Source organism: Streptomyces sp. NPDC001480 (assembly GCF_042894725.1).
GTDB lineage: Bacteria > Actinomycetota > Actinomycetes > Streptomycetales > Streptomycetaceae > Streptomyces.
Map to the genome: position 1 here is coordinate 198,986 of NZ_JBIAVX010000015.1, position 55,741 is coordinate 254,726.

The following is a 55,741-nucleotide window of genomic DNA, read 5'->3' on the forward strand; positions in this document are numbered from 1 at the left end:
AGGAGGCGAAGCCATGACCCCCAGCACCGCTGAACGCCCGCCGATGCCCATCGAGGACTTCGAGGAACTGGCCAGTGTGGCCCCCGACGGGGTGCGGCTCGAATTCGTCGACGGCCGGGTCCGCACCAAGGATCCGCTCAGCGTCGAGGACTTCGAGGAACTGGAGCGGCGTGCGCCGGAGACGGTCCGGCTTGAGTACATCAACGGAAAACTAGAGGTCAAGGCGATGCCGGACGGCAAGCACCGTTCGATTTACGTGTGGCTGGTGCGCCAGTTCCTGCTCCACCGCCCAGACCTTGATCTCGTACCCGAGTCCGGGGTCAAGGTCGAGGCGTATCGCAGGGGTCGTGCCCGCACCGACGCGGCGCTCGCACCCGTGGACCACTTCGTCGACCACGGCGAATGGTCCGAAACCGAGGGCATCCTGTTGGCCCTGGAGATCACCTCGCACGACCGCGACACCAACCAGCGCGACCGCGTCGACAAGCCCGTCGGCTACGCGGAGGCCACCATCCCCGTCTACCTCCTCGTCGATCGCGACAACTGCACCGTCGTCGTCTACAGCGAACCCAAGGACGGCCACTACCAGCAGTCCCCTTCGTACCCCTGGGGAGCGGTCATCGAGCTCCCGCCCCCGGTGAGCATCACCCTCGACACCGAGCCGCTCAAGCGGTACGCCGACTGAAACGCCCAAGGGCGGCACCCCCTGCCGGAACAGGGGATACCGCCCTCGGTAAGGACGCAGATCAACCGGAACCGGTCGATCAGAAGTCCATGTCACCGCCCGGCATGCCGCCACCGGCAGGCGCGGCGGCCTTCTCCGGCTTGTCGGCGATGACGGCCTCGGTGGTGAGGAAGAGCGCGGCGATGGAGGCGGCGTTCTGCAGGGCAGAGCGGGTCACCTTCGCCGGGTCGATGATGCCTTCCTTGACCAGGTCGACGTACTCGCCGGTCGCGGCGTTCAGGCCGTGGCCCGGGGTCAGGTTGCGCACCTTCTCCACCACGACACCGCCCTCGAGGCCGGCGTTGACGGCGATCTGCTTCAGCGGGGCCTCGAGCGCCAGCTTGACGGCGGCGGCACCGGTGGCCTCGTCGCCCTCGAGCTCCAGCTTCTCGAAGACACCGGAGGCCTGGAGCAGGGCCACGCCGCCACCGGCGACGATGCCCTCCTCGACGGCCGCCTTGGCGTTGCGGACGGCGTCCTCGATGCGGTGCTTGCGCTCCTTGAGCTCGACCTCGGTGGCGGCACCGGCCTTGATGACGGCCACGCCGCCCGCGAGCTTGGCCAGGCGCTCCTGGAGCTTCTCGCGGTCGTAGTCGGAGTCGCTGTTCTCGATCTCGGCGCGGATCTGGTTCACGCGGCCGTTGACCTGGTCGGAGGAGCCGGCACCGTCGACGATGGTGGTCTCGTCCTTGGTGATGACCACCTTGCGGGCCCTGCCCAGCAGGTCGAGGGTGGCGTTCTCCAGCTTGAGGCCGACCTCCTCGGAGATGACCTCGCCGCCCGTGAGGATGGCGATGTCGCCGAGCATGGCCTTGCGGCGGTCACCGAAGCCCGGGGCCTTGACCGCGACGGACTTGAAGGTGCCGCGGATCTTGTTGACGACCAGGGTCGACAGGGCCTCGCCCTCGACGTCCTCGGCGATGATCAGCAGCGGCTTGCCCGACTGCATGACCTTCTCCAGGAGCGGGAGCAGGTCCTTGACGGAGCCGATCTTGGAGTTGGCGATGAGGATGTACGGGTCGTCGAGCGACGCCTCCATCCGCTCCATGTCGGTGGCGAAGTACGCCGAGATGTAGCCCTTGTCGAAGCGCATACCCTCGGTGAGCTCCAGCTCCAGACCGAAGGTCTGGGACTCCTCGACGGTGATGACGCCTTCCTTGCCGACCTTGTCCATGGCCTCGGCGATGAGCTCGCCGATCTGGGTGTCGGCGGCGGAGATGGAGGCCGTGGAAGCGATCTGCTCCTTGGTCTCGACATCCTTGGCCTGCTCCAGCAGGGCGGCGGAGACGGCCTCGACGGCCTTCTCGATACCGCGCTTGAGGGCCATCGGGTTGGCGCCGGCGGCTACGTTGCGCAGGCCCTCCTTGACCAGGGCCTGGGCGAGAACGGTCGCGGTGGTCGTACCGTCACCGGCGACGTCGTCCGTCTTCTTGGCGACTTCCTTGACCAGCTCGGCGCCGATCTTCTCGTACGGGTCCTCGAGCTCGATCTCCTTGGCGATGGAGACACCATCGTTGGTGATCGTGGGGGCGCCCCACTTCTTCTCGAGGACGACGTTGCGGCCCTTCGGGCCGAGCGTCACCTTCACGGCGTCCGCGAGCTGGTTCATGCCGCGCTCGAGGCCGCGCCGCGCCTCCTCGTCGAACGCGATGATCTTGGCCATGTGAAGTGGTCCCTCCAGGACTGGGGGTGATTCCTTCGGACCGCGCCCGCGCCCGCGACGGACGGCTCGCGGGCCCCGTGGTTCCTTGCCCCACTTGGCCTGCGGGCCTCACCGACCCGGTCCTTCGTTGTCACTCTCACCTTCAGAGTGCTAACGCCAATGATTAGCACTCGCCCATGCCGAGTGCAAGCGGCTCGAGCGGATACCCAGGTGAACAGCGGGCACGCACGGCGTCCGGGCGGGCCGGAGGGCCACCCGGCAGGCAGGAGGGCCACCGGGCAGGCCGAAGGGCCCGTACCCCGGGAGGTACGGGCCCTTCGAAGATGTACAGAAGAACGTCGCTGTCAGTCGGCGCGTGCTTCAGCTGGTCGCGAGCCGAACCATGTCCGCCTGCGGCCCCTTCTGGCCCTGCGAGATCTCGAAATCGACCCGCTGACCCTCTTCCAGGGTGCGGTAACCGTCCATCTGGATCGCGCTGTAGTGGACGAAAACATCCGCACCACCGTCGACCGCGATGAAGCCGTACCCCTTCTCCGCGTTGAACCACTTGACGGTGCCCTGAGCCATGCCTAACTCCCCTATTACTGGCCCTTGCACAGATCCACACCTCGCGGATCCGGGTCAGACCTCACCCCCCAAGGATTGGGGGCGTGCGCCGGAACGCGTCGACCGCGGCTGAATGTATCTGTCCAACTGCCGTCTGCAACAGGTCAATCGGACGAGAAATCTGGACGGGCACGGTCGGGAATCTGCCAAAAATTCGGCCGAATTCAGGGCAATTCGGGCCCCACAAAAGGCTCATAAGGCGCAAAAGATACGCACACTTTGGCTACTTCTTGTCGGGTGTGCGGTGCGAATCCGGGGTTCTCGACCCGGGGTTCAGGAGCGCGTTCCCCAACTGTACCGCGCTCAATCACACAGAATTGCCCCCTCCGCTTCTCTCACGGAGGGGGCAATTCGATGAACTCTCGGTAACCTGTGTTACCGAAGGTAATGTTCTGTCATTCGGTCAGCCGCCGGCGACGGCCGGAATGATGGAGACGCCCGCGCCGTCCGGGGTCGCCGTTTCCAGACCCTGCTCAAAACGCACGTCGTCGTCGTTGACGTACACATTGACGAAACGGCGCAGCTTGCCCTGGTCGTCCAGGACGCGGGCGGCGATACCGGTGTGGTTCTTCTCCAGGTCGGAGATGACGTCGGCGAGGGTCGCGCCCTCGGCCTGGACCTCGGCTTGGCCGCCCGTGTAGGTACGCAGGATGGTCGGGATACGGACGGTCACGCTCATGCGAGGCCTGCCTCTCGGAACGAATCGAGGTTGGGGCGGATCGTGGCGGTCAGGCCGGTGCCTGCCACCGCGTCCAGCGTCTTGAGGCCGTCGCCCGTGTTGAGGACGACGGTCGTCTTGGTCGGGTCGAGGACGCCGTTCTTGATCAGCTTCTGCGTGACGCCCACCGTCACGCCGCCCGCGGTCTCCGCGAAAATACCCTCCGTGCGGGCCAGCAGCTTGATGGCGTCGACCACCTGCTCGTCCGTCACGTCCTCCACCGCGCCGCCCGTGCGGCGCGCGATGTCGAGGACGTACGGCCCGTCCGCCGGGTTGCCGATGGCGAGGGACTTGGCGATGGTGTTCGGCTTCTGCGGGCGTACCACGTCGTGCCCCGCCTTGTACGCGGTGGACACCGGCGAGCAGCCCTCGGCCTGGGCGCCGAAGATCTTGTACGGCCTGTCCTCGACGAGACCGAGCTTGATCAGCTCCTGGAGACCCTTGTCGATCTTGGTGAGCTGGGAGCCGGAGGCGATCGGCACCACGATCTGGTCCGGCAGCCGCCAGCCGAGCTGCTCGCAGATCTCGTACGCCAGGGTCTTGGACCCCTCCGCGTAGTACGGCCGCAGGTTGACGTTGACAAAGCCCCAGCCCTCGCCCGCCGGGTCACCGATCAGCTCGGAGCAGAAACGGTTCACATCGTCGTAGTTGCCCTCGATGCCGACGAGCTCGCCGCCGTAGACCGCGGCCATGACGACCTTGCCCTGTTCCAGGTCGTGCGGGATGAACACGCAGGAACGGAAGCCGGCGCGGGCCGCCGCGGCGCCCACCGCGCCGGCCAGGTTGCCGGTGGAGGAGCAGGAGAGGGTGGTGAAACCGAAGGCGCGCGCCGCCTCCAGCGCCTGGGCGACCACGCGGTCCTTGAAGGAGTGCGTCGGGTTCCCGGAGTCGTCCTTCACGTACAAGTGCGACGCTTCGATACCGAGCTCGCGGGCCAGGTTGTCCGCCTTGACGAGGGCGGTCCAGCCGGGGTTGATGTTCGGCTTGTTGGCCACGTCCGCGGGGACGGGCAGGAGAGGCGCGTAACGCCAGATGTTCGCGGGGCCCGCCTCGATCCGCCGGCGGAGCTCCTCGGTGTCGTAGGACGAGAAGTCGTAGGCGATCTCCAGCGGGCCGAAACACTCCTCGCAGGCGAAGACCGGTCCGAGCGGCACCCGGTGGCCGCACTCACGACAGCTCAGCGCCGCGGCGGGGCCAAGGTCTACGGTGGAGTCAGTGGTGCTTGCAACAGTCTGCACAGCCATGTGAGGCGAGGCCCTTTCTCCTCATCTTCCTCACGACGCATCTCGCCGTGAGACGGATTTGGCACCTTCCCTAGCCGGGAGCCTCGCGGAACGATCAACACTGATCTACGAGACCGGCTGGAGGGTTGCCGGGGCTTCATCGGGCCGTGTCCCTCTGCCCCTCTGGATGAGCGGTATGCGGTTGTTGTGCGGTTGTGAACGACGGCGACCTCGGACATGCGATGGTCATCCGCGTTGTCCAAGACTGTAACCGAAGGCCGGGACAGTTGAGATAGTCGTCCGTACCGCGAGACAAACAGTGAGGAGCCGCCCACCGTGCTGGAAGAAGTCGAGCGCTGGCTGAGCAACCGCTCCTGGTCCGTCACCGATCGCCCGCTCCACCAGATCCTGGCCGCAAAGCAGCGAACAGGCCAGTCGGTCAGCGTCGTGCTGCCCGCGCTCAACGAGGAGGAGACGGTCGGCGACATCGTCGCGATCATCCGCCACGACCTGATGCGGCAGGCCCCGCTGGTCGACGAGATCGTCGTCGTCGACTCGGGATCCACCGACCGCACCTCCGAGGTGGCCGCCGCCGCCGGCGCCCGGGTCGTCCACCGCGACACCGTCCTGCCGCGGATCCCGGCCGTGCCCGGCAAGGGCGAGGTCCTGTGGCGCTCGCTGCTGGTCACGAGCGGGGACATCGTCTGCTTCATCGACGCCGACCTGCGGCAGTTCTCCTCCGACTTCGTGTCGGGGATCGTCGGCCCACTGCTGACCGACCCGGACGTGGACCTGGTCAAGGGCATGTACGACCGCCCGCTCGGCGGCGCTACGGGCCAGGGCGGCCGGGTCACCGAGCTGATGGCGCGCCCGCTGCTGAACATGCACTGGCCGCAGCTGGCCGGCTTCGTGCAGCCGCTCGGCGGGGAGTACGCGGCCCGCCGCTCGCTCCTCGAACAGCTGCCCTTCCCGGTCGGGTACGGGGTGGAGCTGGGCATGCTGGTCGACGCACTGCATCTGGTGGGCCTGGACGCCCTCGCCCAGGTGGACGTGGGAGTACGCAAGCACCGCCACCAGGACGGGCAGGCACTGGGCCGGATGGCCGCCGCCATCTACCGCACCGCCCAGCTCCGGCTGGCCCGCGGGCATCTGATCCGGCCCTCCCTCACCCAGTTCGAGCGGGGCGAGGACGGCTTCGAGCCGCGCACGTTCTCCGTTGACACGGAGGAGCGGCCGCCGATGGCGGAGATCGCGGAGTACGCGGCTCGCCGGGTGGCCTGACCCGGGCGGTGGCGATCCGCCGGGAAGGTGCGGGAAGGTAACCGTACGTTTGAGCGTTTCCGGCCCGGGCTAGGTTGAGACTCATGGCTTCCACGGCTTCCACGGCTTCCACGCACGGTGCTGAGGTGCTGGTCGCGTCCAACCGCGGCCCGGTTTCGTACGAGGTACGCCCCGACGTCGGGGACGGCTCGCTGCACGCCAAACGGGGTGGCGGCGGGCTGGTCTCCGGGCTGTCGGCGATCGGTTCGGACGCGAACGCCCTGTGGGTGTGCGCCGCGCTGTCCGACGGGGACCGCGAGGCGGTGCGGCGCGGGGTGGGCGAGCCGGGCGTACGGATGCTGGACATTCCGGCCGACGTGCACGCCGACGCCTACAACGGCATCGCGAACTCGGTGCTGTGGTTCGTCCACCACATGCTGTACCAGACCCCGCTGGAGCCGGTCTTCGACGCGGAGTTCCGGCGGCAGTGGGCGTCGTACGAGGCCTACAACCGGGCGTTCGCCCAGGCCCTGGCGGAGGAGGCGGCCGAGGGCGCGTCCGTTGTCATCCAGGACTACCACCTGGCCCTGGCCCCCCGGATGCTCCGCCACCTCCGCCCCGACCTGCGCATCGGCCACTTCTCGCACACCCCCTGGGCCTCGCCGGACTACTTCCGCCTCCTGCCCGACGACATCGCGGCCGAGCTGCTCGGCGGGATCCTGGGCGCGGACCGGGCGGCGTTCCTCACCCAGCGCTGGGCGGACGCGTTCACCGCCTGCTGTCACTCGGTCCTCGGCCCCGGCATCCCCTCCGGTACGCGCATCGGGGTGCACGGTCTCGGCGCGGACGCGGACTTCCTGCGCGAGCGGGCGCACCGGCCGGACGTGGCCGAGCGGATGACGGCGCTGCGGGCGGAGATCGGTGCGGCGCCCGACGGAGGGGCCCGCAAGACGATCGTCCGAGTGGACCGCACCGAGCTGTCGAAGAACATCGTGCGCGGGCTGCTGGCCTACCGGCAGCTCCTCGACGACCACCCGGAGTGGCGTGAGCGGGTGGTGCACGTGGCCTTCGCCTACCCCTCGCGGCAGGACCTCGCGGTGTACCGCGACTACACGGCCGAGGTGCAGCGGGTCGCGGAGGAGATCAACTCCGCGTACGGCACGCCGGACTGGACCCCGGTCGTCCTCCACGTCAAGGACGACTTCGCCCGCTCCCTGGCCGCGTACCGGCTGGCCGACGTGGCCCTGGTCAACCCGATCCGGGACGGCATGAACCTGGTCGCCAAGGAGATCCCGGTGGTCTCCGACGCGGGCTGCGTGCTGGTGCTGTCACGGGAGGCGGGCGCGTACGAGGAGCTGGGCGAGGACGCGCTCACCGTGAACCCGTACGACATCACGGGCACGGCCCGCGCCCTCCACCAGGCGCTGACCATGCCGGACGGCGAACGCGCGGAACGCACGAAGCGCCTCGCCGCCGCGGCCACGGCGCTGCCGCCGGCCCAGTGGTTCCTGGACCAGCTGCACGCCCTGGACGCGTGACGGGCGCCTGCGGCGCGTCGGCCGACGGCTGGGCGGCGGCCGGACGGCTGGGCGGCGGCCGGACGGCTGACGGCTGACAGCCCGATCGCGGGTACCGGCGAGTGCCCACGGGCAGGAGGCCGGTGGGCGGGCGACGGCGGGCAACCCTCGCCGCTGCCGCCGCACTAGTCCAGCGCCGCCGCGACCCCCCGCAGCAGCGCCATGACCCCCTCCGGGCCGTCCACCACCAGGTCCGCGCGTTCCGCGAGTTCCGTGACCTCCGTGCTGCCGCTGCACACCAGGAGGCCGGGGACGCCGTCGGAGCGGAGCTTTTCGACGGCGGCGAAGGCAGGGAGGTCGCCGAGGTCGTCACCGGCGTAGAGGACGGACTCGGCACCGGCCTCGCGGACGTACTCCAGGAGGGCGACGCCCTTGTCCATGCCGGGCGGGCGGAGTTCGAGGACCATGCGGCCGGGCTCGACGATCAGGCCGTTGCGGGCGGCGAGGTCGGTGAGGGGTTCGCGCAGGGCCTCGAAGGCGGCCTGCGGGTCGTCGGCGCGGCGGGTGTGCACGGCGACGGCCCGCCCCTTCTCCTCGATCCAGGTGCCGCGCCAGGCGCCGATGCGGTCGAGGAAACCCGGCAGTTCTGCGCGGACCGCGGTGACTCCGGGGTGCGGAGCGGGGGCGTTGACGGTGCCGGTGACGGCGTCCCAGCGTTCGGCGCCGTAGTGGCCGAGGACGACGAGGTGCTCCAGGCCCGGGACACCCGCGAAGCCGCCGTACCGCACCGCGACACCGGCCGGGCGTCCGGTGACCACGGCGACGCCGGCCACCTTCGGGGCGAGGGCGGCGAGCGCGGGGACCGCCTCCGGGTGGGCGCGGGCCTGGTCGGGGTCCGCGACGATCGGGGCCAGCGTCCCGTCGAAGTCGAGTCCGACCACCGCGGAGCGGGGCCGGGCGAGCAGCGCGCGCAGCCCGTCCCGCCCTGCCTGCGTGACGGGGGTCGGCAGCGAGTCCGTGGAATCCGTCATGTCAATGCCCATAGTCCGACCCTATCCACGCAACCCCGAACGCACGCCTGGAGCGCTGCCCACCGCCCCACCGAACAGTCGCCCCCGCTACAACCGGGCCGCCACTGGGGGCTGCCGCCCCCAGACGGGCTGAGTAATGCGAACCGGGGCGCAGCCCCCGCCGTGCACGGGCGGAGCCCGAAGGGGTGCAGGGGACGCAGTCCCTGGCGGGGTCTGGGGCGGAGCCCCAGGGCTACCGTTCAGTCCGGCGGGACTCCCGCACCCGCCGCAGACGGTTGACCGTGATCGGGTCAAAAGCCAGCGCACGCGCATCGTCGAGGAGGGCGTTGAGCAGCTGGTAGTAGCGCACCGGGGCCAGCCCCAGCTCCTCACGTATCGCCCGCTCCTTGGCGCCGGGCCCCGCGAAGCCCCGGCGTTCCAGCGCGAGGATGTCCCGCTCACGGCGGCCCAGCTGCTCCCGTTCCATGCCCGAACGGTAGCGCGGGGCACCGACAGCGCCTCAGTTCGCGGCGCTGCTGTCCGCCGACGTGGCCGTCGCCTGGAGGCGGCTGAGGGTGGCGAGGGGGCTGCCGTCGGGGGTGACCGCCTGGCCGATGTCCTTCTTGATGCCGGCGGCGACCGACGCCCAGGAGGTCTTGCCGACGGGGTAGAGCTCGGAGGTGGGGAGTTCCGCGAGGAAGGGCCGCAGGGCCTTGTCCCGGGACGACTCGGCCATGACGTTCGACGCGGAGGTGGTGACGGGCAGCAGCCCGTACCGGCGGGAGAAGTCGAGGACGTTCTTCTGGTCGTAGACGAAGTCGAGGAAGTCGCCCACCTGCTCGGCGTGGCCGTTCTGCTTGAAGGCCATCATCCAGTCGGCGACGCCCATGGACGCCTTGGTCTGCGACGTCCGCCCCGGCATCGGCACGGTGCCGAACTTCACGCCCTTCTTCTCGGCCTGCTGGATCAGCGTCGGGTGGCCGTCGATCATGCCGGCCTGCCCGTCGGCGAAGGCGGTGAACGCGTCGGCCCGGTTGAGCTTGGCCGGGGCGACCGGACCGGTCAGGCCCTTGCCGACGAGGTCGTCCTTGAGCCAGGTGAGGGTGTCGACGTTCTGCGTGGAGGCGAAGGAGTAGCCGCCGATGTCGTCGGTGTAGCCGCCGCCCCCGCTGAGCAGCCACTGCATGGTCTCGGCCTGTGCCTCCTCGGGGCCGAGCGGCAGTGCGTAGGGGTATTTCACGCCCATCGCCTTGAGTTTCTCGGCGTCGGCCGCGAGCTCGCTCCAGGTGGTGGGCGGGGTGAGGCCGGCCTTGGTGAAGAGGGTCTTGTTGTAGAAGAGCACGCGCGTGGACGCGGCGAACGGCATGGCGTACTGCGTGTGCTTCCACTGGCCGGCGTCGGCGAGCTGGGAGACGAAGTCGGCCTGGACGGGGATGGAGAGCAGGTCGGAGACGTCGTAGAGCTTGCCCTCGGCGGCGTAGTCGGCGTAGGCGCCGATCTGCGCGAGGTCGGGCGCCTTGCCGGCGGCGACCATCTCCTTGACCTTGCGGTCGACGTCGTTCCAGGAGTAGACGGTGACGTCGATCTTCACGCCGGAGTGCTTGGCCTCGTACTCCTTGGCGAGTTCGTCCCAGTACTTCTTGGAGCTGCTGGCCGCCGAGTCGCCGTAGTCGGCGGCGACGAGTCTCAGGGTGACGTCGGACGATCCGGTGCTCCCGCAGCCACCGAGGACCGCGGTCATGCCCAGCGCGGCGACCGCCGCGATCGTTCCTGCCGTACGACGACCCACTGCTCTTGCCCCAAACCCTGCTGTCTCGTCATTCAATATGTGAACCCCATAAGGTCTACACCACGTGAGTGGACTAGACCTCTTGTGGGTCCGCGGGCCACACTGTTCCCGTGAGACATGTCATCGCCCTCGACGTCGGCGGTACCGGGATGAAGGCCGCCCTGATCGGGCCGGCCGGCGAGCTGCTGCACCAGGACCGCCGCGCCACGGGCCGCGAGCGCGGGCCCGACGCGGTGGTCGAGGCCATCCTCGGCTTCGCCGCCGACCTGCGCGCCCGCGGCGAGGAGCGCTTCGGCGAACCGGCCGCCGCGGCCGGCCTCGCCGTGCCCGGGATCGTCGACGAGGACCGCGGGATCGCCGTCTACGCGGCCAACCTCGGCTGGCGCGACGTCCCCCTGCGCGATCTGCTCGCCGACCGGCTCGGCGGCGTCCCGGTCGCCCTCGGCCACGACGTGCGCACCGGCGGCCTCGCCGAGGGCCGCACCGGTGCGGGCAAGGGCACCGACCGGTTCCTGTTCGTGGCGCTGGGCACCGGGATCGCCGGCGCCATCGGCCTCGACGGCCGGGTGGAGTCGGGCGCGCACGGCTTCGCGGGCGAGATCGGCCATGTCGTCGTACGGCCCGGCGGCATCCCCTGCCCGTGCGGGCAGCACGGCTGCCTGGAGCGGTACGCCTCCGCCGCCGCGGTCAGCGAGGCCTGGGCGGCGGCCTCCGGCGACCCGGAAGCGGACGCCGCCGACTGCGCGAAGGCCGTCGTGTCCGGCGACCCGAACGCCGTCCGGGTCTGGCAGGAGGCCGTGGACGCGCTGGCCGACGGCCTGGTCACCGCGCTCACCCTGCTGGACCCGCGCACGCTGATCATCGGTGGCGGGCTCGCCGAGGCCGGGGAAACCCTGTTCACACCGCTCAGGGAGGCCGTCCGGCGGCGCGTCACCTTCCAGAAACTGCCGTCCGTCGTCCCCGCGGCCCTCGGGGACACCGCCGGGTGCCTGGGCGCGGGGCTGCTCGCCAGCGATCTCCTCGACAACACCGACCACTCGACCGACCACTCGGAGGTAACCGCCTGATGCCCCCCACCAAGGTTCTCGCCGGTGCTCGGGTGGTGCTGCCCACCGGGACCGTGCCCGACGGGCGTGTGATCGTCGAGGGTACGAGGATCACGGCCGCCGCACGCCCGGACGCGGAGGTCGTCGACGTCAGCGGTCACTGGCTGGTCCCGGGCTTCGTCGACCTGCACAACCACGGCGGCGGCGGAGCCTCCTTCTCCGGCCCGGTGGACGACGTCCTGAAAGCCGTCGACATCCACCGCCGGCACGGCACGACCACGCTGGTCGCCTCCACCGTCACCGACGAGATGGACGTCCTGGCCCGGCAGGCGGGGCTGCTGAGCGAGCTGGCCGAGCAGGGCGACATCGCCGGCATCCACTTCGAGGGCCCGTTCATCTCACCGTGCCGCAAGGGCGCGCACTCCGCCGAGCTGCTGCGCGACCCGGACCCGGCCGAGGTCCGCAAGCTCCTCGACGCGGCGCGCGGGCAGGCCAGGATGGTCACCCTCGCCACCGAACTCCCGGGCGGCATCGACTCCGTACGGCTGCTCGCCGAGCACGGCGTGATCGCGGCCGTCGGACACACGGACGCGACGTACGAGCAGACCGTCGAGGCCATCGACGCGGGCGCCACGGTCGCCACCCACCTCTTCAACGCGATGCCCGTCCTCGGTCACCGCTCCCCCGGCCCGATCGCCGCCCTGCTCCAGGACGAGCGGGTCACGGTCGAGCTGATCAACGACGGCACGCATCTGCACCCGGCCGCCCTGGAACTGGCCTTCCGTCACGCGGGCGCGGGACGGGTGGCGTTCATCACGGACGCCATGGACGCGGCCGGCATCGGCGACGGCCGCTACATGCTGGGCCCGCTGGAGGTCGAGGTCCGCGAGGGTGTGGCCCGGCTGGTCGAGGGCGGCTCCATCGCCGGTTCGACACTGACCCTGGACCGTGCCTTCAAGCGCGCGGTGACGATCGACCGGCTGCCCGTGGCGGACGTGGTGGCCGCCCTGTCCGCCAACCCGGCCCGCCTGCTGGGCCTGGCCGACCGCGTCGGCTCCCTGGAACCCGGCAAGTACGCCGACCTGGTGCTGCTGGACGAGGAGTTCGACCCCAAGGGCGTGATGCGCCGGGGTGAATGGGTGGTCGATCCCCAACTGGGCTGATCCGTCCCCCAGTCGGGAGGCGGTGGCCGGTTCTGTGGACTGGGCCGGTCGCCGTCTCTTTGGCATGATGCGGCTTCCGATGAACGGAAGACACGTGTCACGCCCGAGGGGAGGCCGGCCCGAGTGATCCTCACGGTCACACTGAACACCGCTCTCGACATCACCTATCGCGTACGGTCCCTACGGCCGCACGCCTCCCACCGCGTCCAGGAGGTCGTCGAACGGCCGGGCGGCAAGGGCCTGAACGTGGCACGGGTGCTCGCGGCCCTCGGGCACGAGGTGACGGCCACCGGGTTCGCGGGCGGCGCCACCGGGCGCGCGGTCCGGGACCGGCTGGCGGACACCCCGGGCGTGGTGGACGCTCTGGTGCCGGTCGGCGGGGCCACCCGGCGCACCGTCGCCGTCGTCGACGAACTGTGCGGCGACACCACCCAGCTGAACGAGCCCGGCCCGCAGATCACCCCGGCCGAGTGGGCCGCCTTCCAGGAGACGTACGGGCGGCTGCTGGCCTCGGCGTCGGCGGTCGCCCTGTGCGGCAGCCTGCCGCCGGGAGTGCCGGTGGGCGCGTACGCCGGGCTGATACGCACCGCCCGGGCCGCCGGTGTCCCCGTCCTCCTGGACACGAACGGCGAACCACTGCGCCGCGGGGTGGCGGCCCGCCCGGACATCGTCAAACCGAACGCCGTGGAACTCGCCGAACTCACCGGCTCCCACGAGCCGCTGCGCGCCACCCAGGACGCCCGGCGCCGCGGCGCCCACGCGGTCGTCGCCTCCCTGGGTCCCGACGGCCTCCTCGCCCACACCCCGGAGGGCCGCTGGCGCGCCACCCCACCCGCCCACGTCCACGGCAACCCCACCGGCGCCGGCGACTCCGCGGTCGCGGGCCTGCTGTCCGGCCTGGTCGAAGGCCTGCCCTGGCCGGACCGGCTGACCCGTGCGGTCGCGTTGTCGACGGCGACCGTGGTGGCACCGGTGGCGGGGGAGTTCGACCGGGGGGCTTACGAGGGGGTGGTGGGGCGGGTCGAGGTGACGGGGCTGGTCAGCGCGGCCTGACAGAGACCGAAAGCGCGCCCTACTCCTTCCACCCCGGCTTCAGCCAGAGCTGGTCGAAGTTGACGTCGCAGTTGTTGCCCTGCTCGCAGGAGATCTTGATGGTGTTGGTGCCCTTGTTGAGGATGATGTTTCCCCAGGTGTTGGTCCAGCCCTTTTCGTAGTCGCCCTCCGGCGCCTTGGCGAAGTTCGCCAGGTTGAGAGGGCGGTCCTGGGCCTTGTCGTTGACCGTGAGTGTGGCGTTGCCGTCCTTGCCGGGCACGCCGTAGTTGACGTACAGCGTGTACTTGCCCGCCTTGGGGATGTCGCTCAGGTTCCAGGTGAGGGCCGCGCCGACCTGGTTGAAGTTGGTGACGTAGAAGCCACCGTCGGCCTTCGCACCCTTGACGTCGGAGGCCGTGGCGGCTCCGCCGTCCAGCCGCAGGGCCTTGGCGTCGCTCTTGGGCAGGTCTGCCGAGCTCGCCGGCGAGCCGCTGCTGGAGGGGCTGGGCTTCGCGCTCTCCGACTGCGTCGGCGCGGTGGATACCTCGCTGCCGGCCTTCTTGTCGTCGTCCCCGTTGCCGTTCATCATGGCCACGCTGATGCCGACGACGACCGCGGCGACCACCGCGACCGCGCCGATCAGCAGGCCCTTGGTGTTCGGGCCGCGGCCCCGGCCGTTGCCGCCCCCGCTGCCGGGCATCGGCTGCTGGGTGGTCGGCGCGCCGCCCGGGAGGGTCTCCGGGGCCTGGTAGTGGGCGTTCGGCTGGCCGTAGGGGCCCTGCTGCTGCGGAGCCGTGGCCTGCTGGCCGCCGTACGTGCGCTCGCCGACCGCGCGCGTCCTGCTGCTCCTGCTGACCGAGTTCGGGTAGCCGTAACCGCTGGACGGCGGCTGGGCGCCCCTCGCCTGCCCGTCGGCGTAGAGATAGCCGAACGGGTCGTCGTCCTCGGGCGTGCTCGGGCCGTTTTCGCCGGGGCTCATCCCTAGGTACTCCTCAACAGGTGCGGGTGGATGCGGTACATGGTGAGAATGGCGAGCCTACCCGCTCCGTGTGGCCCAAACAGGTGACTCCGGTCGCATCGACCCGCTGACCTGGGGGTCACCCGGCCCGTCGGTGCTGTTTGGGACGAGATCGTTTCTCGACGTACATGCGTTCGTCAGCGGATTTCAACACTTCGTCCGCCGTCATTCCACAGTGTGCCCATCCGATGCCGAAGCTCGCGCCCACCCGCACGGCCCGGCCCTCGGCCCGGATCGGCTGGATGATCTCGTTGCGCAGCCGTACGGCCAGGTCCTGGGCGTCCGCCTCGCCGAGTCCGTCGGCGAGGATCACGAACTCGTCGCCGCCGAGCCGGGCCACCGTGTCGCCGTCCCGGACGCCCCTGCTGAGGCGGCGGGCGACCTCGATGAGGACGGCGTCGCCCGCGTTGTGCCCGAACCGGTCGTTGATCGACTTGAAGCCGTCGAGGTCGCAGAAGAGGACCGCGAGGCCCTTGGTGCCCTCGTCCCGCCCGTCCTCGGGGGCGATGGTGTGCACATGGTGGTCGAAGCCTTCGAACGCCTCCGTGCCCTGCGCGAAGTCGAAGCCGTGGCCGACCGCGTCGAAGGCGGGGTGGCCGTAGGCCGCGTCCAGCGACTCCAGCGCGCCGGGCTGGGCCTGCCGCCGGCAGAGGCGGGCCGACAGGCGCGAGCGCAGCTCGGCGGAGTTCGGCAGGCCGGTCAGGGAGTCGTGGGAGGCGCGGTGGGCGAGCTGGAGCTCGCGGCGCTTGCGCTCCTCGATGTCCTCGACGTGGGTGAGCAGGAAGCGGGGCCCGTCGGCGGCGTCCGCGACGACGCTGTTGCGCAGGGAGACCCAGACGTACGTGCCGTCGCGGCGGCCGAGGCGCAGCTCGGCGCGGCCGCCCTCGGCGGAGGTCCGCAGCAGGGTGCCTATGTCCTCGGGGTGGACGAGGTCGGAGAAGGAGTAGCGGCGCATCGCGGAGGCGGGGCGGCCCAGCAGGCGGCACAGGGCGTCGTTGGTGCGCAGGATCCGGCCGTGCTGGTCGCCGCCCATCTCGGCGATGGCCATGCCGGAGGGGGCGTACTCGAAGGCCTGCCGGAAGCTTTCCTCACTGGCGCGCAGGGCCTGCTGCTCGCGCTCCAGGCGGACCAGGGCGCGCTGCATATTCGCACGTAGACGCGCGTTGCTGATGGCGATGGCGGCCTGGAACGCGTACATCTGGAGGGCCTCGCGGCCCCAGGCTCCGGGCCGGCGGCCGTTGCGCGGCCGGTCCACGGAGATCACACCGAGCAGTTCGCCGCAGGAGCCGCCCGGACCGCCGGGCGTGTACATGGGCGCGAAGAGCCGGTCGGAGGGGTGCCACTCGTCCTCGAAGCGCGGGGCGGGGCCGTCGGTGAACCACTGGGGGACGTCGTCGTCGTCCAGCACCCAGCCCTCGGTGTGCGGTATGAAGCGCAGGTCGCCCCAGGCCTCGCCCATCCCCAGACGGCGCTCCCAGGAGTCGCGGGAGCCGACACGGCCGGTGATCAGGGCCTCGGCGGCGGAGTTGCCGGAGAAGGCGGCGACCACGAGGTCGCCGTCGGGGCGTACGAGGTTGACGGCCGCCATCTCGTACCCGAGAGCGCTCACAGCCCCGTCCGCGACGGTCTGCAGTGTGTCCGCCAGGCTGCGTGCCGTGTTCATGTCGGCCATGACCTGGTGCAGCTGTCGCAGGGACGCAAGGCGGACGTACGGCTCCGACTCGGTCTCCATGCTCGCCCTCCCCCCGAGACCTCGCAGCGAATCAAGGGCTGTCTTCGGTGGTCGTCTTCGGCGCTTCTTTTCGGTGACGCCCCTTGCGGGTGCTCTTGTAGGTTCCCCGCCACTGAATCACAGCGCGCTGCCCACTCGGTACACAGGGTCAACAATTCCTGCCCCTTGTGACTCAAGTCACAGGAGAAGATGAACAATTGAGTGGAGTTTCTGCGTTTTCCCTATGCGTTTACTGAACGCAGGCTTTGCGGTTGTGTGGACATGATGCACGAAGAGTCGTCATGCCCAGTCGTCATGCGAGGCCGGCGCGGGTCCTAGGACCTTCTCCCCGGACCCGGTCGGCCGGAGGCCCGATGCGATACGCCCGGAGCGGAGATTAGCGTTTCCGGTGTGCCGAACACTCGCCCCGCCCCCTCGCTGTCCCTTGCTCCCACCGCCTCCGGGCATGCTGAGGGGGTGAGCAACGACGAGTTCCGGGCCGCGATGTCCCGGCTGGCCGCGGGCGTGGTCCTGGTGACCGCGCAGGAACCGCCGCTCGACCCGGACGACCCCGGGGCGCCGGCCGGCGAGGACGTCGGCATGACCGCCACCGCCTTCATGTCCGTCTCCCTCGACCCGCCGCTGGTCCTGGTCAGCCTGCGGGAGGGCTCCCGCATGGACGACGTGCTCGCCGAGCAGCCTCTGTGGGCCGTGTCCGTCCTCGCCGACCACCAGCGCCCGACCGCCGGCCGCTTCGCCATGAAGGGCCGCATCAGCGACCGCCTCCTCTTCGCGGACCTCCCCGTCACCCGCGGCGAGGCCACCGGCGCGCCCCAGGTCGACGGCGCCCTCGCCACCCTGGAATGCCGCACCGAGCAGCGGGTCGCGGCCGGCGACCACACGCTGGTGATCGGCCGCGTTCTGACCGCGCGGGTGCCGGGTTCGGACGGGCGGCCGCTGCTGTATTTCCGGGGGCGGTACGGGCACTTGGCATAATCGCCGCCCGGGACGGCCGACGGCCGGGAAATTCCGTGGCGGCATTGTGAACTCCGTGCTTAGGGTGCGGAGATGACGCTCCATCTGGAAGAACTCACACCGCGGAATTTCGAGACCGCCGTCGGTATTCGGGTCCTCCCCGACCAGGAGGAGTCGGTCTCCCCGGTGGTGCGGTCACTGGCCGAGGCGTACGTCCATCCCGCCGGTGTCGCCTGGCCCCGCCTGATCGTCGACGGCGACCGCGCGGTCGGCTTCCTGATGGCATTCCTCGACATCGACTGGCACGGTGACGGCACGGTGTTCCGTTCCGGCCTGTGGCGTCTCAACATCGCCGCCGAGGAGCAGGGCCGCGGCTACGGCCGCTTCGCCGTCGACTCCGTCGCCGAGCAGATCCGCCGCCGCGGCGGCAAGGAGCTGTACGTCTCCTGGCATCCCGGCCCGGCCGGGCCCGCGGGCTTCTACCTCGGCCTCGGCTTCCGTGAGACCGGGGAGACCAGCGGGGACCAGACGGTGGGGGTGCTGGAACTGGACCGGGCCCCGGCCTGAGTCCCTCGCCCCCGCCGCTCCTGCCCTTTCCCGTCCCCAGGGGCTCCGCCCCTTCGACCCCGCCAGGGGGGCTGCGCCCCCTGGACCCCCCGTCGGCCTGAACGGCCTCGTCCTCGAACGCCGGACGGGCTGAGAGGAGAGCCGCGTGAGAGGAGAGCCGCGCCTCCCAGCGCAGTGCGACAGCTCAGCCCCAGTCCCGTCCCGACCGGCCCCGCTTGGTCTCCGATCGCGCCTTCTTCTCGCGGAGACGGCGTTCGTTGATGCCCCGGGGGATGCGGGTCGGCCGGCGCGGCTTCGGTGGGGGCGCGGTGGCCTCCGCCAGCAGCGCCGCGAGGCGTACGGCGGCGGTTTCGCGGTTGCGCCACTGCGAGCGGTGCTCGGAGGCCCGGACGGTGACGACCCCGTCGACCAGCCGCCCGCTCAGCCGGGCCAGCGCCCGCTCCTTCCACACCGGGGGAAACGCCTCGGTCCGCGCCAGGTCGAAGCGCAGCTCGACCTGGGAGTCACTGGTGTTGACGTGCTGCCCGCCCGGCCCCGAGGACCGCGAGAAACGCCACATGAGCTCGGCCTCGGGCAGCGAGACGGAGCCGCGGACGACATAGGGACCGGACATGCCGTCCATGGTCCCGCCTCCGCCCGGTCCGCGTCACCCGGATTTCACATCGGTAAAAAAGGTAAAGGCATCCGGAACCATCGGGGCCCCCCTTGGCGTTGTCCGGGTTGACGGTAGCTTCGTCCCCAGTGCGAAGCCCGTACTGACGCAACGAGGGAAGGGACTCCCAAACCATGGCTGTAAGCCTGTCCAAGGGCGGCAACGTCTCGCTCACCAAGGAAGCTCCGGGCCTGACCGCCGTCACCGTGGGCCTCGGCTGGGACGTCCGCACCACCACCGGCACGGACTTCGACCTGGACGCCTCCGCGATCGCGGTCAACACGCAGGGCAAGGTCTACTCGGACGGCCACTTCGTGTTCTTCAACAACAAGCAGACCCCGGACAACACCATCGTCCACACCGGCGACAACCGCACCGGTGAGGGCGCCGGCGACGACGAGGCGATCAACGTCAACCTCGCCGCCCTCCCGGCCGACATCGACAAGGTCGTCTTCCCGGTCTCCATCTACGACGCCGAGAACCGCGGCCAGAACTTCGGCCAGGTCCGCAACGCCTACATCCGCATCGTCAACCAGGCCGGCGGGGCCGAGATCGCCCGCTACGACCTCTCCGAGGACGCCGCCACCGAGACGGCGATGGTCTTCGGCGAGCTGTACCGCAACGGAGCCGAGTGGAAGTTCCGCGCCGTCGGCCAGGGCTACGCCTCGGGCCTGGTGGGCATCGCGCAGGACTTCGGCGTCAACGTCTGAGCAGCACCCGCTCCCTGACGGAGCCCCCGGTCCGGCCGCCCGCCGGCCGGGGGCTCCGCCGTACCCCGCGATAAGTTGCCCGTCGTGATCCTGGAGCCCCTTCCCCCCGGACAGGACATCCCCGCGCCCGTCCTCACCGAACTCACCGCCCTCTACGTCTCCAACCGTGAGTTCTTCGCGCTCAGCGGTGACTTCCCGGACCCGGACGACATCCGGCCGGAGCAGGTGGCGGCCGCGCTGGCGGAGGACCTGGCCCACCCGGACGCGCAGGTGCTGCTGGCGCGCAGCCAGGGGCGGCTGGTCGGGGTCGCCGCCACGCTCGCCCGCCACCCGGACCCGGCCGACCCCGACCCGTGGATCGGGCTGCTGATGGTGGACGCGGGCGAGCACGGCCGGGGATTCGGGCGGCGGATGGCACAGCGGATCGAGGACGACTTCCGGACGGCCGGCCGGGACGCCGTGCGGCTCGCCGTCCTCGACAACAACCCCAAGGGCCTCGCCTTCTGGACGGCCCTCGGCTACGAGCGCATCGCCCATCGGCCGGACCGCGCGCTCGGCCGCCCCTGCGCGGTACTGCGCAAGGTGCTGCGGACCCCGCGCCGCGCGGCCCGCATCGCCGTGGTCGACCCGGAGGGCTCGGTCTTCCTCTTCCGGTACGACAACCCAGAGGTGGGCATCCACTGGGCCCTCCCCGGCGGCGGCCTCGAACCGGACGAGACCCCGCGCGAGGGAGCCCTGCGGGAACTGCGCGAGGAGACCGGCTGGAGCGACCTGGAGCCCGGCCCGCTGCTGTGCACCTGGGAGCACGACTTCACCCGGGCCGACATCGCCGTCCGCCAGCACGAGCACATCTACGTCACCCGCGGCCCGCACCGGGAGCCGGCCGTCGCCCACCTGGCCGCCGCGCACGCCGAGGAAGGGATCCTGACCTGGCGCTGGTGGAGCAGACGGGAACTCGCCGAGGAGGCGGAGCCGGTGTGGCCGCCCGGTCTGGTCCGGCTGCTGGACGAGTGGGAAGCCTGAGCCGTGTCTGTCATGGATGCGCCGGCTTGCCCTCCCCGTACAGCCAGTCGGACCAGATCTCGTCGAAGTCCTCGTCCGGGGCCTGCTTCTCGACATAGGCCGTGAAGTCGGCGGTGTCCGCGTTCGCGTGCCGGTGGGCGGCGGCCCAGCCCTGGATGATGTCGTAGAAGGTGTCGTCGCCGACCTTCTGACGGATCTTGTGCAGGACCATCGCGCCGCGCTGGTAGACGGGCGCGTCGGAGATGTGCGCGGCGCTGCTCGGTTTCGCCGGCGGGAAGGCCCAGATCGCGTCGGGGTCGGTGACGTCGTCGGAGGTGCCGTCGTAGAGCTTGGTGAAGGTCCGCTGCGCCGAGTCGCCGCCGTGGTCCTCCCGCCACAGCCACTCCGCGTACGTCGCGAAGGCCTCGTTGAGCCACATGTCCCGCCAGTTCCTGGGGGTGACGGAGTCGCCGTACCACTGGTGGGCGAGCTCGTGGACGAGGGTCTCGGTGTCCGGGGCGCCGTTGAAGAACGGGCGGGTCTGGGTCTCCAGGGCGTAGCCCGCGTCCTCGGGGCGGTCGACGATCGCGCCGGTGGTGGAGAAGGGGTACGGGCCGAAGTTGTACTCCTCCCACTCCATGATCTCGGGGATCTTCGCCAGTACCGGCCGGCTCGCCCGCGCCTGCGTGGGGTCGACGGCCACGTACCCGGGCAGGTCCTTGCCGATGGTCGTGCGCTTGATCGTGTAGTGGCCGATCGCGACCGTGGCCAGGTAGCTCGCCATCGGTTCGGGCGCGTGCCAGGCGTAGGTCGTGCGGCCGCCGGTGGTGGTCTCGTGCGCCAACTGCCCGTTGGACACGGCCTGGAGGCCCTTGGGGACGGTGACCGTGATGTCGTACGACGCCTTGTCGGAGGGGTGGTGGTTGCCGGGGAACCAGGCCATGGAACCGACGGGTTCGCCGAGGGCGAGCGCTCCATCCGCGGTGCGCAGCCAGCCCTCCTTCGAGCCGTCGGGGTCGGTGACCGTCTCCGGGGTGCCGGAGTAGCGCACGGTGACACCGAACGTCTCCCCCTTGTCCAGGTCGTCGTGCGGGCGGACGGTCAGTTCCTGGCCGGCCCGGTTGAAGCGGGCGTCCCGGCCCTCGACGCCGACCTTCTCCACGTCCAGGCCCTTGAGGTCGAGGTCGAAGGCGGACAGGTCCTCGGTGGCGCGGGCGGTGATCACCGCGGTTCCGGTGAGGTGGTGGCGGGCGGGGTCGTAGGAGAGGGTCAGGCCGTAGTGGGTGACGTCGTAGCCGCCGTTGCCCGCCTTCGAAAAGTACGGATCGCGTACCCCAGGGCCGCCGGGGATGCCGTGCACGCCCCCGTCGCACGCGGTGAGCGGGAGAACGAGCGCGAGGAACGCGGCCACCGGGACAAGACGCGCGGATCTGGACATGTCAGCGATCCTATGGGGAAGGGCCGGGGCGGCGGGCGTGCGGTGATCTTCGGCGGGCGTGACACCATCACGTACGTGCTCGACATCGGCTACGCCCTCTCCAACCGCTTCCCCGACCCGCCGCAGACCGACTACCGGCGCGCGGACGTCCACGCCCTCCGTCACGACCTGTTCTCCGGCGACGTCTACCTCGCCGACACCAAGACGGACCGGGAGCTGTCCACAGCCTGGGGATGGGTGCCGGTGCTCGACTTCGCCTGGGCCCTGTGCGACATCGTCGAGCGCCTGGACCGGGACCCGGCGGGCTCCCGCGCCTCCCGCCCCCAGCGGGCGGAACTGGACTTCACCGAATCCACCGACCGCATGCTGTTCGAGCGCCGCTTCGGCTGGGTGGACATCGCCGCCGACTGGATGCCGGCGGAGGAAGCACCCCTTTCCTTTTCGCACGCAGAACTCCGCCGTGAGGCCCGGGACTTCCTGCACGATCTCATCGCCGACCTGACCGATCTCCATGACGACCTGGCCGACAACCCGGCGATCTGGACGCTCCAGGCCCGCTTCCCCAGGGTGTCGTAGGTCCTGCCCGGCTTACCCCTCCACCCGGATCCCCAGCTCCCCCGCCAGCACCGGCGCCAGATCCACCAGTTGCCCGGGGCTGATCACCGCGCCCGCCAGCCGTCCCACCCCTCGCGCGATCTCCAGCGAAGCGGCCCCGCGCAGGTCGACGTCCGTGAGGGTCGCCCCGCCGAAGTCGACGCCCTTGAGGACGCAGTCGACGAACTCCACCCGCTCCAGGCGCGCTTCGCCGAAATCGGGCTCGACGAGGACGCAGCCCTCGAAGACGACGTCCCTGAGCCTGGCCTTGCGCAGGTTGAGGTAGTCGATCTTGCCGCCGCGGACCAGTACCCGCTCCAGGACGGCGCCGTGCAACTGCGTGCCGCCGAGGCGGGCCTCGTGGAGTTCGACGTCCCGCAGCGTGGACTCGGCCAGGTCGGTGCCGACGCCCCGTATCCCGGACAGCACCGTGTCCAGGAGCCGGGCGTGACGCAACCGCGTCTCGTCGACGGCGCAGCCCGTCAGCGAGCAGTCCATGAAACGCGCGCCCGCGCCGTCCTGCCCCGCGAAGTCCTCCTCGCGGAACTCCAGCCCGTCATAGTCCCCGTCCGGCTCCAGCCCGCCGCCGTCCCAGGGCTCCAGCGGCGGCAGCCGCAGCTCCGGTCGCCGCGCCGCCTTCGTCGCACCGGCCCCGCCGGTCGCCTTCCTCGCCATGCCCCCATGCTGCACCCCGCCACTGACAATCCGTCCGACCTGCGAAAACACCACCGATGTCACATTCCGGCGCCCTGATCAGTCGTATGCGTGGAAGGCAGCGCAACCAGCAGCACCCGATCAACGTAAGGACTCGGCCCATGCACCGCATCACCGTCATCGGCGGCGGTTTCGCCGGACTCACCGCCGCCATCACCGCCGCCGAGGCAGGCGCGAAGGTCACCGTGTACGAGGCCCACCACACCCTCGGCGGCAGGGCCCGCACCGCCGACGCCCCCTACCGGACCAACGAGGGCCCGCACGCCCTCTACAACGGCGGCCCCCACTGGACCTGGCTGAAGCAGCGCGACCTCATCGGCGCCCTCGCCCCCCTCCCGCCCCGGGAAGCCGCCCGGCTCAGACTCCGCCACCACGGCGCCCTCCGCCGCACCCCGCCGTTCGCCATGCTCAAACTGCTGCGCCGAGGCGCCCGGCAGGCCCCCGTCGACACCGACTTCCTGAGCTGGGCGACGGACCTCGCCGGTGAGGAGGCCGCCCGCGCCGCCGCCAACTACTCCGCCGTCGCCCTCTTCCACCACGACCCCGGCGCCCTGTCCGCCGCCTTCGTGCAGGAGCGTCTGCGCCGCGCCACCAAGCTGCCGCCCGAGGCGCACTACCCGCGCGGCGGCTGGGCGAGCCTCATCGACCGGATGGCCTGCCGGGCCTGGAACCTCGGCGTGCGGATCGAGACCCTCTCCCCCGTCGACACCCTCCCCGGCGACACGCCCGTCGTCGTCGCCACCTCCCTGCCCGCCGCCCGCCGCCTCCTCCAGGACGACTCGCTGACCTGGCCCAGCGGCCGTACGGTCCTGATCGACCTCGCCCTGCGCACCCGGCGCGGCGACGCCTTCGCGGTGTCCGACCTCGACGCGCCCGGCTGGCTCGAACGGTTCACCGCCCAGGACCACACCCTTGCCCCCGCCGGCGAGCAACTCCTCCAGGGGCAGATCCCCATCGGCCCCGGCCAGTCCCAGGCCGACGGCACCGCCCGCGCCGAACAGCTCCTCGACCTCGCCTTCGACGGCTGGCGTGACCGGGTCACCTGGCGGCGGGAGGCAGTGGCGGACGGCCGTACCGGGGCCGTCGACCTGCCCGGCACCAGCTGGCGCGACCGGCCCGCCGTCGACCGCGGCGACGGCGTCTACCTCGCCGGCGACCAGGTCGCCGCTCCCGGCGTGCTGTCCGAGGTGTCCTTCAACAGTGCCCTCACCGCCGTCTCCCTCGCCCTCGGCCGGACCGCCCTTGACCTCAAGCACGCTTGAGGTTGAAGGGTGAAGCCCATGTTCGCCATACGTCTGCACGCCTTCGGTCCGGCCGAGAAGCTCACCCTCGAAGAGGTCGACGACCCCGTCCCGGGCCCCGGCCAGGTCCGTGTCGCCGTCGCCGCCGCCGGGGTGCACCTGCTCGACGCGGCCCTCCGCGAGGGCGTCCGGGGCCCGCTTCCCGAACCGCCCGCCCTGCCCACCGTCCCCGGCCGCGAGGTGGCCGGCGTCGTCGACGCCCTCGGCGCCGGGACCGACCCGCACTGGCTGGGCAGGCGCGTGGTCGCCCACCTCGGCTTCGCCCCCGGCGGCTACGCCGAACTCGCCGTCACCGACGCCGCCCGGCTCCACGACATCCCCGCCGGACTGGACTTCGCCCAGGCCGTCACCATGATCGGCACCGGGCGCACCGCGCTGGGGATCCTCCAGTTCACCGAGCTCGGCCCGGACTCCGTCGTCGTGATCCCGGCCGCCGCCGGCGGCATCGGCACCCTGCTCACCCAGTACGCCGTACACAGCGGCGCCACCGTGATCGGACTCGCGGGCGGCCCGGAGAAGACGGCGCGGGTCAAGACGTACGGCGCCCACCTCGCCGTCGACTACACCGACCCCGCCTGGCCCGCGACGGTCCGCGCCCGCCTGGGCGGACGGCCCGCCACCGTCGTCTTCGACGGCGTCGGCGGCGACATCGCCCGCGAAGCCGTCGCCCTGCTCGGCCCCGGCGGACGGCACCTCGTCTTCGGCTGGTCCGCCGAAGGCATCCGCGACGGACGCGCCCACCTCGTCGAGGGCGTCTCCGAGCAGGTCCTCGGCCCGGCGATGCTGGGCCGGGCCGGCGGCCCCGACCCCTTGCGCACCCTCGAACTGCGCGCCCTCACCGAGGCCGCCGAAGGCCGCCTCGAACCCGCCGTGACCCGCTTCCCCCTCGCCGAGGCGGCAGCGGCGCACCGCGCTCTGGAAACCCGCAAAACAGTCGGAAAGGTGGTATTGGAGCCATGAGCGAGCGCCCCACCTCCATGGATGCGACAGATCCCGACAAGTGGTCTCCTGGGCGGGTGAGTGTCACCCCGATGGAGCAGCCCGCACCGGACGACACCGACCCCCGCCGCTGGTGGGGCCTGGTGATCATCGCGCTGGCACAGCTGATGGTGGTCCTGGACGCCACCATCGTGAACATCGCCCTCCCCTCCGCACAGCACGACCTCGGCATGTCCGACGGCAACCGCCAATGGGTCATCACCGCCTACACCCTGGCCTTCGGCGGACTGCTGCTGCTCGGCGGCCGGATCGCCGACCTCGTCGGCCGCAAACGCACCTTCGTCATCGGGCTCGTCGGCTTCGCCGCCGCCTCGGCACTCGGCGGCGCCGCCACCACCTCCGGCATGCTCTTCGGCGCCCGCGCCCTCCAGGGCGCCTTCGCCGCCGTACTCGCACCCTCCGCGCTCAGCCTGCTCACCACCACCTTCACCGACCCCAAGGAACGCGGAAAGGCCTTCGGGATCTACGGCGCCCTCGCCGGCAGCGGCTCCGCCATCGGCTTCATCGTCGGCGGCCTGCTCACCGAGTACCTCAACTGGCGCTGGTGCCTGTACGTCAACGTCCCCATCGCCGTCATCGCCGTCATCGGCGCCCTCGCGCTCCTGCACGACCGGCCCGGCCACGCCGGCGCCCGCCTCGACGTACCCGGCGCCCTCCTCGGCTGCGGCGGACTCGTCGCCGTCGTCTACGGATTCAGCGAGGCCGAACCCCGGGGCTGGACCGACCCGCTCGTCCTCGCCCTGTTCGCCGCCGGCCTCCTCCTGCTCACCGTCTTCGTGTGGTGGCAGACCCGCACCCCGATGCCCCTGCTCCCCCTGCACATCGTCAAGGACCGCAACCGCGCCGGCTGCTTCCTCACCATGGCCCTCGCCACCATCGGCATGTTCGGCCTGTTCCTGTTCATGACCTACTACCTCCAGGTCATCCTCGGCTACTCACCCGTCAGGACAGGCCTGGGCTTCCTCCCCCTGACCGCCGCCATCATCATCGGCTCCACCCAGATATCCGCCCGCCTCCTCCAGCGCGTGGCACCCCGGGCCCTCATGGTCCCCGGCATGGTCCTCGCCTCCGGCGGCATGCTCGTCCTCACCCGCATGACCGTCCACTCCGACTACGCCACCGAGATCCTCCCCGCCCTCCTCCTCATGGGCCTCGGCATGGGCCTGACCTTCATGCCCGTCTTCGCCACCGCCACCGCGGGCGTCGCCCCGCAGGACTCCGGCGTCACCTCCGCCACCGTCAACACCTCCCAGCAGGTCGGCGGCTCCATAGGCACGGCCCTGCTCAACACCGTCGCCACCACCAGCAGCACCGCCTACGTCACCGCCCACCTGCACAGCCCCGCCCAGAAGGCCACCGTGATCCCCGCCGGAATCGTCCACGGCTACACCACCGCCATCTGGTGGGCCGCCGGCATCATGCTGCTCGCCGGCCTCGTCGCGGGCCTGATGGTGACCGCCAGGGCCCCCGGGCGCGGCGCCCCGGCGACCAGCCCCGTACCCGAGTCGGTGACCTGAGGTCGGTGGCCCGAAGTCAGTGGCCTGACGGCACCCCGCCCAGCGCCGCCAACGCCCCGTCCGTCAGCCGGTACACGGTCCATTCGTCCTGCGGGCGCGCACCCAGCGACTCGTAGAACCCGATCGCGGGCCGGTTCCAGTCCAGCACCGACCACTCCAGCCGCTCGTAACCCCGCTCCACACAGATACGGGCCAGCTCCGTGAGCAACGCCCGGCCGTGGCCCGCGCCCCGGGCCTCCGGCCGGACGTACAGGTCCTCCAGGTAGATGCCGTGGACCCCCCGCCACGTCGAGAAGTTCAGGAACCACAGCGCGAACCCGACCGTCTCACCGGTCGAGTCGTCCACGGCCACGTGCCCGAAGGCCGCGGGCCGCGCCCCGAACAGCGCCTCCCGCAACTGCTCGGGGCTCGCCTTCGCCTCCTGCGGGGCCTTCTCGTACTCGGCCAGCTCGCGGACCAGGGCGTGGATGACGGGGACATCGGCGGGGGTCGCGGTACGAATCATGGGCCGAGGCTAACCCCCCGCTTCCAGCAGCCGGCGCCCGATCTCCAGCTGCCGCTCCTGAAGCCCCCGCCCGCTCTCCACGTCCCACAGGCAGTTCTGGAGCAGCCGCCCCAAGGTCCACGCCCGCGCCCGCCCCCGGTCCAGCCCCAGCACCTCCGTCAGCGCGTCGAACCGCCACCGCACCTCGCCCGCGTCGAAGCGGTTGACCAGGGCGGGCCACAGTTCGAAACCGGGGTCACCGGAGAGCGGCTTGGGATCGATGGCCAGCCAGGGGGCGCGGCCGGCGGCGAGGACGTTGTCGTAGTGCAGGTCCCAGTGGAGGAGGCGGTCGCCGGGCTCGCCGGCGACCTCGCGCACGGCGGCCGCGCAGTCGGCGACCAGGCGGCGGGCCGCGGCGTCCGGGACGCGGTCCAGGGCCGGCGGGGTCCGCTCCAGCATGGCGTGCGCGATGTCACCGAGGCGGCGCATGCCCTCCGGCGCCGGGAACGAGGTCAGATGGGCCAGCAACCGGGCGACGACCAGCACGGCCGCACGCGTGTCCGGGACGTGGGACAGCATCCGGGCCGGGTCCAGGCGCTCCAGCAGCATGGTGCCGGTCGCCGGGTCGTGCGCGAGGAGGCGTACGGCGCCGTCACCGTCCCAGATCCGCAGCGCGACCGGCTCGCCCACGCTCTCCTCGTCCGTCAGCTGTAGCTTCAGCACGGCCCGGGTGCCGTCGGCGCGCACCACGACCGGCAGGACCAGGGCACTGACGCCGTACATCGACGGCCCGTCGAGACGAAGCCCCCAGCGGCCGAGGAACCGGGCCGCCAGGTCCGGCAGCCCCGCCACGAAGGCCCGGCCGGCCGCCCCGTTGTACTTCTCCTGTGCCGCCACCAGCTCGCCCGGAATGTCGATCACCCCTCGGACGTTACGCGTCTGCGTGAATCGGCTCATGGACAAGAACCGGGGCCCGAGCAGGGTGTGGGCATACGTCCGCAGCGCTCCCGGCACGTATGTGTGGCTGCTGATCCTGTTCTCCACGACGTTCGCGCTGCACCACATGTCGCCGGAATTCGAACAGCACTTCCTGCGGCAGCGGTCCACGAACATCCATGAGCTGTCACGGAACCCGGTACGGGTACTGATCTCCAGCGCGATGTGGATCGACGACGGACACTGGCTGCCCTACGCCGTCCTCTTCACCGTCTTCCACGCCCCGGCCGAACGCTGGCTGGGCACCGCCCGCTGGCTCGTGGTGTGCGCGGCCGCGCACGTGCTGGCGACGCTGATCAGCGAAGGGGCGCTGCTGAAGGCGATCCAGGACGGGATGGCACCGCACTCCGCCGTCAACACCCTCGACGTGGGCGTGAGTTACGCGCTGGCCGGAGTGGCGGGCGTACTCACGTACAGGATCGCGACCCCCTGGCGGTACGTGTACCTGGCGACCGTCCTCGTGCTCTTCGCCGTGCCGCTGACCACCGGGCCGACGTTCACGGACCTCGGACATTTCGTCTCCATACTGATCGGCCTGGCCTGCTATCCGCTGGTCAGAGGGCGCGGAAAAGCATGGAATCCGAAGGAGACACTGGCCGCCCTCAGGGGTTAACGTCCGCGCATGAGCAGCTCGGCAAGCAATGTCGTGAACGGCGGCGTCTCCTTCTGGTACACCGACGACGGCCTCCCGGCCGTCCGGGAACCGCTGGCCGGTGACGCGACCGCGGACGTCGTGATCGTCGGCGGCGGATACACAGGGCTGTGGACCGCCTACTACCTCAAGAAGGCCGCCCCCTTCCTCCGCGTCACCGTCCTCGAACAGAAGTTCTGCGGATACGGCGCCTCCGGACGCAACGGCGGCTGGCTCTACAACGGCATCGCCGGCCGCGACCGGTACGCCAGACTGCACGGCCGCGAGGCAGCGGTACGCCTCCAGAAGGCCATGAACGACACCGTCGACGAAGTCATCACCGTCGCGCGGACCGAGGACATCGACGCCGACATCCACAAGGGCGGCGTCCTCGAGGTCGCGACCACACCCGCACAGCTCGCCCGGCTGAAGGCCTTCCACGAGCACGAACTGTCGTACGGCGAGAAGGACCGCGAACTGTACGGCGCCCGCGAGACCGCCGAACGCATCCGCGTCGCCGACGCCGTCGGCTCCACCTGGACACCCCACGGCGCACGACTGCACCCGGTGAAACTGGTGAAGGGCCTGGCAGCAGCCGTCGAAGCCCTCGGCGTCACCATCCACGAATCGACCCCGGTGACCGAGATCCGCCCCAAGCACGCGATCACCCCGTACGGCACCGTCCGCGCCCCCTACATCCTGCGCTGCACCGAAGGCTTCACCGCCTCCCTCAGAGGCCAGCGGCGGACCTGGCTGCCCATGAACTCCTCGATGATCGCCACCGAACCGCTCACCGACGACCAGTGGACGGCCATCGGCTGGAACGGCCGCGAAACCCTCGGCGACATGGCACACGCCTACATGTACGCCCAGCGCACCGCCGACGGCCGGATCGCCCTCGGCGGACGCGGAGTCCCGTACCGCTTCGGCTCCCGCACCGACAACGACGGCCGCACCCAGGACACGACCATCGAGGCCCTCCGGGACATCCTGGTCCGCTTCTTCCCGGCACTGACCGGGGTGCGCGTCGAGCACGCCTGGTCGGGAGTCCTCGGCGTACCACGCGACTGGTGCGCAACAGTCACCCTCGACCGCGCCACCGGGCTCGGCTGGGCAGGCGGCTACGTCGGATCGGGCGTCGCCACCACCAACCTCGCCGCACGGACACTGCGGGACCTGGTGCAGCAGGACTCGGGCCAAGGCGGCCGGACGGAACTGACCGACCTCCCCTGGGTCAACCACAAGGTCCGCAAATGGGAGCCCGAACCCTTCCGCTGGCTCGGCGTCCAGGGCATGTACGCGACCTACCGAGCCGCCGACCAGCGGGAACGGCTGCGACCGGCCACCGAGTCGTCACGGCTGGCCCGGGTGGCCGATCGGGTGGCGGGGCGACACTGAGAACCAGAGCGCCTGTAAACACCATCAGGCGTCAGTCCCGTCAGTCCCGTCAGTCCCGTCAGTCCCTGGAAAACGCTTGAGGCTGTGTCGCACCTGCGTGCGACGATCACCTCAACAACCGTCATTCCAGGGGGGATTCATGGCTGTCATCGACTCCTGTCCGGCAGCGAGACCCGGGCGGCTCACCGCCGTCGCCGTCCTCGTCTCGCTGCTCGCCTCACTACTCGCAATGACCGGCGCGGGCACCGCCCACGCCGACGACCCACAGTGCACCCCACTCTCCCTCGCCCCCTTCGGCGACCCCGGCGACGCCATCGGGAAGACTGCCGTCCCTGCCGACGGCAGCGCCTGCTTCACCATCACCGCTGACACGGCGGGCCTGCACCTGGTCTCCGTCGACGACACGAGCAGCAACCTGTACCCAGAGGTCTACAACGCCGACGGCACCCAGCTGGACTGCTACAACCGCGAATACTCGGTAAAGGGCTGGTGCGACCTGCCCGCGGCGGGCACCTACACCCTCAAAGTCCTCAACCGGGGCTGGGACACCACGAACACATCGGTGACCGTCGTCCCGCTCGCCACGACGAAAGGCTGCGCCGACCCCGTCAGCACCCGCTGGGACCAGCCGGTGGTGCCCCGAACGTCCGTCAGCCCGGTCGAACTCGACTGCCAGCCCTTCACGGCCAAGCCCGGCGAACGGATCCGGCTCACGTACGGATCCAAGGTGTACGGCTCCTCCCTCGCCTGGCTCACCGACTCGACGGGCGCCCGGATCTGCCCACACTTCCCGGAGGACGGCGAGACCGGCTGCGTCCTGCCCACCGACGGCACCGGCCCCTACCGGGTGATCTCCCAGCTCTCCTACACCGAAAAGGGCTTCCCCGCCGATTACGCCGTGAACGTGCGCCGACTGAACGACCCGCAAGGCTGTGGCGCCGCACCCGTACGACCCTACGGTGCCCTGAGCAGCCAGGACCTGACCACCAACCCCTGCTACACCTTCGCCGCCGACAAGGCGGGCCAATACACCGTGCACTACGTGAGCGACGACCGCTCCACCGGCGCGGTCCAGGTGTACGACGCCGACGGCAAGACAGTCTGCAAGACCGGCACCGACCCCTGCCGGGTGCCCAAGGCCGGTACGTACACCGCCCTGCTCGACGACGACTCCTACCCCTTCTACGACACCCCCAAAGGGGTCGTCGTCCTCGACCGCGCATCCGACGCCGGATGCGTGCCCACCGGCACAGGCCTGCACAAGGGCGAACTGAGCACCGTCGGCCAGTACGACTGCCTGACACTGTCCGCACCGCAGGGCGCCCGGCTCGCCGCGCTCACCCCGCTCGCCTCGTCCGGCGTCGACGCGGACGTCGAGGTCGTCGACCGGGACGGCACCGTACAGTGCGGCGCGGCAAACCTGTCGAACGGCGACTGCGCACTCACAGGCACGGCCCCCTACCGCGCGCTGGTGCACACCGAGGACAACGGCGACGACGCCACAGGCCCGTACTCCGTGGCCCTGCACCGCACGGACGTCCCGGACGACTGCCCCGTCCTCCCCGCCGGCAGCTTCACCGCCGACGGCGCCAAGGCCACCTTCACCACGGGCGACGGCGTCTTCTCACACTGCCTGACCATCCCGGCGGACGCGCACACACACGCCGAAGTCCTCCAACTGACCGCCACCGCAGGCACGGCCGCGGCCAAGTTCTCGGTACTGGACTCCACCGGAAAGAAGGTCTGCGACCGGTACGCCACCACCAACGGCTGGGTCCTCTGCCCGCTGACCCCGGGCAAGCCCCACACCGTGCTGGTCACCGGCCGCGACCAGGCCGCCACCTACACCCTCACCCGGCGCGACGTCACCGCGACGGCATCCTCCGCCGGCTGCACCAGCACCAAGGCCGCCAAGGTCGGCGGCCCGTCCCTGACGAGCACGTACGGAGCCGCCGGCACCCTGGACTGCCGACAGATCACAACCGGCGCGACCACCGACGTCCTTCACATCAACGTCCGCGACCCCCAGGGCACCGCCAACATGGCCGTCCTGGACGGCGACGGAAACACCGAGTGCTCCTTCCGGAACAGCCCCTGCGCGGTCACCGGCTCCACCACCCACCAGGTACTCGTACAGACCCCGGCCACCGCCAAGGCCTCACCCGAATACCACCTGGACGCAGTCCGCATCGCCACCGCCGACGGTCCCGCGCCCGAGTGCACCAAGGCGCCGTCCATCGCCTACGGATACGGACCGGTCACCGGCACACTCGACGAGTCGCACACCACCGTGTGCGCGGCACTGCCGACCGCCGGCTTCGACCGCTTCGACACCGACATCAAGGACACCACCGGCGCCGCCGCCACCGCGGTACCCGCCCTCTACAACACGACCTCCTGGGCCAACGGCTGCACGCACTACATCCCGGAAGGCTACGACTGCGACGCGCTCGGCTCGTCCCCGGCCTCCACCCCGACCGTGTTCCTGCTCAGCCTGCCCGATAAGGCCTCCAGCACCGCTTACAGCGCCAAGCTGACCTGCTCGTACGCCCTGTGCGGCACGGAGAAGGTCGGCGTCACCGGCATCAGCCCAACAACCGGGACCACCGGCACCAAGGTCAAGCTGACGGTCACCGGCACCGCGCTCGGCCCGGACGTCACCGTCGAGCTCAGCCAGGCCGGCAAGACGATCAAAGCCCCGGCCGACTCGGTCTCCGCCGACAACCGCACGGCGACGGCGACCCTCGACCTGACCGGCACGGCCACCGGCACCTGGAACGTCAGCGTGCTCACGCACGGCTGGGAGTACCCGCGGGGCTCATTCACCGTGACCCCGCAGCCCAAGCTCGGCAACACGGCCGCACCGAAGGTCACCGGGGCCGCCAAGGTCGGCGCCAAGGTCACGGCCTCCACCGGCAGCTGGTCGGCGACGCCGTCCTCCTACACCTACCAGTGGAAGGCCGACGGCAACGCGATCACCGGGGCGACCGCGTCGACCTACACGATCCCGGCATCGCTGCTCGGTAAGAAGCTGACCGTGACCGTCACCGCCGTGCGCAGCGGCTGGACCGACGGGACGGCAACCTCGCCGGCGGTGACCGTCGCCAAGGGCGACGCCCCCAAGGCGACCAAGGCCCCCGCGATCAGCGGCACGGCGAAGATCGGCAAGACCCTCAAGACGACCACCGGCACCTGGAGCCCGGCGGCGACGTCGTACTCCTACCAGTGGTACGCCGGGGGCAAGGCGATCAGTGGGGCGACCAAGTCCTCACTGGTCCTGAAGTCGGCCCAGAAGAACAAGAAGATCACCGTGAAGGTGACCGCACACCGGACCGGGCACACGGACGGGTCGGCGGTGAGCAAGGCGAGCGGGACGGTTGTCGCCTGAGCATGAAGAAGCCCAGGTCGGACGGTGTCTGACCTGGGCTTTTGAGCCCCCTGTCGGACTCGAACCGACGACCTGATCATTACAAGTGACCCGCTCTAGGCCAGCTGAGCTAAGGAGGCATCACGCACTACATGGCCGCGCGCGGAGGCGGCACCACTCTACACAGAGACAGATTCCACAAGCCAAGGAGTTCTCCACGTCACCGCTTCAAAAAGCTCTGCGTAACCATCCGTGCACCCGTTCGTTGATCGGTCTGACGTGCTGTTCCGAAGATCAGATCGTCGAGGGGAGGGCTGATGGACGAGGTGGCTGACACGCCGAAGCCGAAAGCGGTCAAGGGCGAGGATGCCAAGCGCATCAAGCGCGACACGCTTGGCATCGGCGACCGTCGTAAGCACCACACGCGCGCGGCGACGCCGATGAAGGGGCACGCCAAAGCCGCGGACACGCACCACCGGCTCTACCGCTTCCGCTTCTATCCGACGGAAGAGCAGGTGGAGCAGCTGGAGCGGACGTTCGGCGCCTGTAGGTGGGTCTACAACGAAGGGCTGGCGCTGCGGTCGAACGCCTGGGAGCAGCACCGCGTGCGCGTGGGCTTCGCGGAGATGTGCCGGACCGGTCGGGGTGCAGCTCGTCAGGGTTGTGCGTGATCGGCGGCGGATGTAGAAGCAGGAAGCCATGTAGCAGGGTCAAAAGGCAGTCGCTCTGACCATGATCACGGGCAAGGTCAAAAGTGGGGTGCTCTGCCGCCTCGAGAATTTGCCCGAACTTCACACCCCCCGACCTACTGACAGACCAGGTGAACGCCAGGTACCGTCCTGACCCAGTTCACCCCGGTGGACTACACCAGCAACCACCTTCCTACAACGGATCGTCCGGCACGTTCCTGCCGGTAGAAGGGGGCCCATTCACCATGGCCACTGTCTCGTTCGACAAGGCGACCCGGATCTACCCGGGCACCGAGAAGCCCGCCGTCGACCAGCTCGACATCCACATCGAGGACGGCGAGTTCCTCGTTCTGGTCGGCCCGTCGGGTTGCGGCAAGTCCACCTCGCTGCGGATGCTCGCGGGGCTGGAGGACGTCAACGCCGGCGCCATCCGCATCGGTGACCGCGACGTCACGCACCTGCCGCCGAAGGACCGGGACATCGCCATGGTGTTCCAGAACTACGCGCTCTACCCGCACATGACGGTCGCCGACAACATGGGCTTCGCGCTCAAGATCGCGGGCGTCAACAAGGCGGAGATCCGGCAGAAGGTCGAGGAGGCCGCGAAGATCCTCGACCTGACCGAGTACCTGGACCGGAAGCCGAAGGCGCTCTCCGGCGGTCAGCGGCAGCGTGTCGCGATGGGCCGCGCGATCGTGCGTGAGCCGCAGGTGTTCCTCATGGACGAGCCGCTGTCCAACCTGGACGCCAAGCTCCGCGTGTCGACGCGTACGCAGATCGCCTCGCTCCAGCGCCGCCTCGGCATCACCACCGTCTACGTCACCCACGACCAGGTCGAGGCCATGACGATGGGCGACCGCGTGGCGGTCCTCAAGGACGGTCTGCTCCAGCAGGTCGACTCGCCGCGCAACATGTACGACCGGCCCGCCAACCTCTTCGTCGCCGGCTTCATCGGTTCCCCGGCGATGAACCTGGTCGAGGTGCCGATCACCGACGGCGGTGTGAAGTTCGGCAACAGCGTCGTCCCCGTCAACCGGGACGCGCTGAAGGCCGCCTCCGACAAGGGCGACCGCACCGTCACCGTCGGTGTCCGTCCCGAGCACTTCGACGTGGTCGAGCACAACGGCGCCGCCGCCTCCGCCCTGTCGAAGGACACCGAGGACGCCCCGGCCGGCCTCGCGGTCTCCGTGAACGTCGTGGAGGAGCTCGGCGCCGACGGTTACGTCTACGGCTCCGCCAAGGTCGGCGACGACCTCAAGGACCTGGTCGTCCGCGTCAGCGGCCGCGCGGTCCCGGAGAAGGGCGCCACGCTGCACGTCGTGCCGCGGCCGGGCGAGACCCACGTGTTCTCGACCTCCACGGGTGAGCGTCTCTCCGACTGAGCAGTCCCCGTCCCGGGTGAAATTCGCCCGGGTGGGCCGAGAGGGCCCCGCAGCCTGCTGCGGGGCCCTTTCCCGTTGCCGAACGTCGTGGACCGTTGTCGACAAATACCCCGGCAAGCGGGTCATTTCGAGCAGTGTGCGTCAACGCGCCGCCTGGAAAAGGGGGTTTCGGCGTCCCTCGAAACGGTGACTGAACGTCTCCAAAACATTACGGCGCGCTACCCTCACACGCGTGAAGCACTCCACCAACCAACAGATGCGACGCGGCCATCGGGGCGGCCCTGCCCGCCGGATCGGCCGCACCCTCGCCCTCGTCCTGCCCGTCGTCCTGGTGCTCTCCGGGACCCTCGCGGTCACCCGGGTCAACTGGTCGGGGAACCCCTCGAACTCGGTGCTGACCGCCTCGGACATCTCCGGCGCGGGCAGGACCTCCCGGGACGTCACCCGCGCTCCGCAGGACGTGCTGCGCGACCAGTTGATGGACGAGTTGCAGGAGAGGAACCCGGGCGTCGTCCTCACCCATCTCCAGCAGGCCGTCAACGGGCACCCGTCACTGGCGAAGCACTGCACCTCGATCGCCCGTGCCCTGGGCCGGGCCGCGGTGCGTATCTACGGCGCCTCGCGCGCGCAGTCGTACGCCCGGCCGGTGTGCGACACGTCCTTCGCCTCCGGCGTACTGGCCGCGTCCCGCGGCTGAACCTTCCTGAGGACGCGCTCTGAAAGGTGAGCGGCAGGTAACGGCTGCTTGAGGAGCCGGTTGCGTCCGTAAGCCGCGAGTGGGGCGCCGCGTACAGTTCGGTCATGACCGATCCGAATGCCGCGTCGCGCCCCACTCAAGCCGTCGTCCTGGCCGGTGGCCAGGGTTCCCGGCTGCGTCCGTACACCGACGACCGGCCCAAGCCGATGGTCGAGATTCCCGGCACGGGCACCCCGATCATCGGCCATCAGCTGTCCTGGCTCGCCGAGGAGGGCGTGACGGACGTGGTGGTCTCCTGCGGCCACCTCGCCGAGGTGCTTCAGAAGTGGCTGGCGACGGCCGACCTGCCCGTCAACGTCACGACGGTGGTGGAGTCGGAGCCCCTCGGCCGCGGTGGCGGCCTGAAGTACGCGGCCGCCCGTCTTCCGCACCCGGACCGTCCCTGGTACGCCACCAACGGCGACATCTGGACCCGTTTCTCGCTCCGCGACATGGCGGACTTCCACACCGAGCGCGACGCCGTCGCGACCCTCGCGCTGGCCCGGCCGCGCATTCCGTGGGGTGCGGTGAAGACGGACGGGTTTGGACACATCACGGACTTCATCGAGGCCCCGCCGTCGACTTTCGAGATCAACGCGGGTGTCTATGTGTTCTCGCCGGAGTTCGCCGGTCTGCTGCCGGCGCGCGGTGACCATGAGCGCACCACGTTCCCGCATCTGGCGCGTGAGCGTCGGCTGGCGGGTTTCCCGATTCCGCAGGGTGCTTATTGGCGTGCCATCGACACGGCGAAGGATCTGACGGAGGCGGCGAAGGAGCTGGCCGCGCTGGGTCGCTGACCCGGACCCCGATGCGTGAGTGAGTGCGTGCGTGTGTGCGTGAGTGTGTGCGTGCGTCGAAGGGCCCCGCACCCTGGAGGGTGCGGGGCCCTTCGTTCGAACGGGGCTGTGCCGCTAGCCCAGGAGGCCGCCCACCAGGCCGGGCTGGCCCGAGGAGGAGCCGCTGCCGGCGCCTCCCGTGGCGCCGCCGCCGGTGGCGGTGCCGCCGGAGGTCGGTCCCGAGGTGGTGCTGGGGGCCTGCTGGGCCGGGGAGGTGTGCCGCGGTGGTGCCTGGCCCGCGGTGCCCTGGGTCTGGCTGGGGGTGCCGCCGGTGACCGTGCCGGTGGAGCGGGTGGCGCCGGGGGTGGTGGCGGTACCCGAGGGGCTGGCGTCGGTGCCGACGGCGGACGGGGTGGAGGTCGGTGCCTTCCGGTGGGTCCTGCCGGTCCGTTCGGGGAGCGGGGAGCCGGGGAGGTTGTTGCGGGGGGCCTCGCCGGGGCCGGGGACGACCACGCGGTCGGCGTCGCGTACGGCGCCGCCGAGGAGTGAGCCGACGAGGAGCGTGACGCCGACGGTGAGGGCGGTGACGAGGGCGCCGCGGCGCAGGACGTAGCGGCGCAGTTCCCAGATGTCGGAGCGGGGTCCGAGGGTGCGCCAGGCGTTGCCCGCGAGGCGGCCGTCGACGGAGTAGACGGGGGCGCCGGCGATGATCAGGGGCGACCAGGCGGCGAGGTAGATGATGTCGGGGGCGTCGTAGGCGGGGACGGTCTTCCAGGTGACGGTGACGATCAGGGCGGCGGAGAGCATGGCGCCGAGGACGGCGGCGACGCGCTGCCAGCAGCCGAGGATGGTCAGGACGCCGACGACCACCTGGAGGAAGGCGATGACGAGGCCGGAGCCGACGGGGTGCTGGAGGGCGAACTGGCGCAGGGGTTCGGCGGCTTCCCAGGGGTGGAGGGTGTTGAGCCACTTGACCATGGAGCCTCGTTTGCCGCCCTCGAAGTAGAGCGGGTCGCAGAGCTTGCCCATGCCGGCGTAGATGGAGATGAAGCCGAGGAAGAGGCGCAGGGGGAGCAGGACGACGCCGAGGTTCATGCGGCGGCCGGGGTAGTAGGCGTGCCGGGCCGGGTCGTCGCTGTGGCGCTTGGCGCGGGGTCCGGCCGGGTCGTCGTCGTCCGGGTCCGCGTAGTGGTCGTCGGGGTGGGCGTAGTCGTCGTCGGGGTCGAGGTAGTGGTCTTGGGGGTGGGCGGGCGGGTCGTAGGCGCTGCCGACGGTGCGCATGGGAGGCAGGAGGCGGGTCTCGCCGGCGGCGGGGGCGCGCTGGTGGCCGACGACGGGGGTTTCGACGGTCTGTTCCAGCCCGTCGTACACCTCGTCGTAGTCGCTGGAGTAGCCGGTCGGGTAGCCGGTGGGATAGCCGGTGCCGTAGCCGCCGCGGTCGCCGACGCGATCGCCGACGCGGGGGATGACCTGGGTGGCTCCGGCGTCGGTGACGGCTTCCTCGGCGTGGCGGACGCTGCCGCCCCGCACGGCCTGGAGCAGCCGGTGGGCGCCGGTGTCGTCGGGGGCGGAGCGGCCGCTCCAGACGACGGGACGGCGGCGGGCGGCGCCCGCGGCGGGGATGCGGCCGGTGTCCGCGGTGGCGCTCGGGTGCCGGGCGATCCGTGGGGATTGGGTTCGCCGGGTCGAGGCGCCCAGCTGCACGCGGAAGCTCGCGTGATTGACGATGACCTGCGCCGGATCGCTCGGCACCTTCACCATGCTCAGCGCGGGAGCGTCGTCGAATCCCGACGAGCGGTCCCCCGTGGGTGTGCGGGGTGTTCTGGTGTCCACACTCATCTAACCGAGTGACGTGGTGTTAGGACACTGCTTTGACCGCCCGGATGTGTCCGGACCCCGTCAATCTCGTGCGTGTCGCCGGGTTTGACCCGCACGAGTGACCGCGGGTACGTCTGTTCAGCCGCGTCGGCGGGAGGCTTCGTACAGCACGATGCCCGCCGCCACACCGGCGTTGAGCGACTCGGCGCCGCCCGGCATGGGGATGCGGACCCGGAAGTCGCAGGTTTCGCCGACCAGCCGGGACAGGCCCTTGCCCTCGCTGCCGACGACGATGGCGACGGGTCCGCCGAGGGCTTCGAGCTCGTCGAGTTCGACCTCGCCGTCGGCGGCGAGGCCGACGACCACGATGCCGGCCTTCTTGTACGCCTCGAGGGCGCGGGTGAGGTTCGTGGCGCGGGCGACGGGTGTACGGGCGGCGGTGCCGGCGGAGGTCTTCCAGGCGCCGGCGGTCATGCCGGCGGCACGCCGTTCGGGTACGACGACGCCGTGGCCGCCGAACGCGGAGACGGAGCGGACGACGGCGCCGAGGTTGCGCGGGTCGGTGACGCCGTCGAGGGCGACGATGAGGGGGTCCGCGCCCTCGTCGTAGGCGGCCTCGGCGAGGTCCTCGGGGTGGGCGTACTCGTAGGGCGGGACCTGGAGGACGAGGCCCTGGTGGTTGAGGCCGTTCGTCATCCGGTCGAGCTCGGGGCGGGGGGCCTCCATGAGGTTGATGCCGCCGCGCTCGGCCACGAGTTGGAGTGCCTCGCGGACCCGCTCGTCGTTGTCGATGAACTGCTGGACGTACAGGGTGGAGGCGGGTACGCCTTCGCGCAGGGCCTCGATGACGGGGTTGCGGCCGACGACGAGTTCGGAGGTGGACTTGCCGCCACGGCCCCGGGCCGTGGGGCGGCGCACGGCCTGCTTCGCCTTGGCGTTGGCGATGCGGTTCTTCTTGTGGCCCTTGCGCATCTCGGCGGGCGGGGTCGGGCCCTTGCCTTCGAGGCCCTTGCGCCGCTGGCCGCCACTGCCGACCTGCGCGCCCTTCTTGCCGGACATGCGGCGGTTGTTGGTGGCCATGACCTACCTGTCTGTGTGAAGCGTGCGTGTGTACGTATAGGCAGTGTGCCGCCCGGGGAGCCGGGCGGCACAATCGATCAAGAAACCGACCGGGTGAGCGGTCATCGGAGGATCATCGGGGGTCAACGCGGGCCGAGGGTCCAGCGGGGGCCCTGGGGACTGTCCTCGATGGTGAGGCCGGACTGGTTGAGCTGGTCGCGGATGGCGTCCGCGGTGGCCCAGTCCTTGCGGGAGCGGGCGGCCTCGCGCTGGTCGAGGACCATGCGGACGAGGCTGTCGACGACTCCGTGGAGGTCCTCGCCGCGGTCGCCGTCGTCACCGGCCCAGTGCTCGTCGAGCGGGTCGAGGCCGAGGACGCCGAGCATGGCGCGTACTTCGGCGAGCCGGGCGACGGCGGCTTCCTTGTCGTCGGCGGCGAGGGCGGAGTTGCCCTGCCGGACGGTGGTGTGCACGACGGCGAGGGCCTGGGGGACGCCGAGGTCGTCGTCCATGGCCTCGGCGAAGGCGGGCGGGACCTCGGCGGAGGGCTCGACCACCCCCCCGGCCTTCTCCACGACGCGCTGCACGAAGCCCTCGATCCGCGCGAACGCGGACTCGGCCTCGCGCAGGGCCTCCTCGCTGTACTCGATCATCGAGCGGTAGTGCGGGGTGCCGAGGTAGTAGCGCAGGACGATGGGCCGCCACTGCTTGACCATCTCCGAGACCAGGACGCTGTTGCCCAGCGACTTCGACATCTTGTCGCCGGCCATGGTCACCCAGGCGTTGTGCACCCAGTACTGGGCGAAGTCGTCGCCGATGGCCTTGGCCTGGGCGATCTCGTTCTCGTGGTGCGGGAAGATCAGGTCGAGGCCGCCGCCGTGGATGTCGAAGGCGGAGCCCAGGTACTTGTGGGCCATGGCCGAGCACTCCAGGTGCCAGCCGGGGCGGCCGGGGCCCCATGGCGTCGGCCAGGTGGGCTCGCCGGGCTTGGCGGTCTTCCACATGGCGAAGTCGCGGGGGTCGCGCTTGCCGGTCTCGCCCTCGGCCGAGGGCTGGAGCAGGTTGTCCAGCTCCTGCCGGGACAGCTCCAGGTAGCCGGGGAAGGAGCGCACGTCGAAGTAGACGTTGCCGTCGGCCTCGTAGGCGTGTCCGCGCTCGATGAGCGTCCGCATCATCTCGACCATCTCGGTGACGTGGCCGGTGGCGCGCGGTTCGTACGTCGGCGGGAGGCAGCCGAGGGCGGTGTAACCGTCGTTGAAGGCGCGCTCGTTCTGGTAACCGATCGCCCACCAGGGCCGGTTCTGCTCGTGGGCCTTGGTGAGGATCTTGTCGTCGATGTCGGTGACGTTGCGGATGAACGTGACCTCGTAGCCGCGGTAGTCGAACCAGCGGCGCATGATGTCGAAGTTCAGCCCGGACCGGATGTGGCCGATGTGCGGCGGTGCCTGGACGGTGGCGCCACACAGGTAGATCGAGACACAGCCCGGCTTGAGCGGGGTGAAGTCACAGATCTGCCGGGCGCTGGTGTCGTACAGGCGAATCGTCACCACTCCAGGGTAGTGGGCGCGGGGCAGTGCCTTGCGACCCTTCTGTGGAAGGGCCACGAATTCGTGACACAGCGGACGCCGCCGGGCCCCGGAAGGGTTGCTTCTTTCAGCCCGTCCGGCGTTTGCGGACGAGGCCGTTCAGGCCGAAGCGGGGGTCTGGGGGCGGCAGCCCCCAGGGCCGCGGGCTCACAGACTCCCCACGACCTTCCGCGGGCGGATCCGTACGACCAGCCGTTCCGCGTCCTGCGCGGAGGCCGGGTTGAATTCGGCGTACGGCTTGCCGGTGTACTTGAGGCTCAGCTCGTCGATGAGCGCCTGGCCGCCTTCGGTGGTCGTCTCGGCGGTGCCGCGGATCTCTGCGTACTCGTACGGGGACTCGGGGTCCTGGACGACGACGTCGGCGCGGGGGTCACGGTCGAGGTTCCTGGCCTTGCGGCGGTCGACGGTGGTGGAGATCAGGACGTCGTCGCCGTCCCGCTTGGCCCAGACCGGGGAGAGCTGGGGGCTGCCGTCCGGCTGGACGGTGCCGAGGACGACGAAGACCGGGCCGTCGAGCAGGGCCTTGAGGCGGTCGGAGAGAGCGGCGGGCATGGGGGTACCTCCGGAACCTGGGTCACTGGTCACTCGCGGGTACCCTCACACGCTCTCAGCTCACCCGCACCACGAGCGCCGTCGCCACGGCCATCAGGCCCTCGTCCCGGCCGGGGAAGCCGAGCCCGTCGGTGGTGGCCCCGGACACGGAGACGGGGGCGCCGGCCGCCTCGGAGAGGATCTTCTGGGCCTCGTCGCGGCGCTTGCCGATCTTCGGGCGGGATCCGACCACCTGAACGGCGACGTTGCCGATCCGGAAGCCGGCCTCGCGGACGATACGGGCGGCCTCGGCCAGCAGGGTGACGCCGGAGGCGCCGGACCACTCGGGGCGGCCGGTGCCGAAGTGCTGACCGAGGTCGCCGAGGCCGGCGGCCGAGAAGAGGGCGTTGCAGGCGGCGTGCGCGACGACGTCGGCGTCGGAGTGTCCGGCGAGGCCGGGCCCCTCGCCCTCCCACTTCAGGCCGGCGCACCACAGCTCGCGGCCGTCCTCGAAGGCGTGGATGTCGGTGCCGATGCCGACCTGGGGCAGCACCGGCGGCTCGGAAGCCGGCGTCCCGGACACCGGCGTCTCAGAAGCCATCGTTGAGCCTCCTGCGGGCGAGGACCGCCTCGGCGAGGACGAGGTCGAGCGGGCGGGTGACCTTGAAGGCCTCCTCGTGCCCGGGGACGGTCACGACCCGCAGGCCGAGCTGTTCCACCATGCTCGCGTCGTCGGTGACGTCGTCGGTGACGTTCTCGTGGGCGCGCACGAGGGTGTCGCGATCGAATCCCTGCGGGGTCTGCACGGCGCGCAGCCGGGCCCGCTCGGGCGTGGCGACGACCGGCTCCGGCTCGCCGGGGGTGGCGGCCGGCTCGACTTCCTTGACGGTGTCGGCGAGGGGCAGCGCGGGGACGACGGCCGGCGCGCCGTCGCGTACCGCCTCGATGACGGCGTCGACGGTGTCCACCGGGACGAGGGGGCGGGCGGCGTCGTGCACCAGGACGACGCGGTGGGCGGGCGGGAGCGCGTCGAGGCCGAGCCTGACCGATTCCTGGCGGGTCTCGCCGCCGGGGACGACCAGGAAGTCCGTGCGCTCGGGCAGGGCGTGCGCGTCGAGGAGGGACTTGACCTCGGCGGTGCCGTCGGGCGGCGCCACGACGATCACCAGGGTGACGGCTCGGGAGGCGGCCATCGCGCGGACCGCGTGGATGAGCATGGGTGTGCCGCCCAGCGCGCGGAGCGCCTTGGGGGCGCCCGGACCGAGGCGTACGCCCCGTCCGGCGGCCGGAATGACGGCGGCGACGGGCGCCGGCGCGGGCGAAGGGCGCGAATCGTCAGACATCGGTTCCTGTCAGGTTTGTGTGCGCGGCCTGCGTGGGTATGGCCTCAGCGTGCCACTGGGCGCGCGTCTTGACCGGACCCTTCCGTGACACCGGTCGAGTCGGCTGCCCGGGCCCGGCACGATCAGTATCGATGGTCAGTATCGGGGGCTTTCCCCGACGACAACGGCATCGACGACAACGGCATCGGTGATCGCAGCAGTCGCGTCCGAGTCCGTCGTGTACGAACGTGCATGAGTTCGTGTACGGGCGGAAACGGAGTAGTACGGCGGCTGCGTACGCGTGCGCGCGAACATGCCGCAGCGCCCGGCGACAGGTGGTGTGTCATCGGGCACCGCGGCATTTCACTGTGATGAGCGTGCCGAACGGGGAGGGCCTGTCGGAGGCCGGTCCGTCAGGACGCGAGGACCTCGTCGAGCAGGGCCTCGGCCTTGTCCTCGTTGGTGTTCTCCGCGAGGGCGAGCTCACTCACCAGGATCTGGCGAGCCTTGGCGAGCATGCGCTTCTCACCGGCGGAGAGTCCGCGCTCGCGCTCGCGACGCCACAGGTCACGCACTACTTCCGCGACCTTGATGACATCGCCGGAGGCGAGCTTCTCCAGATTTGCCTTGTAACGACGGGACCAGTTCGTGGGCTCCTCGGCATACGGCGCGCGCAGCACCTCGAAGACCCGGTCCAGCCCGTCCTGACCGACCACATCACGCACGCCGACGAACTCCGCATTGTCCGCTGGCACACGTACCGTCAGGTCACCCTGGGCGACCTTCAGCACCAAGTAGGTCTTGTCCACGCCTTTGATCTGGCGAGTTTCGATGGCCTCGATCAGCGCGGCCCCGTGATGGGGATAGACCACGGTGTCGCCAACCTTGAACGTCATGTGACAGGTACCCCTTCCGTGGCTATCCAGGGTAACACGGATACGGCGTCTTCTGAATGGCGTTTTCGCAGGTCAGGGCATATCTCAGGGCTTGACAACAGCGACAGGAACGTGCTTCGGCAGGTGTGCGGAACCAGGTATTCGCAGGTCGGAGCGGCTGTCCGGGCGGGGTGAAACGCGTACGTTACACACATCCGGAGGCCCCTCAGAACGGCCGAACATCCACATTTGTCCGGTTCCAAGTGTGCGACTTACGCTACTCCGTTCGGTGTCCGGAGCCGGATACGAGACGAATCCGGAATTGATCACGAGGGGGTCGCGATCAGTCGGCTGATCGGCCTACTCATCGGTACGTTCATCTGTGCGTGATCAATGCGTGATCAATTTCCGGGCGGCCGCGCATTCCTTCACCGAAGATTTGCGGGCCGCGTTATGTGAATGCCGGACGACGAACCGGCCAATGCGGATCGGGAGTCACTCGAGGGGCGTGGGGTACCCCCTGCTGGAGGGAAGCGCGGGCGTTGGGGGAGGGTCGGGTGCGGCCGGTGGGGACCGGCTCGGTAACCTGAGGCCGCTGACAGACACTTAGGGCGGCTTTATAAGGAGGTCGCCCCTGCGTTCAAGGAGTTGCCGCCGCCGTGAGCAGCAGCATTCGACGCGGCGCCCTCGCCGCCTCCGCCATCGTCTTCTCGATCGCCTCGCTCGCCGCCTGTGGCGCCGGCAACGACCCCCAGACCCTGGAGATCAAGCCGGACAACGCGGCCACCTCTGTGGGCGCCATCAAGATCCAGAACGTCACGGTCATCACCCAGCCCGACATGCAGTCCAAGGGCCCCGCCGTGGTCTCCGCCACCATCTTCAACGGCGACACCGTCCACGCCCAGACCCTCGACTCGATCACCATCCCCGGAACCGGCAAGTCCGCCAAGCTCAGCCCGGCCAAGGGCAAGGACCTCACCATCCCGGCCGGCGGCTCGCTGATCCTCGGGGGCAAGGACAACGCCTCCGCCGTGCTGGACAACACCAGCGAGGCGCTCCAGGACGGCAACGCCCAGAAGGTCACCTTCACCTTCAGCCGGACCGGTGACGTGAGCCTGCGCGCCTTCGTCTTCCCGGCCAGGAGCTACTTCGGCGCGTGGGGCCCGAGCGAGATCCCGACCGCGGCGGCCACCGGCTCGCCCGCCGCCGGCGCGACGGCGAGCGACAACTCCAAGCCGTCGAAGCCGTCGAAGGGCAAGTCCTCCCCCTCCCCGAGCGACTCCGCCACCATCGGCTCCACCCCGAGCGACTCGGCGTCGGCATCGGCCACGGCCCACTGACCCGAACGCCCGAAGGGCGGCACCCCGGGAGGGGTGCCGCCCTTCGTTCATCTCGTACGACGGCCGGCTACGACTCGAGCCCCGTCCCCGGCCTGGTTCGATCAGGGCTCGAGCCCCGTCCCGGACGCGCCCCTCGCACCGCTCCGCGGGCTTCGGGCCGCTGCGCCGGACTCCGCCCGGCGGGCACGGCGGACGCCGACCGGCCCGATCAGGGCTCGAACTTGTAGCCGAGCCCGCGCACCGTCACCAGGTAGCGCGGCGCGCCCGGGTCCGGCTCGATCTTCGCGCGCAGGCGCTTGACGTGGACGTCCAGGGTCTTGGTGTCGCCGACGTAGTCGGCGCCCCAGACGCGGTCGATGAGCTGCATACGGGTGAGGACGCGGCCCGCGTTGCGCAGGAGCATCTCCAGCAGGTCGAACTCCTTCAGCGGGAGGTCGACCTTGGAACCGGACACCGTCACCACATGGCGGTCGACGTCCATCCGGACCGGGCCGGCCTCCAGCGCGGCCGGGGTGACCTCCTCCGGCTCGCCGCGTCTGCGCAGCACCGCGCGGATGCGGGCGACCAGCTCGCGCGAGGAGAAGGGCTTGGTGACGTAGTCGTCGGCTCCTATTTCCAGGCCGACGACCTTGTCGATCTCGCTGTCCTTGGCGGTCACCATGATCACCGGGACGTTGGAGCGACCGCGCAGCTGGCGGCACACCTCCGTACCGGGCAGTCCCGGCAGCATCAGGTCGAGGAGGACGAGGTCGGCGCCGTTGCGCTCGAACTCGTCGAGTCCGTCGGGGCCGGTGGCCGCCACGGCCACCTCGAAGCCCTCCTTGCGGAGCATGTACGACAGGGCGTCGGAGAAGGACTCCTCGTCCTCGACGACGAGCACTCGGGTCACGGAAGGACCTCCGGGGCGGGAAGCGTTTCGTACGCAGCGGTTGAGTCGGGGGATGCGGGGGACGGCCCGGCCTCTTCGTCGAGGTCGGGGTGCTGGAGGGCGCGGTCGCGGGCCACACCGGCCTCCGGCAGCCGCAGGGTGAAGGTGGAGCCCTGGCCTTCGGCGCTCCACACCGTGACCTCCCCGCCGTGCGAGGCGACCACGTGCTTGACGATGGCCAGACCCAGACCGGTGCCGCCCGTGGCCCGGGAGCGGGCCGGGTCGACCCGGTAGAAGCGCTCGAAGATGCGCTCCTTGTCCTTGTCCGTGATGCCGATGCCCTGGTCGGTGACGGCGAGTTCGATCATGTCACCGCCGGGCGCGCTGATCCGGCGGGCGGCAATGCCCACGCGGGTGCGGGCCGGGGAGTAGTTGACGGCGTTCTCGACGAGGTTGCCCAGGGCGGCGGCGAGCTGCCCCCGGTTCCCCCAGACGTGCAGGTCGGCCGTGCCGCCGGCGGCCATCGTGATCTGCTTGGTCCCGGCCTGGTGGCGGCAGCGGTCGATGGCCTCGGCGACGAGTTCGTCGACGCGGACGGGCTCGGCGTCCTCCAGGGGGTCGTCGTTCTGCACGCGTGACAGATCGATGAGTTCCTGCACCAGGTTGGTCAGGCGGGTGGCCTCGATCTGCATGCGGCCGGCGAAGCGCTCGACCGCCTCCGGGTCGTCGGAGGCGTCCATGACGGCCTCGGACAGGAGGGAGAGCGCGCCCACCGGGGTCTTGAGCTCGTGGCTGACGTTGGCGACGAAGTCGCGTCGTACGGCCTCGATGCGGCGGGCCTCGGTGAGGTCCTCGACGAGCAGCAGTACCAGCCGGGAGCCCAGCGGCGCGACCCGCGCGGAGACGGCGAGGGCGTCTCCGCGGCCGGTTCCGCGCCGCGGGAGGTCCAGCTCGACCTGCCGTATCTCGCCATCGCGTCTGGTGTCCCGGGTCATCTGGAGCATGGGCTCGACGGCGAGCTTGCCGCCGCGTACCAGCCCGAGGGCGTACGCGGCGGAGCTGGCCTTGACGACGGCGTCGGCCTCGTCGAGCACGACGGCCGACGAGCGGAGTACGGAGAGGACCGTGTCCACTCCGGGCGGGAGTACGGGATCGGTGTGCAAAGAAGTCCTGGTCGGTCGCTTCTGGTCGCGTTCGCTCCAGCGGAACGCCAGCATGGCGATGACACCGGTGAGCACCCCGGCGATCGCTGCCGCTGCGGCGACCGCCGCGTTCACGTCCATGCTTCAAGGTTAGGCACGGGACACCTCCTGGCCACAGCCGTCAGCGTGCGAGCTCGAACACTCGTCGCCCAGAGTTCACCTTGGAGCCAGTATTGGTTCATTTGGGGTGGCAGAAACGGACGCGTACGGGCCGGAACGTGGGAGCGTGGGGTTCGCACCGCCCCGAAGCACACGTACGAGAGGGAACCCTGATGCGGGACGCGTACCACGAGGAACTGGACTCGATCGGCGACGGTCTGGTGGAGATGGCCCGGCTGGTCGGGTCGGCGATCGGACGCGCCACGACGGCCATCCTCGACGCCGATCTCAAGCTGGCCGAAAGCGTCATCGAGGCCGACAAGAAGGTCGACGAGCTCCAGCACGACCTGGAGGCCCGGGCCATAGCCCTGCTGGCCCGCCAGCAGCCGGTGGCGACGGATCTGCGGATCGTCGTCACGTCCCTGCGCATGTCGGCCGACCTGGAGCGCTCCGGCGACCTCGCCCAGCACGTGGCGAAGCTCGCGCGCCTGCGCTTCCCCGAGCGGGCGGTCCCCCAGGACCTGCACGCCACCATCCTGGAGATGGGCCAGCTCGCCCAGCGCCTGATGGCGAAGGCGGCCGAGGTCATCGTGACGAAGGACGTCGACCTCGCCCTCCAGCTGGAGCAGGACGACGACGAGATGGACCTGCTGCACCGCACGCTCTTCCAGCACCTGATCGACGACCGCTGGAAGCACGGCATCGAGACGGCCGTCGACGTCACCCTCCTCGGCCGCTACTACGAGCGCTACGCCGACCACGCGGTCGCGGTCGCCAAGCGCGTCGTCTACCTCGTGACGGGCGAGCACGCGGACGAGATCCAGACGGACATCCAGCCGGTGACGGGAGCGGAGGGGGCGTAGCCCTCCGGGGGCGCGGGCCGGGGGCCTTGGCTGACGCCCTGGGCTTTGGGCTGGCGTCCTGAGGCTGAGCGGCACGCGCATGCGGCTCGGGAAGCTCGTGCCTTGCGAGCCAGTGCCGGCGTCCCGGGCTTTGGGGCCGGCGCCCCGGGGCTGGGTGGCATGCGCCTCCGAGGCTTGCGGTTGGAAGCTCCAGGCCTCGCGGGCTGGGCCTCAAGGCGTCGTGACTGCAGCCCAAAGCTCACGCTTGGCCCCAGGGCCGGCGCCCTGGGCCGGGGTGGACCGGTGCCCTGGGCTTGAGTTTGCAGCCCCGGACCGGGTGGGCTCGTGCCCTGGGACTGGATGGCTCGCGCCATGCGACTCCGAGGCTTGCGGTTGCGGCTCGCGGGTCCGCCACCCGGAGCCCCACGGCCTGCACCCCATCGCTCCACGACCCGCACCCCGCGCCCGGGAATCCCACGGACCCGCACGCCCACGCCCCACGGACCCGCGCCCCCACGGCCCGGCAATCCCCCCGGGCCCCCACCCCCACCCCTCACACCTCACGGCCCGGCGCTGCAGAGTTCGCCGGTCGGGGGCTCGAAGGTCGTCGGCAGGGGGCGCGGGCGCCACTGTGCGCCGTTGATGCGCCTGCCGGGGCGGGCATGAAATGGGCAAAGGCACCAGGCCCTATCCACTGGGAGGAACCATGGCCGAATCCCCCAGCACCACGCCCGACCCCACGCAGCAGCACGACACCGAGCAGCCCGCCGACCTCAGGAACCTCCCGCTCATCGCCTCCTGCGGCTGCGGCTCGGGGTGCGGCTGCGGGTGCCAGTCGGGCAGCCCGTGCCAGTGCGGCTGACGGCGCCTTCCGACAGGGAACTACGAGGGCCCCGGTGATCATCGATCGCCGGGGCCCTCGACGTGCGCCGCGGCGAGGCCTCCAGGAGTCGCTCCCGCCGGATCGCGGGCGCAGCATGGAAGGCGGAGCGGAAAGGACGCGAGGAGGTGTGAGGCCATGCCCCGGTTCATGGACGTGCATCACGGGATGAAGGGCATCACCGCCGACCAGCTGCGGCAGGCGCACAAGGCCGACCTGGCCATCGAGGGCGAGGAGAACGTCCACTTCGAGAAGGCCTGGGCGGACCCGGAGTCCGGCACCGTCTACTGCCTCTCCGAGGCGCCCTCGGCCGAGGCGATCCAGCGCATTCACGAACGGGCGGGGCATCGCGCGGACGAGGTGCATCCCGTGCCGCTGACGGCCTGACGATCGCACCGGAAGGGGACCGTGCGGGGGCCCCTGGCAGCCGTGCCCGAGCGCGGCGGCCAGGGGCTTTGCGAGCTCTCAGGCGGTGCTCCTGCTCTGCGCTTCCGCCTCGGCGATCGTCTGGGCCTCGGTCTCGGCGAGGGCGATGGCGAGGCCGAACGCCTCGGCCATGTGACCGGCGGCGGACATGACGCGGGCCGTGCCCACCACGGGGGCGATGGCGACGAGGACGTCCTGCAACTGCTCGGTGCTCAGGTTCGCGTCGGCCGCGGCACCGGCATGAGCGAGGTAGGAGACGGCGGGCGCGTCCATGGCGACGAGCGCGGCGATACGGGTCAGGATGAGCGTGCCCGCGTCCAGGCCACACCGTTCGATCGAGTCGAGCGTCATGGCGGTGAGTGTGTCGAGGACAGGGGCGTCCGATGCGGTGGCCATTTCTCGACCGCCTTTCCCTCAGGTGGAGCCGACCCTTCGGAAGGTACGAGCCCGGGGCGGCGTCCGGCCTCACCCTCCCCGGGTGACCCGGGTGAGTCGTGCACCCCAGGCGTCCGTGAAGATCGAACAATGCGCGCGAAAGGTCATGGCGTGGATCCTCCTGGGCGCATCGGCAGAGGTCGGTCGACACCCCTCCGACCGGCTTGACCTGCGCTCTGAGCCGACTCACAGGTTTAGGATCAGTAAAGAGGCTTCCCCTCGGCCACGCCTTGTTGAATCCTTAAGATTCATAAATGGGGATTACTTGTGAAGATCAGTGATCCTCCGGCGCGCACTCGGACAGCGGGTGCCCACCGCTCGTCGACCGAGCGGCGGATCGCCGCCATCCATACGGCACTCGACGCCGTGACCGCCTCGACAGAACGTTTCTTCAGGGCGGCTTCACCGCACGCGGCATCCGGCACCGCGGCTGTCCGATTCAGGAACGGACGGTCGTCCATCAGTGGTGCCGTCCGTCGGTCCGGGCTTGCCCGCGAACCGGCCCGAAGAGGGGGGATCACCATGCGCATCCGCGCACTCGACACTGAGGTCACGTCAGACTCCGTGCGATTAGGGGGCGTTCACCAGCAGCGATGGCGACGGTGTGGTGTTCGACACATCGTCAGTCCGGACGCCGTCGGTGACGCGCCCCGCACCGGCGCACAGCCGACGTCCGCCGCCGCGCCTCTGATGCGGCCCTGGCCTGCTGAGAGCTGATGACGTGTCACCCGGACGCGTTGCGCGAGGTGGTCGAATCCGCTCACCGCGCGCACGGTTCCGGCCACCTCGCAGCCGTCTCACGGACGGGGAGCGTTTGCATGCGAAGTGCAAACTGTGCTTTCTGTGTGAAGGAATCGTGTCTGATCCCTTGGATTCCATCGCACTTCGCGTCACACATGGCGCATCTCGTTGATTCTGGTCGCTCGTTGGGTGGGGGCCCTCTCTATGTCGAGCTTCTTCGACGCATTCTGGTCATGGCTGGTACAGGCCGTCGGTGAGACATCCTGGCGGGACGTGATGCCCCTCGGCATCGCCGGCGTCTTCGTGTGGGGGCTGTGGCTGTACCGAGCGGTGTTGTCCCGGTTCGCCAGACCCGTGGTGAACGACTTCCGCACCACCACCTCGGTCGTGGTGCCCGCCTACCGGGAGGACCCGGAAATCCTCCTGGACTGCCTGGAGACCTGGCTGGCGCAGGATCCCACGGAAGTGATCATCGTTCCGGACGTGGAGGACCACGAGGTCCTCCAGCGGTTGTCGCAGGTGACGGACCCGCGGGTCCGGGTGCTCGCCTTCGAGCACCGCGGCAAGCGCTCGGCCCTGGGGGTGGGCATCCGGGCGGCGACCGGTGAGGTGGTCGTCCTGGTCGACTCCGACACCCGCTGGGAGGCCGGACTGCTGGACGCGGTGCAGATGCCCTTCGCCGATCCCGCGGTCGGCGGCGTCGGCACCCAGCAGAACGTCTACCAGCGCCGCTCCAGCGTCTGGCGGCGCATAGCCGACTGGCTGGTCAACCTCCGCTACTACGACTACGTCCCGGCCATGGGCCGCGCCGGCGCCGTCGCCTGTCTCTCCGGCCGGACCGCGGCGTACCGGCGAGCCGCCATCACCCCCGTGCTCACCAACCTCGAGGACGAGTTCTTCCTCGGCCGCCGGTGCGTCGCGGGCGACGACGGCCGGCTGACCTGGCTGGTGCTGGCCTCGGGCTACAAGACGGTCCACCAGTCCTCCGCGCGTGCGCTGTCGATGTTCCCCTCCTCCTTCCGGGCCTTCGTCAAGCAGCGCGTGCGGTGGAGCCGCAACTCCTACCGCTGCTACCTGACCGCCCTGTACAAGGGCTGGCTTTGGCGCGTACCACTGGTCACCAAGATCACCGTGCTCCAGATCCTGCTCACCCCCGTCACCATGGGCATGGCCGTCGGCTATCTCCTCTTCAGCCGTCTCGAACTGACGGGGCGGGGCATCGCGCTGGCGTTGATCTGGCTGCTCGTCGGACGTGGCGTACGCGGCTACTCGCACCTGCGCAGGCATCCGCAGGAGGTGCTCCTGCTGCCGCTGCTCGCGCTCGTGGTCGTCATGATCTCGCTCCCGATCAAGCTGTTCGCCTTCTTCACCATGAACAAGCAGGGCTGGCTGACCCGCAACAGCACCACCGTCGGCGGCGAGGGCCAGGACTCCGCATCGCTGGGCGGCACGACGCCGAACAACGCCGCATCCGGTATGGGGGCTCTCCAGTCATGAACCGCCTCAGTCCCGCACTGCGTACCGCCGCCGCCCTGCCGGTGGCCGCCGCGCTCCTGCTGCTCACCCAGGCCGTCCCCGCCTCAGCCGACGGCAAAAACGATTCCCCCGGGCAGCAGTTCACCACCGAGGAGTCCGAGACCCAGGCGGCACTGGTCGCCGCCGAGGACCACCGGCTCGACCAGGTCCGCGCGGTGTCCGCGGTCGCCCCGCTGAAGGACCTGCGGTACACCAAGCCGTACCGGACCGAGACCACCGGCGGCTACACCCTCGTACTGACCCGGCGCAGCAAGCCGTACACCGTCGCCGATCTGCTCCAGCTCGCGCCGCAGACCTTCGTGCGCAAGCCCGACGGGTCGTATCTGCTGACGGAGAACATCTACCTGAACTCCGGGGCCAAACTGCGGCTGTCCAACCCCGGCGGGCTGAACCTGCACATGGCCAGCAACCGCCAGGGCTTCGTCTCCATCGTCTCGTTCGGCGGCCGGATCATGATCGACGGCGCCGCTCAGGCACACGTCAAGGTCAGCAGCTGGGACCCGCAGAAGAACAGGCCGGACACCGACGTCCGGGACGGGCGGGCCTACGTCCGCGCCATCGGCGGCCAGTTCTCGATGAGTTACGCCGACGTCTCCGACCTGGGTTTCTGGAGCGGCCGCACCGGCGGGATCAGCCTCACCGGGACCGACCGGCCCAACACCGGCAGCCTCACCGGCCCGGACGACCCCACCGACGACGACGGCCAGCTCAGCAGCAGCGGCGTGCTGACCGGGCCGTCGGGCAAGCTGACCACCCCGGACAGCCGCTTCACCACTCCCCAGCTGTCCTACGTGTCGGCGGACATCAGCCACTCCACCGTGTCCGGCAACGAGTACGGGGTGTTCGCCTCCGGCGCCACCGGCGTCACCATCGAGTCCACCACCATCGAGAAGAGCCGGCAGGACGGCCTCGTACTGCACCGCTTCGTGACCAACGCGATCGTCGAGAAGACCACGTCGCGGGAGAACGGCGGCGACGGTTTCGTGATGGCCCGGGCCACCCAGCAGGTCCGCGTGACCGGTTCCAAGTCGCTGGGCAACGGCGGCAACGGCTTCACCGTCAGCGGCCAGCCGCTGGCCCACGGCCCCTCGGCCTCCGGCCAGCCCACCAGCAGCTACGGCTCCAACTCGGTCTCCAGCAGCACCGCCGAGGACAACGGCCACTACGGCATCGAGGTCGTCGGCGGCACGGACGTCGGCGTGCAGGACAACACCGTGGTCGGCGGCGACATGGGCATCGTCGCCCGCAAGGACGCCGAGAAGGTCGCCGTCACCGGCAACCACCTGATCGGCCAGTCCCGGCAGGGCATCTCGGTGCGCGACGGCGTGACGGGCGCCAAGGTCACCGGCAACATCGTCGAGAAGGCCGACACCGCCGTCTACGTCCGCGACTCGGTCGCCGAGGTGCGGGGCAACACCGTCGAGGCCGCCGGCAACCACGGCGTCTCCCTGGTCGGCGGCATCGACGGCTCCACGGTCTCCTACAACGTCATCGCCGGTGTCGGGCCCAGCGCGGTCGACAGCTCCCGTGCCCACGGCGGCGTCACCATCAGGGAGAACCAGACCTTCGCCTGGTACGACACCAGTTCGTTCTGGGTGAAGTTCCGGCACTACGCCAGCCCGATGACCCTCCTGTGGACGGGTATTCTGCTGCTCATTCTGTTCTCCGCGGCCCTCGGCCGGCGCGGCCGTCGCACGCGCGGGCAGGTCGGCAGCCACCCGTACCTGGACAAGGCGCCGCTGCCCAACGACAACGTGCGTGAGATCCCCCGTACCGAAACGGGACAGGAGCGGGTTCCGGTGATGTCCGAATGAACGCGGCGAACCGAGCGGTGTGGCTGGCGGGAGCGGCCCTCGCGGTCGCGGTCGTGGCCCTGGTCGTGGCCCTGACCGCCGGCGGCGACGGGGACTCCCCGCGTGCGAAGGCGAGTCCGGCGAGCAGGGCCACGACCGCCCCGGGCAGCGCCGGCGAGGAGCCGTCCGCGCCCGCCACGGGCCCGATCGCCACCGCGGACCCCGCCACGCCTCAGGCCACCGGCTCGGCCGAGGCCTCCGCCGACGCGCTGTCCTGCCCCGCGGCCACCGTCGAGGTCGGCGACACCCGATCGCTGGAGGACGCCCTCGACGGCGCCATGCCGGGCGACGTCATCCATCTCGCCGACGGCCGGTACGAGGGCAAGTTCACCGCCAAGGCCGCGGGCACCGCCGACAAACCGGTGTGGGTCTGCGGCGGCCCCGGCGCGGTGATCGACGCCGGCGGCGTCAAGGGCGGCTACGCCTTCCACCTCGACGGCGCCGACTACTGGCGGCTGATCGGCTTCACCGTGCGCAACGGCCAGAAGGGAGTGATGGCGGACAAGGTCCAGCATGCCGTCATCCAGGGCCTGACGGTGGAACAGATCGGCGACGAGGCCATCCACCTGCGCGACTTCAGCTCGGACAACGTCGTCCGCGACAACACCGTCCGCGGCACCGGACTGCGCAAGCCGAAGTTCGGCGAAGGCGTGTACATCGGCTCCGCCGACTCCAACTGGTGCACGGTCACCCACTGCAAGCCGGACAACAGCGACCGCAACGTCGTGAGCGGCAACCACATCAGCGCCACCACGGCCGAGGCGGTCGACATCAAGGAAGGCACCACCGGCGGCATCGTCACCCGCAACACCTTCGACGGCTCCGCGCTGTCCGGGTCGCACGACGACTCCTGGGTCGACGTGAAGGGCAACCGCTGGACGATCTCCTTCAACACCGGCAGCCACAGCAACGAGGACGGG

Annotated in this window: 52 protein-coding genes, 1 tRNA gene and 1 riboswitch (1 of these 54 only partly in view); of the genes, 28 read left to right on the forward strand and 25 right to left on the reverse strand. The window is 70.6% G+C overall.

Going from position 1 to position 55,741, the window contains the following annotated elements; genetic code table 11:
* Positions 1-13 precede the first annotated feature (13 nt).
* Positions 14-685, forward strand: coding sequence for a Uma2 family endonuclease (locus ACFY01_RS33430; protein ID WP_390739506.1), 672 nt, complete (start codon positions 14-16; stop codon positions 683-685).
* 79 nt (positions 686-764) lie between these two features.
* Here the strand turns inward: ACFY01_RS33430 and groL are convergent, their stop codons facing one another.
* The 4 genes from groL to thrC all read right to left on the reverse strand — a co-directional run bounded on the left by groL (position 765) and on the right by thrC (position 4,955).
* Complete coding sequence (gene groL, locus ACFY01_RS33435; protein ID WP_164431322.1) at positions 765-2,387, reverse strand: chaperonin GroEL; 1,623 nt, start codon at positions 2,385-2,387, stop codon at positions 765-767.
* 360 nt (positions 2,388-2,747) lie between these two features.
* Positions 2,748-2,954, reverse strand: a complete 207-nt coding sequence (locus ACFY01_RS33440) for a cold-shock protein (protein WP_019057200.1) — start codon at positions 2,952-2,954, stop codon at positions 2,748-2,750.
* A gap of 442 nt (positions 2,955-3,396) precedes the next feature.
* The gene (locus ACFY01_RS33445) at positions 3,397-3,672 is read right to left on the reverse strand and encodes a ubiquitin-like small modifier protein 1 (protein ID WP_390739507.1); all 276 of its coding nucleotides are present in this window, start codon (positions 3,670-3,672) and stop codon (positions 3,397-3,399) included.
* The gene (gene thrC, locus ACFY01_RS33450) at positions 3,669-4,955 is read right to left on the reverse strand and encodes a threonine synthase (RefSeq protein ID WP_390739508.1); all 1,287 of its coding nucleotides are present in this window, start codon (positions 4,953-4,955) and stop codon (positions 3,669-3,671) included. Before thrC ends, ACFY01_RS33445 begins: the two co-directional genes overlap by 4 nt.
* An 18-nt stretch (positions 4,956-4,973) precedes the next feature.
* A riboswitch (SAM riboswitch) is annotated at positions 4,974-5,128 on the reverse strand.
* Positions 5,129-5,270: 142 nt separating this feature from the next.
* Here thrC and ACFY01_RS33455 point away from each other — a divergent pair.
* Both ACFY01_RS33455 and ACFY01_RS33460 read left to right on the forward strand, forming a co-directional pair.
* Positions 5,271-6,215 carry a glucosyl-3-phosphoglycerate synthase gene (locus ACFY01_RS33455; RefSeq protein ID WP_390739509.1) on the forward strand — a complete coding sequence of 315 codons (945 nt, stop codon included), beginning with the start codon at positions 5,271-5,273 and terminating at the stop codon, positions 6,213-6,215.
* An 83-nt stretch (positions 6,216-6,298) separates the two neighbouring features.
* Entirely contained in the window at positions 6,299-7,732 is a 1,434-nt protein-coding gene (locus ACFY01_RS33460) for a trehalose-6-phosphate synthase (RefSeq protein ID WP_390739510.1), read from the forward strand.
* Positions 7,733-7,896: 164 nt separating this feature from the next.
* Here ACFY01_RS33460 and otsB read toward each other — a convergent pair whose 3' ends face one another.
* From otsB to ACFY01_RS33475, 3 genes are all read right to left on the reverse strand, one after another.
* The gene (gene otsB / locus ACFY01_RS33465) at positions 7,897-8,754 is read right to left on the reverse strand and encodes a trehalose-phosphatase (RefSeq protein ID WP_390739511.1); all 858 of its coding nucleotides are present in this window, start codon (positions 8,752-8,754) and stop codon (positions 7,897-7,899) included.
* 220 nt (positions 8,755-8,974) lie between these two features.
* Complete coding sequence (locus ACFY01_RS33470) at positions 8,975-9,208, reverse strand: DUF3263 domain-containing protein (RefSeq protein ID WP_390739512.1); 234 nt, start codon at positions 9,206-9,208, stop codon at positions 8,975-8,977.
* A gap of 33 nt (positions 9,209-9,241) precedes the next feature.
* Complete coding sequence (locus ACFY01_RS33475; RefSeq protein WP_390739563.1) at positions 9,242-10,462, reverse strand: ABC transporter substrate-binding protein; 1,221 nt, start codon at positions 10,460-10,462, stop codon at positions 9,242-9,244.
* Positions 10,463-10,620: 158 nt separating this feature from the next.
* On the opposite strand from ACFY01_RS33475, the gene ACFY01_RS33480 reads away from it, so the two are divergent.
* From ACFY01_RS33480 to ACFY01_RS33490, 3 genes are all read left to right on the forward strand, one after another.
* Positions 10,621-11,577 carry an ROK family protein gene (locus ACFY01_RS33480; RefSeq protein ID WP_390739513.1) on the forward strand — a complete coding sequence of 319 codons (957 nt, stop codon included), beginning with the start codon at positions 10,621-10,623 and terminating at the stop codon, positions 11,575-11,577.
* Complete coding sequence (gene nagA / locus ACFY01_RS33485; protein WP_390739514.1) at positions 11,577-12,719, forward strand: N-acetylglucosamine-6-phosphate deacetylase; 1,143 nt, start codon at positions 11,577-11,579, stop codon at positions 12,717-12,719. Before ACFY01_RS33480 ends, nagA begins: the two co-directional genes overlap by 1 nt.
* Positions 12,720-12,842: 123 nt before the next feature.
* Complete coding sequence (locus ACFY01_RS33490; protein WP_390739515.1) at positions 12,843-13,772, forward strand: 1-phosphofructokinase family hexose kinase; 930 nt, start codon at positions 12,843-12,845, stop codon at positions 13,770-13,772.
* Between the two features lie 19 nt (positions 13,773-13,791).
* Here ACFY01_RS33490 and ACFY01_RS33495 read toward each other — a convergent pair whose 3' ends face one another.
* Both ACFY01_RS33495 and cdgB read right to left on the reverse strand, forming a co-directional pair.
* Positions 13,792-14,730, reverse strand: a complete 939-nt coding sequence (locus ACFY01_RS33495; protein ID WP_390739516.1) for a CBM35 domain-containing protein — start codon at positions 14,728-14,730, stop codon at positions 13,792-13,794.
* Positions 14,731-14,848: 118 nt separating this feature from the next.
* Entirely contained in the window at positions 14,849-16,501 is a 1,653-nt protein-coding gene (gene cdgB, locus ACFY01_RS33500; protein WP_390739517.1) for a diguanylate cyclase CdgB, read from the reverse strand.
* Positions 16,502-16,891: 390 nt separating this feature from the next.
* Here cdgB and ACFY01_RS33505 point away from each other — a divergent pair, with 390 nt between their 5' ends.
* Positions 16,892-17,476, forward strand: a complete 585-nt coding sequence (locus ACFY01_RS33505) for a flavin reductase family protein (RefSeq protein WP_390739518.1) — start codon at positions 16,892-16,894, stop codon at positions 17,474-17,476.
* A 72-nt stretch (positions 17,477-17,548) separates the two neighbouring features.
* Positions 17,549-18,022 carry a GNAT family N-acetyltransferase gene (locus ACFY01_RS33510; protein ID WP_390739519.1) on the forward strand — a complete coding sequence of 158 codons (474 nt, stop codon included), beginning with the start codon at positions 17,549-17,551 and terminating at the stop codon, positions 18,020-18,022.
* 184 nt (positions 18,023-18,206) lie between these two features.
* Here ACFY01_RS33510 and arfB read toward each other — a convergent pair whose 3' ends face one another.
* The gene (arfB, locus tag ACFY01_RS33515) at positions 18,207-18,644 is read right to left on the reverse strand and encodes an alternative ribosome rescue aminoacyl-tRNA hydrolase ArfB (RefSeq protein ID WP_390739520.1); all 438 of its coding nucleotides are present in this window, start codon (positions 18,642-18,644) and stop codon (positions 18,207-18,209) included.
* A gap of 164 nt (positions 18,645-18,808) precedes the next feature.
* Here arfB and ACFY01_RS33520 point away from each other — a divergent pair, with 164 nt between their 5' ends.
* Together ACFY01_RS33520 and ACFY01_RS33525 are read left to right on the forward strand one after the other, a co-directional pair.
* Positions 18,809-19,384, forward strand: coding sequence for a TerD family protein (locus tag ACFY01_RS33520; protein ID WP_390739521.1), 576 nt, complete (start codon positions 18,809-18,811; stop codon positions 19,382-19,384).
* 84 nt (positions 19,385-19,468) lie between these two features.
* A complete protein-coding gene (locus tag ACFY01_RS33525; RefSeq protein ID WP_390739522.1) occupies positions 19,469-20,407 on the forward strand; it encodes a GNAT family N-acetyltransferase in 939 nt (312 codons plus the stop codon).
* A gap of 10 nt (positions 20,408-20,417) precedes the next feature.
* Here the strand turns inward: ACFY01_RS33525 and ACFY01_RS33530 are convergent, their stop codons facing one another.
* A complete protein-coding gene (locus ACFY01_RS33530; protein ID WP_390739523.1) occupies positions 20,418-21,824 on the reverse strand; it encodes a M1 family metallopeptidase in 1,407 nt (468 codons plus the stop codon).
* A 75-nt stretch (positions 21,825-21,899) separates the two neighbouring features.
* Here ACFY01_RS33530 and ACFY01_RS33535 point away from each other — a divergent pair, with 75 nt between their 5' ends.
* Complete coding sequence (locus tag ACFY01_RS33535; RefSeq protein WP_361455287.1) at positions 21,900-22,400, forward strand: hypothetical protein; 501 nt, start codon at positions 21,900-21,902, stop codon at positions 22,398-22,400.
* A gap of 12 nt (positions 22,401-22,412) precedes the next feature.
* Here ACFY01_RS33535 and ACFY01_RS33540 read toward each other — a convergent pair whose 3' ends face one another.
* On the reverse strand, positions 22,413-23,093 hold the full coding sequence (locus ACFY01_RS33540) for a pentapeptide repeat-containing protein (RefSeq protein ID WP_390739524.1): 681 nt from the start codon (positions 23,091-23,093) through the stop codon (positions 22,413-22,415).
* 140 nt (positions 23,094-23,233) lie between these two features.
* Between ACFY01_RS33540 and ACFY01_RS33545 the strand changes: the two genes are divergently transcribed.
* The 3 genes from ACFY01_RS33545 to ACFY01_RS33555 all read left to right on the forward strand — a co-directional run bounded on the left by ACFY01_RS33545 (position 23,234) and on the right by ACFY01_RS33555 (position 26,949).
* Positions 23,234-24,394, forward strand: a complete 1,161-nt coding sequence (locus tag ACFY01_RS33545) for an NAD(P)-binding protein (RefSeq protein ID WP_390739525.1) — start codon at positions 23,234-23,236, stop codon at positions 24,392-24,394.
* Between the two features lie 18 nt (positions 24,395-24,412).
* Entirely contained in the window at positions 24,413-25,393 is a 981-nt protein-coding gene (locus ACFY01_RS33550; RefSeq protein WP_390739526.1) for a zinc-binding dehydrogenase, read from the forward strand.
* Positions 25,394-25,464: 71 nt separating this feature from the next.
* On the forward strand, positions 25,465-26,949 hold the full coding sequence (locus ACFY01_RS33555) for an MFS transporter (RefSeq protein WP_390739564.1): 1,485 nt from the start codon (positions 25,465-25,467) through the stop codon (positions 26,947-26,949).
* Positions 26,950-26,965: 16 nt separating this feature from the next.
* On the opposite strand, the gene ACFY01_RS33560 is transcribed toward ACFY01_RS33555, so the two are convergent.
* Both ACFY01_RS33560 and ACFY01_RS33565 read right to left on the reverse strand, forming a co-directional pair.
* Positions 26,966-27,454: a GNAT family N-acetyltransferase gene (locus ACFY01_RS33560; protein WP_390739527.1), complete on the reverse strand. Its 489-nt coding sequence runs from the start codon at positions 27,452-27,454 to the stop codon at positions 26,966-26,968.
* A 9-nt stretch (positions 27,455-27,463) separates the two neighbouring features.
* Positions 27,464-28,390, reverse strand: coding sequence for an aminoglycoside phosphotransferase family protein (locus ACFY01_RS33565; RefSeq protein WP_390739528.1), 927 nt, complete (start codon positions 28,388-28,390; stop codon positions 27,464-27,466).
* On the opposite strand from ACFY01_RS33565, the gene ACFY01_RS33570 reads away from it, so the two are divergent.
* The 3 genes from ACFY01_RS33570 (at position 28,389) to ACFY01_RS33580 (ending at position 33,846) form a co-directional block, all read left to right on the forward strand.
* Positions 28,389-29,042 carry a rhomboid-like protein gene (locus ACFY01_RS33570; protein WP_390739529.1) on the forward strand — a complete coding sequence of 218 codons (654 nt, stop codon included), beginning with the start codon at positions 28,389-28,391 and terminating at the stop codon, positions 29,040-29,042. The genes ACFY01_RS33565 and ACFY01_RS33570 overlap by 2 nt on opposite strands.
* Before the next feature lie 9 nt (positions 29,043-29,051).
* The gene (locus ACFY01_RS33575) at positions 29,052-30,458 is read left to right on the forward strand and encodes an NAD(P)/FAD-dependent oxidoreductase (RefSeq protein WP_390739530.1); all 1,407 of its coding nucleotides are present in this window, start codon (positions 29,052-29,054) and stop codon (positions 30,456-30,458) included.
* Positions 30,459-30,597: 139 nt separating this feature from the next.
* Positions 30,598-33,846 (forward strand): Tat pathway signal protein, encoded by a 3,249-nt coding sequence (locus ACFY01_RS33580; RefSeq protein ID WP_390739531.1) that lies wholly within the window; start codon positions 30,598-30,600, stop codon positions 33,844-33,846.
* A gap of 44 nt (positions 33,847-33,890) precedes the next feature.
* Here ACFY01_RS33580 and ACFY01_RS33585 read toward each other — a convergent pair.
* A tRNA-Thr gene (locus tag ACFY01_RS33585) sits at positions 33,891-33,965 on the reverse strand.
* Between the two features lie 177 nt (positions 33,966-34,142).
* On the opposite strand from ACFY01_RS33585, the gene ACFY01_RS33590 reads away from it, so the two are divergent.
* The 4 genes from ACFY01_RS33590 to ACFY01_RS33605 all read left to right on the forward strand — a co-directional run bounded on the left by ACFY01_RS33590 (position 34,143) and on the right by ACFY01_RS33605 (position 37,429).
* Positions 34,143-34,496 (forward strand): helix-turn-helix domain-containing protein, encoded by a 354-nt coding sequence (locus ACFY01_RS33590; RefSeq protein ID WP_390739532.1) that lies wholly within the window; start codon positions 34,143-34,145, stop codon positions 34,494-34,496.
* 263 nt (positions 34,497-34,759) lie between these two features.
* A complete protein-coding gene (locus tag ACFY01_RS33595) occupies positions 34,760-35,896 on the forward strand; it encodes an ABC transporter ATP-binding protein (RefSeq protein ID WP_390739533.1) in 1,137 nt (378 codons plus the stop codon).
* Between the two features lie 232 nt (positions 35,897-36,128).
* Positions 36,129-36,593 (forward strand): hypothetical protein, encoded by a 465-nt coding sequence (locus ACFY01_RS33600; RefSeq protein WP_390739534.1) that lies wholly within the window; start codon positions 36,129-36,131, stop codon positions 36,591-36,593.
* Positions 36,594-36,697: 104 nt separating this feature from the next.
* A complete protein-coding gene (locus ACFY01_RS33605; protein ID WP_390739535.1) occupies positions 36,698-37,429 on the forward strand; it encodes an NDP-sugar synthase in 732 nt (243 codons plus the stop codon).
* Between the two features lie 114 nt (positions 37,430-37,543).
* Here ACFY01_RS33605 and ACFY01_RS33610 read toward each other — a convergent pair whose 3' ends face one another.
* From ACFY01_RS33610 to ACFY01_RS33640, 7 genes are all read right to left on the reverse strand, one after another.
* Entirely contained in the window at positions 37,544-39,247 is a 1,704-nt protein-coding gene (locus ACFY01_RS33610; protein ID WP_390739536.1) for a DoxX family membrane protein, read from the reverse strand.
* A gap of 117 nt (positions 39,248-39,364) precedes the next feature.
* Positions 39,365-40,306, reverse strand: coding sequence for a 23S rRNA (guanosine(2251)-2'-O)-methyltransferase RlmB (rlmB, locus tag ACFY01_RS33615; protein WP_390739537.1), 942 nt, complete (start codon positions 40,304-40,306; stop codon positions 39,365-39,367).
* Positions 40,307-40,428: 122 nt separating this feature from the next.
* Positions 40,429-41,832 carry a cysteine--tRNA ligase gene (cysS, locus tag ACFY01_RS33620; RefSeq protein WP_390739538.1) on the reverse strand — a complete coding sequence of 468 codons (1,404 nt, stop codon included), beginning with the start codon at positions 41,830-41,832 and terminating at the stop codon, positions 40,429-40,431.
* Positions 41,833-42,018: 186 nt separating this feature from the next.
* Entirely contained in the window at positions 42,019-42,423 is a 405-nt protein-coding gene (locus ACFY01_RS33625) for a PPOX class F420-dependent oxidoreductase (RefSeq protein WP_390739539.1), read from the reverse strand.
* Positions 42,424-42,478: 55 nt separating this feature from the next.
* Positions 42,479-43,003 (reverse strand): 2-C-methyl-D-erythritol 2,4-cyclodiphosphate synthase, encoded by a 525-nt coding sequence (gene ispF, locus ACFY01_RS33630; RefSeq protein ID WP_390739540.1) that lies wholly within the window; start codon positions 43,001-43,003, stop codon positions 42,479-42,481.
* Positions 42,993-43,745 (reverse strand): 2-C-methyl-D-erythritol 4-phosphate cytidylyltransferase, encoded by a 753-nt coding sequence (ispD, locus tag ACFY01_RS33635; RefSeq protein ID WP_390739541.1) that lies wholly within the window; start codon positions 43,743-43,745, stop codon positions 42,993-42,995. Before ispD ends, ispF begins: the two co-directional genes overlap by 11 nt.
* A gap of 392 nt (positions 43,746-44,137) precedes the next feature.
* Positions 44,138-44,620, reverse strand: coding sequence for a CarD family transcriptional regulator (locus tag ACFY01_RS33640; protein WP_003953493.1), 483 nt, complete (start codon positions 44,618-44,620; stop codon positions 44,138-44,140).
* A gap of 638 nt (positions 44,621-45,258) precedes the next feature.
* Between ACFY01_RS33640 and ACFY01_RS33645 the strand changes: the two genes are divergently transcribed.
* Positions 45,259-45,939: a DUF461 domain-containing protein gene (locus ACFY01_RS33645; RefSeq protein ID WP_390739542.1), complete on the forward strand. Its 681-nt coding sequence runs from the start codon at positions 45,259-45,261 to the stop codon at positions 45,937-45,939.
* Positions 45,940-46,147: 208 nt separating this feature from the next.
* Here ACFY01_RS33645 and ACFY01_RS33650 read toward each other — a convergent pair whose 3' ends face one another.
* Together ACFY01_RS33650 and ACFY01_RS33655 are read right to left on the reverse strand one after the other, a co-directional pair.
* Complete coding sequence (locus ACFY01_RS33650) at positions 46,148-46,828, reverse strand: response regulator transcription factor (protein ID WP_010358452.1); 681 nt, start codon at positions 46,826-46,828, stop codon at positions 46,148-46,150.
* Positions 46,825-48,090, reverse strand: coding sequence for a sensor histidine kinase (locus ACFY01_RS33655; RefSeq protein ID WP_390739543.1), 1,266 nt, complete (start codon positions 48,088-48,090; stop codon positions 46,825-46,827). Before ACFY01_RS33655 ends, ACFY01_RS33650 begins: the two co-directional genes overlap by 4 nt.
* A 191-nt stretch (positions 48,091-48,281) precedes the next feature.
* Between ACFY01_RS33655 and phoU the strand changes: the two genes are divergently transcribed.
* The 3 genes from phoU (at position 48,282) to ACFY01_RS33670 (ending at position 50,217) form a co-directional block, all read left to right on the forward strand.
* Positions 48,282-48,971 (forward strand): phosphate signaling complex protein PhoU, encoded by a 690-nt coding sequence (gene phoU / locus ACFY01_RS33660; protein ID WP_390739544.1) that lies wholly within the window; start codon positions 48,282-48,284, stop codon positions 48,969-48,971.
* 685 nt (positions 48,972-49,656) lie between these two features.
* Positions 49,657-49,812, forward strand: a complete 156-nt coding sequence (locus ACFY01_RS33665) for a hypothetical protein (protein WP_361455242.1) — start codon at positions 49,657-49,659, stop codon at positions 49,810-49,812.
* A gap of 156 nt (positions 49,813-49,968) precedes the next feature.
* On the forward strand, positions 49,969-50,217 hold the full coding sequence (locus ACFY01_RS33670; RefSeq protein WP_390739545.1) for an SCO4226 family nickel-binding protein: 249 nt from the start codon (positions 49,969-49,971) through the stop codon (positions 50,215-50,217).
* 78 nt (positions 50,218-50,295) lie between these two features.
* Here the strand turns inward: ACFY01_RS33670 and ACFY01_RS33675 are convergent, their stop codons facing one another.
* A complete protein-coding gene (locus ACFY01_RS33675) occupies positions 50,296-50,652 on the reverse strand; it encodes a carboxymuconolactone decarboxylase family protein (RefSeq protein WP_390739546.1) in 357 nt (118 codons plus the stop codon).
* A gap of 984 nt (positions 50,653-51,636) precedes the next feature.
* Between ACFY01_RS33675 and ACFY01_RS33680 the strand changes: the two genes are divergently transcribed.
* The 3 genes in view from ACFY01_RS33680 to ACFY01_RS33690 are tightly spaced (each overlapping or abutting the next) and all read left to right on the forward strand, a layout consistent with a single transcriptional unit that may run on beyond the window.
* Positions 51,637-52,929, forward strand: coding sequence for a glycosyltransferase family 2 protein (locus tag ACFY01_RS33680; protein ID WP_390739547.1), 1,293 nt, complete (start codon positions 51,637-51,639; stop codon positions 52,927-52,929).
* Positions 52,926-54,782 (forward strand): right-handed parallel beta-helix repeat-containing protein, encoded by a 1,857-nt coding sequence (locus ACFY01_RS33685; protein WP_390739548.1) that lies wholly within the window; start codon positions 52,926-52,928, stop codon positions 54,780-54,782. Before ACFY01_RS33680 ends, ACFY01_RS33685 begins: the two co-directional genes overlap by 4 nt.
* Positions 54,779-55,741: the 5' portion of a hypothetical protein gene (locus ACFY01_RS33690; RefSeq protein ID WP_390739549.1), read on the forward strand. The gene runs 183 nt beyond the window's last position; only the first 963 of its 1,146 coding nucleotides appear in the window; the start codon lies at positions 54,779-54,781; its stop codon lies off the right edge, out of view. Before ACFY01_RS33685 ends, ACFY01_RS33690 begins: the two co-directional genes overlap by 4 nt.

What these genes read in the sequence shown, in the direction of transcription:
- ACFY01_RS33430 (WP_390739506.1), top strand. Translation starts at nt 14, where the DNA reads ATGACCCCCAGCACCGCTGAACGCCCGCCGATGCCCATCGAGGACTTC.
- groL (WP_164431322.1), bottom strand. Translation starts at nt 2,387, where the DNA reads ATGGCCAAGATCATCGCGTTCGACGAGGAGGCGCGGCGCGGCCTCGAG.
- ACFY01_RS33440 (WP_019057200.1), bottom strand. Translation starts at nt 2,954, where the DNA reads ATGGCTCAGGGCACCGTCAAGTGGTTCAACGCGGAGAAGGGGTACGGC.
- ACFY01_RS33445 (WP_390739507.1), bottom strand. Translation starts at nt 3,672, where the DNA reads ATGAGCGTGACCGTCCGTATCCCGACCATCCTGCGTACCTACACGGGC.
- thrC (WP_390739508.1), bottom strand. Translation starts at nt 4,955, where the DNA reads ATGGCTGTGCAGACTGTTGCAAGCACCACTGACTCCACCGTAGACCTT.
- ACFY01_RS33460 (WP_390739510.1), top strand. Translation starts at nt 6,299, where the DNA reads ATGGCTTCCACGGCTTCCACGGCTTCCACGCACGGTGCTGAGGTGCTG.
- otsB (WP_390739511.1), bottom strand. Translation starts at nt 8,754, where the DNA reads ATGGGCATTGACATGACGGATTCCACGGACTCGCTGCCGACCCCCGTC.
- ACFY01_RS33470 (WP_390739512.1), bottom strand. Translation starts at nt 9,208, where the DNA reads ATGGAACGGGAGCAGCTGGGCCGCCGTGAGCGGGACATCCTCGCGCTG.
- ACFY01_RS33475 (WP_390739563.1), bottom strand. Translation starts at nt 10,462, where the DNA reads ATGACCGCGGTCCTCGGTGGCTGCGGGAGCACCGGATCGTCCGACGTC.
- nagA (WP_390739514.1), top strand. Translation starts at nt 11,577, where the DNA reads ATGCCCCCCACCAAGGTTCTCGCCGGTGCTCGGGTGGTGCTGCCCACC.
- ACFY01_RS33495 (WP_390739516.1), bottom strand. Translation starts at nt 14,730, where the DNA reads ATGAGCCCCGGCGAAAACGGCCCGAGCACGCCCGAGGACGACGACCCG.
- cdgB (WP_390739517.1), bottom strand. Translation starts at nt 16,501, where the DNA reads ATGGAGACCGAGTCGGAGCCGTACGTCCGCCTTGCGTCCCTGCGACAG.
- ACFY01_RS33510 (WP_390739519.1), top strand. Translation starts at nt 17,549, where the DNA reads ATGACGCTCCATCTGGAAGAACTCACACCGCGGAATTTCGAGACCGCC.
- arfB (WP_390739520.1), bottom strand. Translation starts at nt 18,644, where the DNA reads ATGGACGGCATGTCCGGTCCCTATGTCGTCCGCGGCTCCGTCTCGCTG.
- ACFY01_RS33520 (WP_390739521.1), top strand. Translation starts at nt 18,809, where the DNA reads ATGGCTGTAAGCCTGTCCAAGGGCGGCAACGTCTCGCTCACCAAGGAA.
- ACFY01_RS33530 (WP_390739523.1), bottom strand. Translation starts at nt 21,824, where the DNA reads ATGTCCAGATCCGCGCGTCTTGTCCCGGTGGCCGCGTTCCTCGCGCTC.
- ACFY01_RS33540 (WP_390739524.1), bottom strand. Translation starts at nt 23,093, where the DNA reads ATGGCGAGGAAGGCGACCGGCGGGGCCGGTGCGACGAAGGCGGCGCGG.
- ACFY01_RS33545 (WP_390739525.1), top strand. Translation starts at nt 23,234, where the DNA reads ATGCACCGCATCACCGTCATCGGCGGCGGTTTCGCCGGACTCACCGCC.
- ACFY01_RS33550 (WP_390739526.1), top strand. Translation starts at nt 24,413, where the DNA reads ATGTTCGCCATACGTCTGCACGCCTTCGGTCCGGCCGAGAAGCTCACC.
- ACFY01_RS33555 (WP_390739564.1), top strand. Translation starts at nt 25,465, where the DNA reads ATGGAGCAGCCCGCACCGGACGACACCGACCCCCGCCGCTGGTGGGGC.
- ACFY01_RS33560 (WP_390739527.1), bottom strand. Translation starts at nt 27,454, where the DNA reads ATGATTCGTACCGCGACCCCCGCCGATGTCCCCGTCATCCACGCCCTG.
- ACFY01_RS33570 (WP_390739529.1), top strand. Translation starts at nt 28,389, where the DNA reads ATGGACAAGAACCGGGGCCCGAGCAGGGTGTGGGCATACGTCCGCAGC.
- ACFY01_RS33565 (WP_390739528.1), bottom strand. Translation starts at nt 28,390, where the DNA reads ATGAGCCGATTCACGCAGACGCGTAACGTCCGAGGGGTGATCGACATT.
- ACFY01_RS33575 (WP_390739530.1), top strand. Translation starts at nt 29,052, where the DNA reads ATGAGCAGCTCGGCAAGCAATGTCGTGAACGGCGGCGTCTCCTTCTGG.
- ACFY01_RS33580 (WP_390739531.1), top strand. Translation starts at nt 30,598, where the DNA reads ATGGCTGTCATCGACTCCTGTCCGGCAGCGAGACCCGGGCGGCTCACC.
- ACFY01_RS33590 (WP_390739532.1), top strand. Translation starts at nt 34,143, where the DNA reads ATGGACGAGGTGGCTGACACGCCGAAGCCGAAAGCGGTCAAGGGCGAG.
- ACFY01_RS33595 (WP_390739533.1), top strand. Translation starts at nt 34,760, where the DNA reads ATGGCCACTGTCTCGTTCGACAAGGCGACCCGGATCTACCCGGGCACC.
- ACFY01_RS33605 (WP_390739535.1), top strand. Translation starts at nt 36,698, where the DNA reads ATGACCGATCCGAATGCCGCGTCGCGCCCCACTCAAGCCGTCGTCCTG.
- ACFY01_RS33610 (WP_390739536.1), bottom strand. Translation starts at nt 39,247, where the DNA reads ATGAGTGTGGACACCAGAACACCCCGCACACCCACGGGGGACCGCTCG.
- rlmB (WP_390739537.1), bottom strand. Translation starts at nt 40,306, where the DNA reads ATGGCCACCAACAACCGCCGCATGTCCGGCAAGAAGGGCGCGCAGGTC.
- ACFY01_RS33625 (WP_390739539.1), bottom strand. Translation starts at nt 42,423, where the DNA reads ATGCCCGCCGCTCTCTCCGACCGCCTCAAGGCCCTGCTCGACGGCCCG.
- ispF (WP_390739540.1), bottom strand. Translation starts at nt 43,003, where the DNA reads ATGGCTTCTGAGACGCCGGTGTCCGGGACGCCGGCTTCCGAGCCGCCG.
- ispD (WP_390739541.1), bottom strand. Translation starts at nt 43,745, where the DNA reads ATGTCTGACGATTCGCGCCCTTCGCCCGCGCCGGCGCCCGTCGCCGCC.
- ACFY01_RS33640 (WP_003953493.1), bottom strand. Translation starts at nt 44,620, where the DNA reads ATGACGTTCAAGGTTGGCGACACCGTGGTCTATCCCCATCACGGGGCC.
- ACFY01_RS33655 (WP_390739543.1), bottom strand. Translation starts at nt 48,090, where the DNA reads ATGGACGTGAACGCGGCGGTCGCCGCAGCGGCAGCGATCGCCGGGGTG.
- phoU (WP_390739544.1), top strand. Translation starts at nt 48,282, where the DNA reads ATGCGGGACGCGTACCACGAGGAACTGGACTCGATCGGCGACGGTCTG.
- ACFY01_RS33665 (WP_361455242.1), top strand. Translation starts at nt 49,657, where the DNA reads ATGGCCGAATCCCCCAGCACCACGCCCGACCCCACGCAGCAGCACGAC.
- ACFY01_RS33670 (WP_390739545.1), top strand. Translation starts at nt 49,969, where the DNA reads ATGCCCCGGTTCATGGACGTGCATCACGGGATGAAGGGCATCACCGCC.
- ACFY01_RS33675 (WP_390739546.1), bottom strand. Translation starts at nt 50,652, where the DNA reads ATGGCCACCGCATCGGACGCCCCTGTCCTCGACACACTCACCGCCATG.
- ACFY01_RS33680 (WP_390739547.1), top strand. Translation starts at nt 51,637, where the DNA reads ATGTCGAGCTTCTTCGACGCATTCTGGTCATGGCTGGTACAGGCCGTC.
- ACFY01_RS33685 (WP_390739548.1), top strand. Translation starts at nt 52,926, where the DNA reads ATGAACCGCCTCAGTCCCGCACTGCGTACCGCCGCCGCCCTGCCGGTG.